The organism is Azohydromonas aeria, assembly GCF_009760915.1.
Classification (GTDB): Bacteria; Pseudomonadota; Gammaproteobacteria; order Burkholderiales; family Burkholderiaceae_C; genus Azohydromonas; species Azohydromonas aeria.
In genome coordinates this window covers 1-54,053 of sequence record NZ_VIDQ01000033.1, presented here as the reverse complement: position 1 = coordinate 54,053, position 54,053 = coordinate 1, and the positions used below count along the sequence as shown (strand labels likewise).

53 protein-coding genes and 3 tRNA genes (1 of these 56 running past the window's edge) are annotated in these 54,053 nt (G+C 72.0%); 27 read left to right on the top strand and 29 right to left on the bottom strand.

Features of this window, described 5'->3' with window-relative positions; all coding sequences use genetic code 11:
• The 3 genes in view from FJ694_RS19185 to FJ694_RS19175 are tightly spaced (at most 19 nt apart) and all read right to left on the bottom strand, a layout consistent with a single transcriptional unit that may run on beyond the window.
• On the bottom strand, positions 1-373 hold the 5' portion of the coding sequence (locus tag FJ694_RS19185) for an ABC transporter permease (RefSeq protein ID WP_157268927.1). Its footprint begins 548 nt before the window's first position; 373 of the gene's 921 nt are visible here — the first part of the coding sequence; the start codon lies at positions 371-373; the stop codon falls past the left edge of the window.
• Between the two features lies 1 nt (position 374).
• Positions 375-1,484 (bottom strand): ABC transporter permease, encoded by a 1,110-nt coding sequence (locus FJ694_RS19180; RefSeq protein ID WP_157268926.1) that lies wholly within the window; start codon positions 1,482-1,484, stop codon positions 375-377.
• A 19-nt stretch (positions 1,485-1,503) separates the two neighbouring features.
• Positions 1,504-3,042: an ABC transporter ATP-binding protein gene (locus tag FJ694_RS19175; RefSeq protein WP_157268925.1), complete on the bottom strand. Its 1,539-nt coding sequence runs from the start codon at positions 3,040-3,042 to the stop codon at positions 1,504-1,506.
• A 363-nt stretch (positions 3,043-3,405) separates the two neighbouring features.
• Here FJ694_RS19175 and FJ694_RS19170 point away from each other — a divergent pair, with 363 nt between their 5' ends.
• The 4 genes from FJ694_RS19170 to FJ694_RS19155 are packed head-to-tail and all read left to right on the top strand — an operon-like array spanning position 3,406 to position 9,223.
• Positions 3,406-6,276: a response regulator gene (locus FJ694_RS19170; RefSeq protein ID WP_157268924.1), complete on the top strand. Its 2,871-nt coding sequence runs from the start codon at positions 3,406-3,408 to the stop codon at positions 6,274-6,276.
• Entirely contained in the window at positions 6,273-7,406 is a 1,134-nt protein-coding gene (locus tag FJ694_RS19165; RefSeq protein WP_157268923.1) for an HD-GYP domain-containing protein, read from the top strand. The genes FJ694_RS19170 and FJ694_RS19165 overlap by 4 nt, the downstream gene beginning before the upstream one ends.
• Positions 7,407-7,419: 13 nt before the next feature.
• Entirely contained in the window at positions 7,420-8,787 is a 1,368-nt protein-coding gene (locus FJ694_RS19160; protein WP_157268922.1) for a hypothetical protein, read from the top strand.
• 7 nt (positions 8,788-8,794) lie between these two features.
• Entirely contained in the window at positions 8,795-9,223 is a 429-nt protein-coding gene (locus FJ694_RS19155) for a hypothetical protein (protein ID WP_232540119.1), read from the top strand.
• A gap of 22 nt (positions 9,224-9,245) precedes the next feature.
• Here the strand turns inward: FJ694_RS19155 and FJ694_RS19150 are convergent, their stop codons facing one another.
• The 3 genes from FJ694_RS19150 to FJ694_RS19140 form a co-directional block, all read right to left on the bottom strand.
• Positions 9,246-10,577 carry an NCS2 family permease gene (locus FJ694_RS19150; protein ID WP_232540120.1) on the bottom strand — a complete coding sequence of 444 codons (1,332 nt, stop codon included), beginning with the start codon at positions 10,575-10,577 and terminating at the stop codon, positions 9,246-9,248.
• Between the two features lie 440 nt (positions 10,578-11,017).
• Positions 11,018-12,313: a guanine deaminase gene (guaD, locus tag FJ694_RS19145; RefSeq protein ID WP_157268920.1), complete on the bottom strand. Its 1,296-nt coding sequence runs from the start codon at positions 12,311-12,313 to the stop codon at positions 11,018-11,020.
• Positions 12,310-13,323 (bottom strand): LysR family transcriptional regulator, encoded by a 1,014-nt coding sequence (locus tag FJ694_RS19140; RefSeq protein ID WP_157268919.1) that lies wholly within the window; start codon positions 13,321-13,323, stop codon positions 12,310-12,312. Before FJ694_RS19140 ends, guaD begins: the two co-directional genes overlap by 4 nt.
• 71 nt (positions 13,324-13,394) lie before the next feature.
• On the opposite strand from FJ694_RS19140, the gene xdhA reads away from it, so the two are divergent.
• From xdhA to FJ694_RS19115, 5 genes are all read left to right on the top strand, one after another.
• Positions 13,395-14,885: a xanthine dehydrogenase small subunit gene (gene xdhA / locus FJ694_RS19135; RefSeq protein ID WP_157268918.1), complete on the top strand. Its 1,491-nt coding sequence runs from the start codon at positions 13,395-13,397 to the stop codon at positions 14,883-14,885.
• Positions 14,886-14,990: 105 nt separating this feature from the next.
• Complete coding sequence (gene xdhB / locus FJ694_RS19130; protein WP_157268917.1) at positions 14,991-17,387, top strand: xanthine dehydrogenase molybdopterin binding subunit; 2,397 nt, start codon at positions 14,991-14,993, stop codon at positions 17,385-17,387.
• Positions 17,384-18,190, top strand: a complete 807-nt coding sequence (gene xdhC, locus FJ694_RS19125; RefSeq protein WP_157268916.1) for a xanthine dehydrogenase accessory protein XdhC — start codon at positions 17,384-17,386, stop codon at positions 18,188-18,190. Before xdhB ends, xdhC begins: the two co-directional genes overlap by 4 nt.
• 49 nt (positions 18,191-18,239) lie before the next feature.
• Complete coding sequence (locus FJ694_RS19120; RefSeq protein WP_157268915.1) at positions 18,240-18,611, top strand: type II toxin-antitoxin system RelE/ParE family toxin; 372 nt, start codon at positions 18,240-18,242, stop codon at positions 18,609-18,611.
• Positions 18,612-18,636: 25 nt separating this feature from the next.
• Positions 18,637-18,930 (top strand): XRE family transcriptional regulator, encoded by a 294-nt coding sequence (locus FJ694_RS19115; RefSeq protein ID WP_157268914.1) that lies wholly within the window; start codon positions 18,637-18,639, stop codon positions 18,928-18,930.
• 88 nt (positions 18,931-19,018) lie between these two features.
• On the opposite strand, the gene paeA is transcribed toward FJ694_RS19115, so the two are convergent.
• From paeA to mdlC, 5 genes are all read right to left on the bottom strand, one after another.
• Positions 19,019-20,359, bottom strand: a complete 1,341-nt coding sequence (gene paeA / locus FJ694_RS19110) for a polyamine export protein PaeA (RefSeq protein ID WP_157268913.1) — start codon at positions 20,357-20,359, stop codon at positions 19,019-19,021.
• A 92-nt stretch (positions 20,360-20,451) separates the two neighbouring features.
• On the bottom strand, positions 20,452-21,591 hold the full coding sequence (locus FJ694_RS19105; RefSeq protein ID WP_157268912.1) for a branched-chain amino acid ABC transporter substrate-binding protein: 1,140 nt from the start codon (positions 21,589-21,591) through the stop codon (positions 20,452-20,454).
• Between the two features lie 148 nt (positions 21,592-21,739).
• Positions 21,740-22,714: a Bug family tripartite tricarboxylate transporter substrate binding protein gene (locus tag FJ694_RS19100; protein ID WP_157268911.1), complete on the bottom strand. Its 975-nt coding sequence runs from the start codon at positions 22,712-22,714 to the stop codon at positions 21,740-21,742.
• A 10-nt stretch (positions 22,715-22,724) separates the two neighbouring features.
• Positions 22,725-24,176, bottom strand: coding sequence for an aldehyde dehydrogenase (locus tag FJ694_RS19095; RefSeq protein WP_157268910.1), 1,452 nt, complete (start codon positions 24,174-24,176; stop codon positions 22,725-22,727).
• A 125-nt stretch (positions 24,177-24,301) separates the two neighbouring features.
• Entirely contained in the window at positions 24,302-25,900 is a 1,599-nt protein-coding gene (gene mdlC / locus FJ694_RS19090) for a benzoylformate decarboxylase (protein WP_157268909.1), read from the bottom strand.
• Positions 25,901-26,055: 155 nt separating this feature from the next.
• Between mdlC and FJ694_RS19085 the strand changes: the two genes are divergently transcribed.
• Complete coding sequence (locus FJ694_RS19085; protein ID WP_157268908.1) at positions 26,056-26,958, top strand: LysR family transcriptional regulator; 903 nt, start codon at positions 26,056-26,058, stop codon at positions 26,956-26,958.
• Between the two features lie 70 nt (positions 26,959-27,028).
• On the opposite strand, the gene FJ694_RS19080 is transcribed toward FJ694_RS19085, so the two are convergent.
• Entirely contained in the window at positions 27,029-27,802 is a 774-nt protein-coding gene (locus tag FJ694_RS19080; protein ID WP_157268907.1) for a Crp/Fnr family transcriptional regulator, read from the bottom strand.
• Positions 27,803-27,918: 116 nt separating this feature from the next.
• Here FJ694_RS19080 and FJ694_RS19075 point away from each other — a divergent pair, with 116 nt between their 5' ends.
• On the top strand, positions 27,919-28,476 hold the full coding sequence (locus FJ694_RS19075; RefSeq protein WP_157268906.1) for a hemerythrin domain-containing protein: 558 nt from the start codon (positions 27,919-27,921) through the stop codon (positions 28,474-28,476).
• Positions 28,477-28,483: 7 nt separating this feature from the next.
• Here FJ694_RS19075 and FJ694_RS19070 read toward each other — a convergent pair whose 3' ends face one another.
• Both FJ694_RS19070 and FJ694_RS19065 read right to left on the bottom strand, forming a co-directional pair.
• Positions 28,484-30,106: an IclR family transcriptional regulator domain-containing protein gene (locus FJ694_RS19070; protein WP_157268905.1), complete on the bottom strand. Its 1,623-nt coding sequence runs from the start codon at positions 30,104-30,106 to the stop codon at positions 28,484-28,486.
• 147 nt (positions 30,107-30,253) lie between these two features.
• Positions 30,254-30,478 carry a hypothetical protein gene (locus FJ694_RS19065; RefSeq protein ID WP_157268904.1) on the bottom strand — a complete coding sequence of 75 codons (225 nt, stop codon included), beginning with the start codon at positions 30,476-30,478 and terminating at the stop codon, positions 30,254-30,256.
• Between the two features lie 201 nt (positions 30,479-30,679).
• On the opposite strand from FJ694_RS19065, the gene FJ694_RS19060 reads away from it, so the two are divergent.
• Positions 30,680-31,186, top strand: a complete 507-nt coding sequence (locus tag FJ694_RS19060) for an HU family DNA-binding protein (protein WP_375140234.1) — start codon at positions 30,680-30,682, stop codon at positions 31,184-31,186.
• An 87-nt stretch (positions 31,187-31,273) separates the two neighbouring features.
• Here the strand turns inward: FJ694_RS19060 and FJ694_RS19055 are convergent, their stop codons facing one another.
• The 4 genes from FJ694_RS19055 to FJ694_RS19040 form a co-directional block, all read right to left on the bottom strand.
• On the bottom strand, positions 31,274-32,437 hold the full coding sequence (locus FJ694_RS19055; RefSeq protein WP_232540118.1) for an alpha/beta hydrolase: 1,164 nt from the start codon (positions 32,435-32,437) through the stop codon (positions 31,274-31,276).
• Between the two features lie 131 nt (positions 32,438-32,568).
• A tRNA-Gly gene (locus tag FJ694_RS19050) sits at positions 32,569-32,644 on the bottom strand.
• Positions 32,645-32,708: 64 nt separating this feature from the next.
• A tRNA-Gly gene (locus tag FJ694_RS19045) sits at positions 32,709-32,784 on the bottom strand.
• 62 nt (positions 32,785-32,846) lie between these two features.
• A tRNA-Gly gene (locus FJ694_RS19040) sits at positions 32,847-32,922 on the bottom strand.
• A 300-nt stretch (positions 32,923-33,222) separates the two neighbouring features.
• Here FJ694_RS19040 and FJ694_RS19035 point away from each other — a divergent pair.
• The 6 genes from FJ694_RS19035 (at position 33,223) to FJ694_RS19010 (ending at position 38,194) form a co-directional block, all read left to right on the top strand.
• Entirely contained in the window at positions 33,223-33,612 is a 390-nt protein-coding gene (locus FJ694_RS19035; RefSeq protein ID WP_157268902.1) for a hypothetical protein, read from the top strand.
• Positions 33,613-33,709: 97 nt separating this feature from the next.
• Entirely contained in the window at positions 33,710-34,777 is a 1,068-nt protein-coding gene (locus FJ694_RS19030; RefSeq protein ID WP_157268901.1) for an asparaginase, read from the top strand.
• On the top strand, positions 34,774-35,574 hold the full coding sequence (gene hutG, locus FJ694_RS19025; protein ID WP_157268900.1) for an N-formylglutamate deformylase: 801 nt from the start codon (positions 34,774-34,776) through the stop codon (positions 35,572-35,574). The genes FJ694_RS19030 and hutG overlap by 4 nt, the downstream gene beginning before the upstream one ends.
• Positions 35,571-36,959 carry a formimidoylglutamate deiminase gene (gene hutF, locus FJ694_RS19020; protein ID WP_157268899.1) on the top strand — a complete coding sequence of 463 codons (1,389 nt, stop codon included), beginning with the start codon at positions 35,571-35,573 and terminating at the stop codon, positions 36,957-36,959. The genes hutG and hutF overlap by 4 nt, the downstream gene beginning before the upstream one ends.
• 76 nt (positions 36,960-37,035) lie before the next feature.
• Positions 37,036-37,479 carry a CBS domain-containing protein gene (locus FJ694_RS19015; RefSeq protein WP_157268898.1) on the top strand — a complete coding sequence of 148 codons (444 nt, stop codon included), beginning with the start codon at positions 37,036-37,038 and terminating at the stop codon, positions 37,477-37,479.
• Between the two features lie 130 nt (positions 37,480-37,609).
• Complete coding sequence (locus FJ694_RS19010; RefSeq protein WP_157268897.1) at positions 37,610-38,194, top strand: hypothetical protein; 585 nt, start codon at positions 37,610-37,612, stop codon at positions 38,192-38,194.
• Between the two features lie 198 nt (positions 38,195-38,392).
• On the opposite strand, the gene FJ694_RS19005 is transcribed toward FJ694_RS19010, so the two are convergent.
• From FJ694_RS19005 to FJ694_RS18995, 3 genes are read right to left on the bottom strand one after another with little or no spacing between them, the layout of a single operon-like run.
• Positions 38,393-38,728: a hypothetical protein gene (locus tag FJ694_RS19005; RefSeq protein WP_157268896.1), complete on the bottom strand. Its 336-nt coding sequence runs from the start codon at positions 38,726-38,728 to the stop codon at positions 38,393-38,395.
• Between the two features lie 53 nt (positions 38,729-38,781).
• The gene (locus FJ694_RS19000) at positions 38,782-39,825 is read right to left on the bottom strand and encodes a patatin-like phospholipase family protein (protein ID WP_157268895.1); all 1,044 of its coding nucleotides are present in this window, start codon (positions 39,823-39,825) and stop codon (positions 38,782-38,784) included.
• A 10-nt stretch (positions 39,826-39,835) separates the two neighbouring features.
• Positions 39,836-41,575, bottom strand: a complete 1,740-nt coding sequence (locus FJ694_RS18995; protein ID WP_157268894.1) for an ATP-dependent DNA ligase — start codon at positions 41,573-41,575, stop codon at positions 39,836-39,838.
• Positions 41,576-41,691: 116 nt separating this feature from the next.
• On the opposite strand from FJ694_RS18995, the gene FJ694_RS18990 reads away from it, so the two are divergent.
• Positions 41,692-42,054 (top strand): HPF/RaiA family ribosome-associated protein, encoded by a 363-nt coding sequence (locus tag FJ694_RS18990; protein ID WP_157268893.1) that lies wholly within the window; start codon positions 41,692-41,694, stop codon positions 42,052-42,054.
• 420 nt (positions 42,055-42,474) lie between these two features.
• On the opposite strand, the gene FJ694_RS18985 is transcribed toward FJ694_RS18990, so the two are convergent.
• Positions 42,475-43,353, bottom strand: coding sequence for a universal stress protein (locus tag FJ694_RS18985; RefSeq protein ID WP_157268892.1), 879 nt, complete (start codon positions 43,351-43,353; stop codon positions 42,475-42,477).
• A gap of 63 nt (positions 43,354-43,416) precedes the next feature.
• Positions 43,417-43,683 carry a hypothetical protein gene (locus tag FJ694_RS18980; protein WP_157268891.1) on the bottom strand — a complete coding sequence of 89 codons (267 nt, stop codon included), beginning with the start codon at positions 43,681-43,683 and terminating at the stop codon, positions 43,417-43,419.
• Between the two features lie 195 nt (positions 43,684-43,878).
• Between FJ694_RS18980 and FJ694_RS18975 the strand changes: the two genes are divergently transcribed.
• From FJ694_RS18975 to FJ694_RS18960, 4 genes are all read left to right on the top strand, one after another.
• Positions 43,879-44,634, top strand: a complete 756-nt coding sequence (locus tag FJ694_RS18975) for an OBAP family protein (protein WP_157268890.1) — start codon at positions 43,879-43,881, stop codon at positions 44,632-44,634.
• Positions 44,635-44,686: 52 nt separating this feature from the next.
• Positions 44,687-45,946 (top strand): DNA polymerase IV, encoded by a 1,260-nt coding sequence (dinB, locus tag FJ694_RS18970; RefSeq protein ID WP_157268889.1) that lies wholly within the window; start codon positions 44,687-44,689, stop codon positions 45,944-45,946.
• A 325-nt stretch (positions 45,947-46,271) separates the two neighbouring features.
• Positions 46,272-47,792, top strand: coding sequence for an aldehyde dehydrogenase (adh, locus tag FJ694_RS18965; RefSeq protein ID WP_157268888.1), 1,521 nt, complete (start codon positions 46,272-46,274; stop codon positions 47,790-47,792).
• Positions 47,793-47,918: 126 nt separating this feature from the next.
• Positions 47,919-48,311, top strand: a complete 393-nt coding sequence (locus FJ694_RS18960) for a DUF779 domain-containing protein (protein WP_198320904.1) — start codon at positions 47,919-47,921, stop codon at positions 48,309-48,311.
• 193 nt (positions 48,312-48,504) lie between these two features.
• Here FJ694_RS18960 and FJ694_RS18955 read toward each other — a convergent pair whose 3' ends face one another.
• Both FJ694_RS18955 and FJ694_RS18950 read right to left on the bottom strand, forming a co-directional pair.
• The gene (locus FJ694_RS18955) at positions 48,505-48,717 is read right to left on the bottom strand and encodes a toxin-antitoxin system HicB family antitoxin (protein WP_157268887.1); all 213 of its coding nucleotides are present in this window, start codon (positions 48,715-48,717) and stop codon (positions 48,505-48,507) included.
• Entirely contained in the window at positions 48,714-49,589 is an 876-nt protein-coding gene (locus tag FJ694_RS18950) for a substrate-binding domain-containing protein (RefSeq protein WP_157268886.1), read from the bottom strand. Before FJ694_RS18950 ends, FJ694_RS18955 begins: the two co-directional genes overlap by 4 nt.
• A 245-nt stretch (positions 49,590-49,834) precedes the next feature.
• On the opposite strand from FJ694_RS18950, the gene FJ694_RS18945 reads away from it, so the two are divergent.
• Genes FJ694_RS18945 through FJ694_RS18935 form a run of 3 tightly spaced genes read left to right on the top strand, consistent with a single transcriptional unit; the run spans position 49,835 to position 50,807 of the window.
• Positions 49,835-50,341, top strand: a complete 507-nt coding sequence (locus FJ694_RS18945; protein WP_157268885.1) for a CBS domain-containing protein — start codon at positions 49,835-49,837, stop codon at positions 50,339-50,341.
• Entirely contained in the window at positions 50,338-50,562 is a 225-nt protein-coding gene (locus FJ694_RS18940; protein ID WP_232540117.1) for a type II toxin-antitoxin system Phd/YefM family antitoxin, read from the top strand. The genes FJ694_RS18945 and FJ694_RS18940 overlap by 4 nt, the downstream gene beginning before the upstream one ends.
• Positions 50,559-50,807: a Txe/YoeB family addiction module toxin gene (locus tag FJ694_RS18935; protein ID WP_157268943.1), complete on the top strand. Its 249-nt coding sequence runs from the start codon at positions 50,559-50,561 to the stop codon at positions 50,805-50,807. Before FJ694_RS18940 ends, FJ694_RS18935 begins: the two co-directional genes overlap by 4 nt.
• Before the next feature lie 265 nt (positions 50,808-51,072).
• Here the strand turns inward: FJ694_RS18935 and FJ694_RS18930 are convergent, their stop codons facing one another.
• Together FJ694_RS18930 and FJ694_RS18925 are read right to left on the bottom strand one after the other, a co-directional pair.
• Entirely contained in the window at positions 51,073-51,540 is a 468-nt protein-coding gene (locus FJ694_RS18930) for a hypothetical protein (protein WP_157268884.1), read from the bottom strand.
• A 127-nt stretch (positions 51,541-51,667) separates the two neighbouring features.
• The gene (locus FJ694_RS18925) at positions 51,668-52,165 is read right to left on the bottom strand and encodes a DUF2846 domain-containing protein (RefSeq protein ID WP_232540115.1); all 498 of its coding nucleotides are present in this window, start codon (positions 52,163-52,165) and stop codon (positions 51,668-51,670) included.
• Here FJ694_RS18925 and FJ694_RS18920 point away from each other — a divergent pair.
• The gene (locus tag FJ694_RS18920; protein WP_157268883.1) at positions 52,164-52,613 is read left to right on the top strand and encodes a hypothetical protein; all 450 of its coding nucleotides are present in this window, start codon (positions 52,164-52,166) and stop codon (positions 52,611-52,613) included. The genes FJ694_RS18925 and FJ694_RS18920 overlap by 2 nt on opposite strands.
• A 77-nt stretch (positions 52,614-52,690) precedes the next feature.
• Here FJ694_RS18920 and FJ694_RS18915 read toward each other — a convergent pair whose 3' ends face one another.
• Positions 52,691-53,413, bottom strand: coding sequence for a general secretion pathway protein GspB (locus FJ694_RS18915; RefSeq protein ID WP_157268882.1), 723 nt, complete (start codon positions 53,411-53,413; stop codon positions 52,691-52,693).
• Positions 53,413-54,053, bottom strand: a 641-nt coding sequence (locus FJ694_RS18910; RefSeq protein ID WP_198320903.1) for a peptidoglycan-binding protein, incomplete at its 5' end; no start/stop codon positions are given. The genes FJ694_RS18910 and FJ694_RS18915, both read right to left, overlap by 1 nt.

Sequence of the window (54,053 nt, the reverse complement as noted above, 5' to 3'; positions counted from 1 at the left end):
CCGGGATCTCGAAGCGCATCCGCTCGGGCAGCTTCTCCTGGGTGTAGCGGATGCCCACGAAGGCCGAGAAGCCCGCGCCGAACAGGCTCAGCGCCAGGCCGGTGGCGTACTGGTTGGTGTTGAGCCAGATCACCAGCGCGCCGAAGGCCGCGGCCAGCAGCGCGCCCGCGGCGGCGCCGGCGGCGAAGGCCAGCGTGTCGGAGCCGGTGTGCACGGCGGTGGCGAAGCCGGCGATGGCGGCCACCAGCATCATCCCTTCGGCGCCGAGGTTGAGGATGCCGGCGCGCTCGTTGATCAGCAGGCCCAGGGCCGCGATCGCCAGCACGGTGCCGGCATTGAGCGTGGCGGCCAGCAGCAGGGCAAGCGCGTCCATCTCAGGCCTTCCTTTCCACGGGCTGGGCCGCGGTGGCCTGCGCGGCGGCGCGCGCACTGCGCTGCCAGCGCAGCCGGTAGTGGATGAGCGTGTCGCAGGCCAGCAGGCTGAACAGCAGCAGGCCCTGGAACACGCCGGTGATGGACTTGGGCAGGCCCAGGCGCGACTGCGCCAGTTCCCCGCCGATGAAGAACATGCTCATCAGGATGGCGGACAGCGTGATGCCGCCCGGGTGCAGCCGCCCGACGAAGGCGACGATGATCGCGGCGAAGCCATAGCCCGCGGGCACGTGCGGCGTGAGCTGGCCCAGCGGCCCCACCGCCTCCAGCGCGCCGGCCAGCCCGGCCGCGCCGCCGGAGATCAGCAGCGCCGTCCACAGCGCGCTGCGCGAGGAGAAGCCCGCGTAGCGCGCGGCCAGCGGCGCCAGGCCGCCGACCTGCAGCCGGTAGCCGGCGTAGGTGCGGAACATGAACAGCCACGCCAGCACCACCGCGGCAAGCGCGATGAGCACGCCGATGTTGGCGCGCAGCCCTTCCATGAGCCGCGGCAGCTTGGTTGCGGCCGCAAAGGTGACGGTCTGCGGGAAGTTGAAGCCCTGCGGGTCCTTCCAGGGGCCGTACACCAGGTAGCCCAGCAGCAGCTCGGCCACGTACACCAGCATCAGGCTGACCAGGATTTCATTCGCATTGAAGCGGTCGCGCAGCAGCGCCGTGATGCCGGCCCAGAACATGCCGCCGAGCACGCCGGCCAGCAGGATCGGCACGACGATCCAGCCGCTGCTGCCCGGCCCCGCCTGCATGGCAACCCAGCCCCCGCCCAGGGCGCCCAGGATGAACTGGCCTTCGGCGCCGATGTTCCAGACGTTGGATCTGAAACACACCGCCAGGCCCAGCGCGATGAGCACCAGCGGCACGGCCTTGATGCTGAGCTCGGCCCAGGCGCGCGCGTCCTTGACCGGCTCGACGAAGAAGACCTGCAGCCCGCGCACCGGGTCCTTGCCCAGCAGCATGAACAGGCCGATGCCCACGAGCACCGTGAGGGCCAGCGCCAGCAGCGGCGACAGCCAGGACATGAGGCCGGACGGCTGCGGCCGGGCTTCGAGTTTCAGCATGGGAATTTCTTGGAAAGGGTCACGGCGCCGCGGCGGCCGGCGTCGTGGACGGTGCGGCGGCGCCGTCCTGCGGCCACAGCCCGCTCATCCAGGCCCCGATCTGCTCGACCGTGGCCTGCGCGGTGGGGATGCTCGGGCTCAGCCGCCCCTGCGCGATCACGACCAGCCGGTCGCTGATCTCGAACAGCTCGTCGAGCTCCTCGCTGACCACCAGCAGCGCGCAGCCGGCATCGCGCAGCTTGAGCAGCTCGCCGCGGATCTGCGCCGCCGCGCCCACGTCCACGCCCCAGGTCGGCTGCGAGACGATCAGCACCTTGGGCGCCGCGTCGATCTCGCGCCCGACGATGAACTTCTGCAGGTTGCCGCCCGACAGGCTCTTGGCCGCCGAGTGCCAGCCGCCGGCCTTGACGTTGAAGCGCCCGATGAGCGAGTCGGCCAGCGCGCGCACCCGCGCGCGGCTGACCCAGCCCAGGCCGCTCACGGGCTCGGTGCGCGTGAGCAGCACGTTGTCCGCCAGGCTCAGCGTGGGCACCGCGCCGCGGCCCAGCCGCTCCTCGGGCACGAAGTGCAGCCCCATGCGCCGACGCCGACCCGGCGTGGCCTGCGCGATGTCCAGGCCGAACAGCGCGATGCTGCCGCGCGCGGCGCGCCGGTCCTCGCCGGAGAGCGCGGCCATGAGCTCCTGCTGGCCGTTGCCCGACACGCCGGCCACGCCGACGATCTCGCCGGCGCGCACCTGCAGCGCGACGTCGCGCAGCGTGGTGCCGAACACGTCCTGGCGCTCCAGCGTCAGGCGCTGCACCTCCAGCGCCACCGTGCCGGGCGTGCGCCGGGCATGGCGCAGCTGCGGCGGCTCGGCGCCGATCATCAGCCGCGACAGCGAGGCGTTGGTCTCGCGCGTGGGATCGACCTCGCCCGTGACCCGCCCGCCGCGCAGCACGGTGCAGTGGTGGCACAGGCTGCGGATCTCGTCGAGCTTGTGGCTGATGTAGAGGATCGAGCAGCCCTGGGCGGCGAGCTGGCGCAGCGTCACGAAGAGCTTCTCCACCGCCTGCGGCGTCAGCACCGAGGTCGGCTCGTCGAGGATCAGCAACTGCGGCCGGCCCATGAGGGCGCGCACGATCTCCACGCGCTGGCGCTCGCCCACGGAGAGGCTGTGCACGGGGCGCAGCGGGTCCACCTCCAGGCCGTATTCCTTCGACACCTCGCGCATGCGCGCCACCACCTCGGGCAGCGCCATGGACTTGTCCAGGCCCAGCCAGACGTTCTCCGCGGCGCTGAGCGTGTCGAACAGCGAGAAGTGCTGGAAAACCATGGAAATGCCCAGCGCCCTGGCCTCGTGCGGGTTGCGCACCTGCACGGGGCGGCCGTTCCAGCGGATCTCGCCCTCATCCGGGCGCACGGCGCCGTAGATGATCTTCATGAGCGTCGATTTGCCGGCGCCGTTCTCGCCGAGCACGGCGTGGATCTGGCCGGGCGCGACGCGAAGGCTGACGCCGTCATTGGCCTTCACGGCCGGGTACTGCTTGCTGATGCCCACCAGCTCCAGGCGCAACATGGACGCTGAACTCCCTCGGATGCCGGCTGGCGCGCCGGCAAAAGTCGTGATTGTGCTATGGCCCGCGGGCCTCGCCCGCACCGGCGCGGTGCGTGACACGGTGCGGACACACATCCGCCCCACCTCCGGGCTGTAATCAAGTGCAGCTTCCATGCCGGGCCGCCGCCGCGGCGGCGCAGCCCTGCGCGACGCCCGAAGCGCGCCTCGCGGGCGATGCCAGCCATCGGCGTCCTGCGTGCAATCCGACCGCTCGCGCCACTCCAGCAGCGGCGCGAAGAAGTCGATAGCCCGGTCTTGCCGTTCCCGGCTGCGCTGCCGCGTCCCTGGCCCACCTTGCCTTTCAGCCTCTTGAGCCGCCTGACCATGTCCCTGCCGAGCCTGTCGCCTGCCGCCCGCCCCGTGCGGCGGCTGCGCGACGTCTCGCGCGGCTTCTTCACGCTGGTGACGGTGGCGCTGGTGGCGAACCTGCTGTTCCTGTGGGCCATCGACGGTGCGTTCGACAGCGCGCGCGAAGCCGGCCGGCGCCGCGACCGCGCCATGGCGCTGGTGGACGAGCTGCGCCAGGAAACCCAGCGCCTGGCCGCCCTGGTGCGCGCCTACACCGCCACGGCCGATCCGCGCTACCTGATGCTCTTCTACGACATCCTGGCCATCCGCGAGGGCCGCAAGCCGGCGCCCGACGGCGGCGACGCGCAGTACTGGGAGCACGTCATGGCCGGGCTGCGCCGGCACGAGCTGCCGGCCGGGCGCCCCGGCGTGGCGCTGTCCGAGCGCATGCGGCAGCTGGACTTCGATGCCGGCGAGCAGCGCGCGCTGGGTGCCGTGCTGGAGGCCACCGCGGTGCTCGGCCGCACCGAGCAGGTCGCCTTCGCCGCGACCCAGGGCCTGTACGACGCGCGCCGCGGCATCTTCGTCTCCGACGGCACGCCGGACCTGCCCTTCGCGCGCAGCCTGGTCTGGAGCCCGGCCTACGCGGCGCAGACCGCCGCGCTGGCCGACAGCGTGCAGGCGCTGGCGCGGCTGGCCGACACGCGCACCGCCGCCGAGGAAGCCGCCGCCGGGGCGCGGCTGCGCGGCTTCGTCGCCGCGGCCGTCGCCGTGGATTTCCTGCTGGCGGTGGTGGCGGCGCTGGCCTGGCGCGGCGTGCGCCGCCGCGTGCTGCAGCCCATCGCGGCGCTGGCGGCCACGGCCGACCGCTACGCCGGCGGCGACTACGGCGCGCGCATCGGCCCGGCCCGGGGCCGCGTGGCCGAGCTCGACGGCCTGGCGCGCACGCTCGAAACCATGGCCGCGGCCATCGAGCACGACCTGCAGGCCCTGGCGCGCGGCCAGCGCGAGCTCGAAGCCGCGCGCACCCAGGCCGAGTCGGCCACGCAGGCCAAGAGCCTGTTCCTGGCCAACATGAGCCACGAGATCCGCACGCCGCTCAACGCCATCATCGGCATGACGCACCTGGCGCTGGGCACCGCGCTGGAGCCGCGCCAGCGCGACTACCTGGAAAAGGCCCAGGGCGCCTCCCGGCTGCTGCTGGGGCTGATCAACGACATCCTGGACTTCTCCAAGATCGAGGCCGGCAAGCTCGCGCTGGAGTCGGTGCCCTGCCGCATCGAGGACCTGGCCGGCGACGCGCTGCAGATGCTGCGCGAGCAGGCCCAGGCCAAGGACCTGGAGCTGGTGTGCGACTTCGACAGCCCGGCGCTGCTGGCCGAGGCCGGCACGCTCTGGGGCGACCCGCTGCGGCTGCGCCAGGTGCTGGTGAACCTGCTGTCCAACGCGGTCAAGTTCACCGAGCGTGGCCACGTGCAGCTGCGCGTGATCCTGGCCCGGCGCCGCGGCCTGCCGCCGCAGGCGCAGGCCACGCTGCGCCTGGAGGTGCGCGACACCGGCGTGGGCATGAGCGCCGACCAGCTCGGCCGGCTGTTCCAGGAGTTCACGCAGGCCGACAGCTCGACCACGCGCCGCTACGGCGGCACGGGTTTGGGGCTGTCGATCTCGCGCCGCCTGGTGGCGCTCATGGGCGGCACGCTCGAAGCGCGCAGCCGGCCCGGCCAGGGATCGGTCTTCACCGTCGAGCTGCCGGTGCAGCTGGCGCCGCAGACGGTGCCGGCGCTGCCGCCGGAAGCGGGCGCGCTGCGGGTGCTGGTGGTCAAGGCGCCGTGCGAGACGCGCCGCAGCCTGCTGGGCCAGCTGCGCGCCCTGGGCGTGGGCCAGGCCCGCGGCGGGCTGCTCGATGCCGAGGACCGCGGCGCCGACGCGCTGCGCCGCTGCGAGGCGGCCGCGGCCGCCGGCAAGCCCATCGGCCTGGTGCTGATGGCCTGGACGCTGCCCGACCTGCGCGGGGCCGAGCTGCTGCGGCGGCTGCGCCACGGCGCGGCCGGCGCGCCGCGCGTGGTGGTGATGCTGCCCGACGGCTGGGAGCAGCTGCGCAGCGAGGCCGAGGCCGCCGGCGCGGCCGAGTTCCTGGCCAAGCCCGTCCTGCCCGAGGCGCTGCGCCGCCTGGTGCGGCAGGCGGCGCCGTACGCGCCCGCCCTGGCCGGCCCCGTGCCTGCCGTTCCGGCCGGCGCGCTGGCCCTGCCGGGGCTGCGCGCGCTGCTGGTGGAGGACCACCCGGTGAACCGCGAGCTGGCCGTCGAGCTGCTGCGGCGCGCCGGCGCCAGCACCGAGCTGGCCACCAACGGGCGCGAGGCCATCGACGCCCTGGAGCGCCACGGCGCGCAGGCCTTCGACGTGGTGCTGATGGATCTGCAGATGCCCGTAATGGACGGCTACGCGGCCACGCGCGCCATCCGCGAACGCGCCGAGTGGCGCGAGCTGCCCATCGTGGCCATGACCGCGCACGCCCTGGTGGAGGAGCGCGAGCGCTGCCTGTCGCTGGGAATGCGCGGCCACATCACCAAGCCGCTGGACCCGCGCGCGCTGGCGCGCGAGCTGGCGGCCTACGTACCGGCGCCGCGGCCGGCCCGGCCCGCGGCCGGCACCACCGCGCCGCCGCCGGCGCCGGAGCCGGCGCACGAGCCCGAGCGCTGGACACGGCTGCGCGCGCTGCTGGCCGACGGCGACGCCGAGGCCCTGGGTTGCTGGCGCGCGCAGCGCGACGGGCTCATGGCCGCGCTGCCGGTGGCCCGCGCCCGCGCGCTCGACGAGGCGCTGCAGCGCTGCGACTTCGACGCGGCGCTGGCCCTCCTTCCTCCCGATGCCCGGCAGGCCGAGCCTGCCCTGGAGACCCTGACATGAACATGAACGAGCCCGCCGCGCTGTTCGCGCCACCCCCGCCGCCGGCGCGCGCCACCGTGCTGGTGGTGGACGACAACGCCGACAACCTCAGGCTGCTGGCCGGACTGCTCGAAGGCGAGCACCGCGTCAAGCTCGCCACCAGCGGCCCCCGGGCCCTGGCCCTGGCGCAGCGCGAGCCGCCGGACCTGGTGCTGCTGGACCTGATGATGCCGGGCATGGACGGCTTCGAGGTGTGCCGCCGGCTGCAGGCCGAGGCGGCCCTGCGCGACGTGCCGGTGATCTTCGTCTCCGCGATGAACCAGCCCGAGGCCGAGGCGCAGGGCTTCGAGGCCGGCGCGGCCGACTTCATCCACAAGCCGGTGAGCCCGCCGATCGTGCGCGCGCGGGTGCGCACGCACCTGCAGCTTAAGGCCTGGCGCGACTCGCTGCGCAGCCGCAACGCCGGGCTGCAGGCGCAGCTCGAAGAGCGGCTGAGCCAGGTGCAGCGGCTGCGCGACGCCACGCTGCACGTGATGGTGTCGATGGCCGAGTTCCGCGACGAGGACACCGGCAACCACATCAAGCGCACCCAGGAGTACGTGCGCGTGCTGGCCGAGTACCTGCGCGAGCACCCCGGCGACTGCCCCGCGGCGCACGCGCTCAATGACGCGGCCATCGAGCTCATGGTCAAGTCCGCGCCGCTGCACGACATCGGCAAGGTCGCCATTCCCGACCAGATCCTGCTCAAGCCCGGCAAGCTCGACGCCGAGGCCTTCGACGTGATGAAGACGCATGCCATGCACGGCTGGCGCATGCTCGAGCGCGCCGGGCAGCGCATGGGCGGCGGCGACTCCGAATTCCTGGGCTATGCCAAGCAGATCGCCCGCCACCACCACGAGCGCTGGGACGGCAGCGGCTACCCGGACCGCCTGGCCGGGCGAGACATCCCGTTTGCCGCGCGGCTCATGGCCGTGGCCGACGTCTACGACGCGCTGACCACGCGCCGCCCGTACAAGGAGCCGTTTCCGCACGAGAAGGCGATGGCCATCGTGCGCGAGGGCGCGGGCGGCCACTTCGACCCGCAGATGGTCGCGGCGCTGGAGGCCTGCGAGCAGCGCTTCATCGACATCGCCAGCACCTGGCGCGACTGAAGGATTCGACACTGTGAACCGATGGCACCGCCTCCCGGCGGCAAAGCGGCGCCTGCGCGGCGCGTCAGCCGCGCTGGCCCTGGCCCTGGCCGCGGCCGGTGGCTGCCTGGCGCAGGGCGTGCCCGCGGACGGCACCGACGCCACCGACGACGGCCCGGCGCTGTCGTGGTCGGCCTTCGGCACGGCGGGCTACGCCGTGTCGGACCGGCCCTGGCGCTACCAGCGCTACATCGACGATGGCGGCACCTTCCGGCGCGACTCGGTGCTGGGCGCGCAGCTCGACCTGCAGCTCACGCCGCAGTGGTCGGCGACGCTGCAGCCGCGGCTGGCCCCGGCCTCGCGCAGCGACAAGGAGTGGCACCTGACCGCGGCCTGGGCCTTCGCCGCCTGGCGGCCCGGCAACGACTGGCTGCTGCGCGCGGGCAAGCTGCGCGTGCCCTTCATGCTGCGCTCGGAGCAGCTCGACGTGGGCCAGACCTACGACGAGGCGCGCGTGCCGGCCGAGGTGTACCAGCTGCTGCCGGCCAATGACTTCACCGGCGCGCACGTGACGCGCAACTGGAGCCTGGACGCCGGCGAGCTGAGCCTGGACCTCTACCGCGGCAGCTCGCCGCTGCAGAACCGCAACCGCGTCTGGCTGCGCGAGGGCATCCCCGGCGCCCTGCCCGCGGGCGTGCGCTTCAACGACCTGGAAATCACGGTGCAGGGCGCGGTGCTGACCTGGCGCGGCGCCGACCTCACCGCGCGCGCCGGCGTGCACCACACCCGCGTGCGCAGCACCGAGGGCAGCGCCCTGATGGTGCGGCCGAGCTGGGCCGAGCTGGCGCCGGGGGTGGGCTACTGGCAGACCAGCAACGGCCTGCCCGGGCCGGGCGTGACGGAGGTGGGCGCCAGCAACAACCTGGCCCTGACCGTGGGCGGCGAGGCCCGGCTCGGTGGGAACTGGCGCATGGCGGCGGAGCTGCTGCACGTGGTGCCGCGCGAGCTGAAAGCCGGGTTGGCCTTCACCTCGGGCTACGTCACGGCCTACCGCAGCTGGTCGGCGCTCACCGCCTACGCCAGCGTCGCGGCCATCCGCGCGGCCCATGGCCCGCGCGACTGGGTGCGGCGGCTGGAGAGCACCACCGTGCCGGCCACGGTGCCGGGCGCGGCGCTGCTCAATGCCTCGATGCGCGCCCGGGCGGACACGATCCCGCTGATCGACCAGCGCTCGCTGGCGCTGGGCGCGTCGTATGCGCTCACGCCTCACAGCAGGCTCAAGGCCGAGTGGCTGCACGTGCGCGCGCACGGCTCGCAGTTCATCGACACGCCCGCGGGCGAGCCGCTGCTGCGGCCGCGCGGCGTGAACGTGCTGTCGATGAGCTACAGCTTTGCCTTCTGAGCCGGCCATGAAGCGCAGGACCTTCATCGCCTGGATGCTGGCGCCGCTGCTGGGCGCGGCCGGCGCGCCCACGGGGGCTGCCGACGAGGGCGTGGCCGTCATCGGCCACGTCGCGGCGCGCAGCCTGGATGCCGAGACGCTCAAGCGCATCTACACCGGGCGCACCATCGAGCTCGACGGCCAGGCGCTGCGCCCGGTGAACCTGGAGGCCGGACACCCGCTGCGCCGGCGCTTCCTGGCCGCGGTGCTGCAGCAGTCCGAGGACGAGTACGAGGCGTACTGGACGGTGCGCCGCTACATCGGCAAGGGGGCGCCGCCGCGCGAGCTCGCCGGCAGCGCGGCGGTGGTGGACTACGTGCGGCGCACCCCCGGCGCCATCGGCTACATCGATGCCGGCGAGGTGCCGGCGGGGGTGAGCGTGCTGTTGAGGCGGTAGGCAGACGCGGTCCTTCCCCCTCTCAATGCCCCCCCACCCACACGAACTTGAACAGGAACACCGCCGCGATCAGCCAGCTCATGAAGTGCACCTGCTTCGCCTGCCCCGTGAGCAGCTTGAGCAGCGCGTAGGTGATGAAGCCGAAGGCCAGGCCGTTGGCGATGGAGTAGGTGAAGGGCATGGCCAGCGCCGTCACCGCGGCCGGGATGACCTCGGTGCTGTCGTCCCAGTTCAGCTCGGTGAGCTCGCGCAGCATCAGGCAGGCCACGAAGAACAGCGCCGGCGCAGTGGCGTAGGCCGGCACCGCGCCGGCCAACGGCGCGATGAACAGGCAGGCCAGGAACAGCACCGCCACCGTCACCGCCGTGAGGCCCGTGCGCCCGCCGGCCTGCACGCCCGTGGCGCTCTCGATGTAGGCCGTGGTGCTGGAGGTGCCCAGCATCGAGCCGGCGAAGATCGCGCCGCTGTCGGCCAGCAGCGCCTTGTTCATGCGGTCCATCTTCCCTTCCTTGAGCAGCCCGGCGCGCTTGGCCACGCCCATGAGCGTGCCGGTGGCGTCGAAGAGCTCGACCAGGAAGAACACCAGCACCACGTTGAGCACGCCCGCGGCCAGCGCGCCGGAGATGTCGAGCTGCAGGAAGGTCGGCTCGATCGAGGGCGGCGCCGAGAACACGCCCTGAAAGCGGTTGCCGGCGAAGAAGAAGCTCAGCAGCGTCACCGCCACGATGCCCCACAGGATCGCGCCGCGGATGCGGAACTGGTCCAGCACCACGATCAGCACGAAGCCGATCACGGCCAGCACCACCGGCGCCTGGTGCACGTCGCCCAGCGTCACGAAGGTGGCCTTGCTCGGCGCGACGATGCCCGCGCTCTTGAGCGCGATCAGCGCCAGGAACATGCCGATGCCCACCGTGATCGCCACGCGCAGCGAGTGCGGTATGCCGCGAATGATGTACTCGCGCAGCCGCAGCACCGTCACCGCCAGGAACAGGCAGCCGGAGATGAAGACCGCGCCCAGCGCCACCTGCCACGGGTAGCCCATGCCCTGCACCACCACGTAGGCGAAGTAGGCGTTGAGGCCCATGCCGGGCGCCAGGGCGATCGGGTAGTTGGCCAGCAGCCCCATGACCAGCGTGCCCAGCGCGGCAATCAGGCAGGTGGCAACGAACACCGCCTCGCGCGGCATGCCGGCGTCGGCCAGGATGGTCGGGTTGACGAAGACGATGTAGGCCATCGTCAGGAAGGTGGTCAGCCCGGCCACGATCTCGGTGCGCACGGTCGTGCCGTGCTCGCGCAGCTTGAACAGCCGCTCCACCAGCGAGCGGTTGGAGCCCACGGCGGCAGGGTCGGGCATGGCGGTCTCCGGGTTGGGTGCGATGGGCGCGACGATGCGCCCACCGGGCAAGGTGGATTCGGGCAGGGCCATGGGCTTGTCTCCTTGGTGGATGGAAAGGGGCGCTCTGCGGCGCTTGATGACGGAAGGAACACGACAAAAAAACAAACGCTGTCGGCAGCCCGGAAGCCAGGGCGCCGCGCTCTTTACTTCGTCATTCCCGCGAAGGCGGGAATCCAGGCGGCCCCCAAGCAGCCGATAGCTGGTCAGTCGGCTGACCCAGGCTCAGGACACGGCGGGCGCTGCGCCTCAGCCAGCGGCTGACCTGGGGACCGCCTGGATCCCCGCCTGCGCGGGGATGACGAAGTAGTTGGCGGGACGGACCAGCTCACGGCCAACAACAACCAGCAACTTTTCCTGCGTTCGTGGCTGACACAACTGCAGCGCCGGGCCAGACCGGCTCACCCCCGCCTCCACCGCTCCGTGCCCGCCACCCACGCCGACACCAGGTTGCGCTCGTCGCCCAGCGTCATCCAGGCGAACACGCGCTCGTGCAGCTCGCGCGCGAGGCGGTCGCGGTGCTGCGCCAGCGGCCCGTGCGCCCAGTCCCACAGCGCCAGGTCGGCCGTCGCGCCCACGTCCAGCGTGCCGATCTCGTGCTCCAGCCGCAGCGCGCGCGCCGCGCCGCGCGTGGCGGCATAAAGGGCCTTCCAGGCCGAGAGCTTCACGCCCTGCAGCGCCTGCACCTTGTAGGCCTCGGCCAGCGTGCGCGTCATCGACAGCGTCGTGCCCGCGCCCACGTCGGTGGCCAGCGACACGGCCACGCCGGCGTCCTGCAGCTTGACCCAGTCCAGCAGCCCGCTGCCCAGGAACAGGTTCGAGGTCGGGCAGTGCGCGACGTGCGCGCCGCTGTCGGCCAGCAGCGCGCGGTCGCCGTCGTCAAGCCAGATACCGTGCGCCAGCACCGAGCGCTCGTTCAGGAGCCCATGCGCGGCGTACACGTCCAGGTAGCTGCGCGCCTGCGGGAACAGCTCCGCCACCCAGCGCACCTCGTCGCGGTTCTCGGCCACGTGGGTGTGCATGTAGGTGCCTTCGTAACGGCTCAGCAGCCGCCCGGCCATGTCCAGCTGCGCCGGGGTGCTGGTGGGCGCGAAGCGCGGCGTGAGCGCGTAGGCCGCGCGGCCCTTGCCGTGCCAGCGCTCGATCAGCTCGGTGCAGTCGCGCTCGGCACCCGCCACGTCGTCGCTCAGGTAGTCGGGCACGTGCCGGTCCATCAGCACCTTGCCGGTGACCAGGCGCATGCCGTGGCCCGCGGCAGCCTCGAACAGGGCTTCCACCGACACCTTGTGCACGGTCGGGAACACCACCGCCGAGGTGGTGCCGTGCGCCAGCAGCAGGTCCAGGAAGCGGTCGGCGCCCTCGCGCGCGGCCTGGGCCTCGGCGAAGCGGCGCTCGGCCGGGAACACGTAGCGCTCCAGCCAGGGCAGCAGCGCCTCGCCGTGGCTGGCGATCACGTCGAGCTGCGGGCAGTGCACGTGCGTGTCGATGAAGCCCGGCAGCAGCAGCCGGCCCGTGAAATCGCGCTTGTCCCAGTCCTCGCCCGGCGTCTCGCGGGTGCGCCCCGCGATGCGGCCGTCCTCGACCAGCAGCCAGGTGTCGGCGTCGAAGCGCAGGGCCGGCGTGTCCACGGCGGACAGGCCCGGGTCGGCCGTGATGTCGAGCAGGTCGGCGCGCAGGGCGAGGCGGCGGGTGGTCATGCGGTTTCCTCCCGGGAGTCCGGAATGTCGGGTGAATCTGGTGTGTTGCGCTTGCGCGGGGCCTGGGCCTGCGCGACCAGCTCGCGCACCACGTCCCTCACCAACTCGCGCAGCCAGCGCGCCGCGGGCGAGGCATGGGTGCGGTCGTGCCAGAGCTGGTAGTAGCTCAGCGGCGGGAAATTCACAGGGCACTTCACCACCTGCACCGGCAGCCGCTCGGCGTAGCGGCTGCAGAACAGCCGCCCGGTGGTCAGCACCAGCAGCGAGCGCGCCACCATCAGCGGCGCCAGCCCGAAGTACGGGCTGCGCACCGCGACGCGGCGCGTCAGGCCCTGCGCATCGAGGAACTCGTCGATCACGCCGCGCGCGCCCGGGTGCAGCGGCGTGGGCGCGACGTGCTCGGCGGCCAGGTAGCGCTCGGCCGTCCAGCCGCGCGGGTTGCGCGCTGCGGGATGGTCGCGTGCCACCAGGCACACGACTTCGTCGCTGAACAACCGCGCCAGATGCAGCTCGCCCGGCGGCTGCAGCCAGTTGCCGATGACCAATTCGACCTCGCCGCGCGCCAGCGCCCGGCGGTAGTCGTAGGCGCCGGACAGCGCGTGGATCTCCAGCTCGATGCCCGGCGCCTCGGTCTTGAGCCGCTGCACCAGCGCGGGCAGGAACAGCGGGTCGAGGTAGTCGCTGGCGGCGATGCGGAAGGACTGCCGCGCCGTGGCCGGCTCGAAGGCGCGCGCCCCCGCGCCGCCGAACAGCGTGGCGGCGTGGCGCAGCAGCTCGCCGGCGGGCTCCAGCAGCTCCTGCGCCAGGGGCGTGGGCACCATGCCCTGCCCCGCGCGCACCAGCAGCGGATCACCCACCAGATGGCGCAGCCGCCGCAGCTGCGCGCTGACGGCGGGTTGCGTGCTGCCCAGCTTCAGGGCGGCGCGCGAGACGCTGCGTTCGGTGATCACGGTGTGCAGGACCTTGACGAGTTGGAGCTCGATCTTGTCCAAAGCAGGAGCGTTCGCCATACGTCCGAATCCATACACGGGATGCGTTTCATCGTATAGCCCGAGGCGCCGCAGCGTGTACCTTTACAGCCATGAACACCCCGCCGCGCCCCATCCGCTTTTTCCACCAAGGCCGCATCGTCTCGGTGCAGGCCAGCCCCACCCGCAGCGTGCTGCAGTGGCTGCGCGAGGACGCGGCCTGCACCGGCACCAAGGAAGGCTGCAACGAGGGCGACTGCGGCGCCTGCACCGTGGTCGTGGCCGAGCTGGCCGACGCGCCCGGGCCGGACGTGGTCCAGGGCCTGCGCCTGCGCAGCGTCAACGCCTGCATCCGCTTCCTGCCCACGCTCGACGGCAAGGCGCTGCTGACGGTGGAAGACCTCAAGGCCATCGCGGGCGGCAGCCTCCACCCGGTGCAGCAGGCGCTGGTGGACTGCCACGGCTCGCAATGCGGCTTCTGCACCCCCGGCTTCGCCATGTCGCTCACCGCCTGCTACGAGCGCCATTGCGAGGCCGGCACGCGGCCCACGCGCCAGGATTTGGCCGACGAGCTCGCCGGCAACCTGTGCCGCTGCACCGGCTACCGGCCGATCCTGGACGCGGGGCAGAAGATGTTCGAGATCGCCCCCGCGCGCCTGGACACCGCCCCGATCGTGCGGGCCTTGAAAGAGCTGCAGGCCGACGCGCCGCTGTCCTTGCCCGGCTTCGAGGCGCCGCGCACGCTCGACGACCTGGCCGCGCTGCGCGAGGCGCATCCGCAGGCGACGCTGCTGGCCGGCGCCACCGACATCGGCCTGTGGCACAACAAGCAATTCCGCCCGCTGGCCGAGCTGCTGTATGTCGGCGAGGTGAAGGAGCTGCAGCGCATCGAGGCGCTGGAGGACGGCACGTTGAGCATCGGCGCCGCCGCCTCGCTGGAGGACGCCTGGGGCGCGCTGAGCCGCCTCGTGCCGGAGTTGCGCGAGGTGTTCCTGCGCTTTGCCTCGCCGCCGGTGCGCCATGCCGGCACGCTGGGCGGCAACGTCGCCAACGGCTCGCCCATCGGCGACGGCGCCCCGGTGCTGATGGCGCTGGACGCCACGCTGGTGCTGCGCAAGGGCGCCGTGGAGCGCCGGCTGCCCATCGGCGAGTTCTACGTGGACTACATGAAGAACCGGCTGGAGCCGGGCGAGCTGCTGCAGGCCATCGAGGTGCCGCGCCCGGCGCCGCAGGCCGTCGTGCGCGTCTGGAAAATCTCCAAGCGCTACGACAGTGACATCTCCGCCGTGTGCGCCGCGCTGCGGCTGGAGCTTGACGGCGATCGCGTCAAGGACGCGCGCTTCGTCTTCGGCGGCATGGCGGCCATCGTGAAGCGCGCGGCGCAGGCCGAGGCCGCCGTCATCGGCCAGGCCTGGACGGAGGCCACCGCGCAGGCGGCGATGGCGGCGCTGGCGCGCGACTTCACCCCGCTGACCGACCAGCGCGCCAGCGCCAGCTACCGGCTGCGCGTGGCGCAGAACCTGCTGCTCAAGCTCTGGCTGCAGACGCGCACCGACGCGGTGCCGCTGCCGGTGGAGGCGGGCAGCGTGTGGGCGGCAGCCTGACCCCATTTCTCCGTTCGCCCTGAGCTTGTCGAAGGGCCTGCAGCCCGGCCCGGCAACAGGGCTTCGACAGGCTCAGCCCGAACGGAAAACTTGTTGAGGATCACCATGAACCGAGCCGTCGAAAGCTTTCTGACCACCAGCCCGAACACCGCCGCCGCCCCGGCCGCCCGCGTCGGCGTGCCGCGCCCGCACGAGTCCGCGCACCTGCACGTGGCCGGCGCCGCGCCTTACGTGGACGACATCCCCGAGGTCGCCGGCACGCTGCACGCGGCGCTGGGCCTGTCGCCGGTGGCGCATGGGCGCATCCGCTCGATCGACCTCGACAGGCTGCGCGCGCAGCCGGGCGTGGTGGCGGTGCTGACCGCCGCGGACATTCCCGGCGCCAACGACTGCGGCGCGATCGTCCACGACGAGCCGATCCTGGCCGCCGGCGAGGTGCACTACCTGGGCCAGGTGGTGTTCGCCGTGATCGCCACCGAGCGCGAGCTGGCGCGCCGCGCCGCGGCGCTGGCGAAGCAGGTGCTCGACATCGAGCCGCTGGAGCCGATCCTCACCGCGCGCGAGGCGCATGCGCGCGGCCAGTACGTGGTGCCGCCGATGCACCTGGTGCGCGGCGACGCCCGCGCCGCCATCGACGCCGCGCCCCACAAGCTGCGCGACAGCTTCACCCTCGGCGGCCAGGAGCAGTTCTACCTGGAGGGCCAGATCAGCTATGCCGTGCCGCAGGAGGACGGCGGCTTCAAGGTGCACTGCTCCACGCAGCACCCGAGCGAAATGCAGCACGTGGTGGCGCACATGCTGGGCAAGCACAAGCACCACGTGCAGGTCGAGTGCCGGCGCATGGGCGGCGGCTTCGGCGGCAAGGAGTCCCAATCGGCCGTCTTCGCCAGCATCGCGGCGCTGGGCGCGTTCAAGCTGGGCCGGCCGGTGAAGCTGCGGCCGGACCGCGACGACGACTTCATGATCACCGGCCGGCGCCACGGCTTCGAGTTCTCGCTGGAAGCGGGTTTCGACGCCGAGGGCCGCGTGCTGGGCGTCGAGGTCGAGATGCTGACCAACGCCGGCTGGAGCGCGGACCTGTCGTCGGCCGTGATGGGCCGGGCCCTGTGCCACTTCGACAACGCCTACTGGCTGCCGCACGTGGCCATGCACGGGTATTGCGCGCGCACCAACACGCAGAGCAACACCGCGTTTCGCGGCTTCGGCGGCCCGCAGGGCGCCTACGCCGTCGAGCACCTGATGGACACCATCGCGCGCCGCCTGGGCCGCGACCCGCTGGAGGTGCGCCGCGCCAACTTCTACGGCGTGGGCGAGCGCGACGTGACGCCCTACGAGCAGCGGGTCGAAGGCAACGTGATCGCGCCGCTGGTGGCGGAGCTGGAAGCGACGTCGAACTACCAGGCGCGGCGCGCCGAGATCGCGGCCTGGAACGCGCAGAGCCCGGTGCTCAAGCGCGGCCTCGCGCTGACGCCCGTGAAATTCGGCATCAGCTTCAACGTGCAGCACCTGAACCAGGCCGGCGCGCTGGTGCACCTCTACAGCGACGGTTCCTGCCTGGTGAACCATGGCGGCACGGAGATGGGCCAGGGCCTCAACACCAAGGTGGCGCAGGTGGTGGCGCACGAGCTGGGCCTGAGCTTCAGCCGCATCCGCGTCACGGCGACCGACACCTTCAAGGTGGTGAACACCTCCGCGACGGCGGCGTCCACCGGGAGCGACCTCAACGGCAAGGCCGCACAGGACGCGGCGCGGCAGATCCGCGAGCGGCTGGCGGCCTTCGTCGCCGGCAAGCACGGCGGCGCGGCGCAGGACGTGCGCTTCATCGACGACCACGTCGAGGTGAACGGCCAGCGCCTGCCGATCGAGGACGTGCTGATCGCCGCCTACCTGGCGCGCGTGCAGCTGTGGAGCGACGGCTTCTACGCCACCCCGGGCCTGCACTGGGACCCGAAGGCGATGAAGGGCCGGCCCTTCTACTATTTCGCCTTCGGCGCCGCGGTGTCGGAGGTGGTGGTGGACACGCTCACCGGCGAGTCGAAGCTCTTGCGCGCCGACCTGCTGCACGACGTGGGCCAGTCGCTGAACCCGGCCCTGGACGTGGGGCAGGTCGAAGGCGCCTTCACGCAGGGCATGGGCTGGCTGACCATGGAGGAGTTGATCTGGCACCCCAAGACCGGCGCCCTGCTCACCCACGCGCCCAGCACCTACAAGATCCCCACCGCCAACGACCTGCCGGCCGTGTTCAACACGCGGCTGTTCGAGAACACGAACGTGGCCGACAGCATCCACCGCAGCAAGGCCGTGGGCGAGCCGCCGCTGCTGCTGGGCTTCAGCGTGTGGCACGCCATCCGCGACGCCGTCTCCGCGGTGGGCGCGCACCGCATCGACCCGCCGCTGCGCGCCCCGGCCACGGCCGAGGCCGTGCTGGATGCGGTGGACGCCGTGCACGCGGCGCGGGCGCAGGCGGCTCAGCCGGCGCCTGAAACGGAGGCGGTGTCGTGAGCACCGCCGCGCTGCAGGCGACGGCGCGCGAGTGGCTCGCGCGCGGTGAGCCGGCCATCGAGGTGCGCGTGGCGCAGGCGCGCGGCTCCGCGCCGCGCGAGGCCGGCGCGCGCATGCTGGTCAGCGCCCGGCACTGCGCCGGCACGGTGGGCGGCGGGCACCTGGAGCTGCAGGCGATCCAGCTGGCGCGCTCAATGCTCGCAGCCGGCGAGACGCTGCCGCGAGAAAAACACTACCCGCTGGGCCCGGCGCTGGGCCAGTGCTGCGGCGGCGCGGTGACGCTGGCCTTCGAGCCGCTGACGGCCGCCGTGCTGGCGCACTGGCCGGCGCCGCAGCCGCGCTTTACCTTGCAGCTCTACGGCGCCGGCCACGTGGGCCGTGCCATCGTGAAGCTGCTGTCCGGCATCGACTGCCGGGTGCAGTGGATCGACGAGCGCGAGGAGGAGTTTCCGGACGGGCCGCTGCCGCCGCACATCGAGAAGGTGTGCGTGGACGCGGTGGAAGGTGAAGTCGATACCGCCGCGCCCGGCGCCTTCTATCTCGTGCTCACGCACAACCACGACCTGGACTTGCGCATCACCGAGGCGGTGCTGCGGCGTGGGGATTTCGGCTTCCTGGGGCTGATCGGGTCGCAGACCAAGAAGGCGCGGTTCCTGCACCGGTTCGAGGCGCGCGGGATTCCGGCCGAAACCCTTTCACGGATGACTTGCCCGATCGGGATTGCGGGCATTGAAGGCAAGGAGCCGGAGGTGATTGCGGTGTCTGTCGTGGCACAGCTGCTGCACGCGGCATCACTCTGTTGATTTCTCGCACCCTTGGCACCATGTATTCCTTCGAAGCTATATTCCAGGCATGACATGGGAGGTTGAGTTCACGGACGAGTTCGGCTTGTGGTGGCACTCCTTGTCCGAATCGGAACAGGAGGCGCTGGACGCCTCGGTCCGCCTGCTTGAAGCGCGAGGGCCGGCGCTCGGCTTTCCTCACAGCAGCGGCATCAACGGTTCCAGGCACCGCCACATGAGAGAGCTGCGCACCCAGCATGCCGGCCGGCCGTTGCGCACCCTCTATGCCTTCGACCCGCGCCGAGCCGCGATCCCGCTCATCGGTGGCGACAAGACCGGCGACAACCGCTGGTACGAAACCCATGTTCCGCTGGCGGACCAGCTCTATGACGAGCACCTGGAACAACTGCGAAAGGAAGGGTTGATCGATGGCAACGACTAGAAAATTCACGGAGTTGCGCGCCCGTATGTCGCCTGAATCCCAGGCGCGTGCCGAGGCCCAGGCGCAGGCGATGCTGGCCGAGATGCCGCTCAACGAATTGCGACAGGCCCGTGGGCTGTCGCAGAAGATGCTGGCCGAGGTGCTGCAGGTGCAGCAGCCGAGCATCGCCAAGTTGGAACGCCGCACCGACATGTACCTGTCCACGCTCCGCAGCCACATCGAGGCCATGGGCGGCGAACTGGAGGTGATCGCGCGCTTTCCCGACGGGGCCGTGAGGATCAGCAATTTCTCCAGCCTGGACCGCGAGCAGGCGTCCTGAAGGGCACAGCCAACCCGAATTGCGCCACGACCGTGGCGCACTTGTGGCGCATTTCTGGCGCGATTCCCTGAAATCGCGCCACCCCGCCTCAAACCCGCACCGCCACCTCCACCGCCGCCGCGGGCTGCCCCGCCACCCCCGTCACCAGCACCTGGTCAATCCGCGTGTGGTCCACGTCGATGACCTCGAAGCGCCAGCCGTTCCAGGTGGTGTGATCCGTGCGGCGCGGGATGCGGCGCAGCATCACCATCAGGAAGCCCGCCAGCGTGTCGTACTGGCCGCGCTGCGGCAGGTCGGCCGGGTCCAGGTGCAGCGCGCGCAGCACGTCGCCGATGGGCGTGAGGCCGTCCATCAGCCACGAGCCGTCGTCGCGGCGCACGATCTGCTCCTCGTCGCCGCCGCCCACCAGGCTGCCCATGACGGTGCTCATCACGTCGTTGAGCGTGATCACGCCCACCACCAGCCCGTACTCGTTGACGATCACCGCGAAGTCCTCGTGCGCCTCGCGAAAGCGCGCCAGCACTTCCGACAGCGTCAGCCGGTCCGGCACCATCAGCACCTTCTGCAGCAGCCCCTTGGCCGCCTCGCCCTGCAGCACGATCGGCTCCTGGCGCAGCACGCGCGCGAACAGGTCCGCCGCATCGACGTAGCCCACGACCTGGTCGATGTGCTCGTCGCACACCAGGTACGTGGAATGCGGCTCGGCCGCGATGCGGGCGCGGATCAGCTCCTCCGGGTCGTCCTGCAGCAGGAAGACGATGCGGTCGCGCGTGGTCATCGCGCTCTCCACCGTGCGGGTTTCCAGCTCCAGCAGGTTCTCGATCACCTCCTGCTCGCCCACGTGCAGCACGCCGGCCTCGGTGCCGGCCTCGGTCAGCGCCAGGATGTCGGCGGAGGTGATGCGGTCGTCGCGCTCCTTGGGCAGCCCGAGCAGCCGCACCAGGCCGTTGGCCAGGCCGTTGAAGACCCACACCACCGGGCGCAGCAGCAGCATGGCCACGCGCATCGGCGCCAGCAGCTTCATCGCCAGCCCTTCGGGCTCGACCAGCGCCAGCCGCTTGGGCAGCAGGTCGGCCAGCAGGATGAAGAGCGAGGTCACCACCCCGAAGGAAAGCGCGAAGCTGGTCACGTCGGCCGCGCGCGGCGGCATGAGGCCGTCAAGCAGCGCGCGCAGTCCCGGGCCCAGCGCGTCGTCGCCCACCACGCCGGCCAGGATCGCGACGATGTTCTGCCCGATCTGCACCACCGTGAAGTAGCTGCCCGGTTGCGCCTGCACCTTGAGCACCGCCGCCGCGCGCGCGTCGCCGTCGTCGGCCAGCTGGCGCAGCCGCAGGCGCCGCGCCGAGGCCATGGAGAGCTCGGCCACCGAGAAGAACGCGCTGAGCGCGATGAGCAAGACGATGAGGATCAGGCTGCCCGCGGAGTGCATGCGAGGCAGTGTAGGCCGCCATTGCGGCGGCCCGTTGACGGCGGGCAGGCCGGCTGTGGGCCCGCCCGCGTCAAGGCCGTGTCAACGGCCGGTCAGCGCACCACCGCCAGCTCCGCCATCGCGCCGCCGCGGAAGGTGTAGAGCGTGAGCGCGCCGTTCTTGATGTCGCCCTTGGCGTCGAAGGCGATCGGGCCGGTGACGCCCTTGGTGCTGATGGCGGCCAGTACCGGCAGGTACTTGGCCGGCTCCGCCGAGCCGGCCTTGGCCATGGCCTCGGCCATCACCATCGTGGCGTCGTAGGTGTAGGGCGAGTAGATCTGCACGTCCTGGCCGAAGCGCTTCCTGTAGTCGGCCTTGAACTTGTCCAGCGCGCCGCGCTGCCCGGCCTCCACGCCGCCGGCCACCGCGCAGGTGACCATGTCGTCGGCCAGCGCGCCCGTGGCCAGCTTGGGCAGCTCGGCGGTGCAGATGCCGTCGCCGCCCATGAACCTGGCGTTGATGCCCAGCTGCTTCATCTGGCGCAGCATCGGGCCGCCCACGGCATCCATGCCGCCGAAGAACACCACGTCGGGCTTGGCCGCCTTCACGGAGGTCAGGATGGCGGTGAAGTCGGTGGCCTTGTCGTTGGTGAACTCGCGCTTGGCGATGTTCGCGCCCGCGGCCTTGGCGGCCTTCTCGAACTCGTTGGCCACGCCCTGGCCGTAGGCGGTGCGGTCGTCGATCACGACGATGGTCCTGGCCTTGAGCTTCTCCACCGCGTAGCGGCCCAGCGTGCCGCCGAGCTGCGCGTCGTTGGCCACCATGCGGAAGGTGGTCTTGTAGCCCTGGGCGGTGTACTTGGGGTTGGTCACCGAGGGCGCGATCTGCGGGATGCCGGCGTCGCTGTAGATGCGCGACGCGGGAATGGCGGTGCCGGAGTTGAGGTGGCCGACGACGCCGTTGACCTTGGCGTCCACCAGCTTCTGCGCGGCAGCGGTGCCCTGCTTCGGGTCGGCGGCGTCGTCCTCGGCCAGCAGCTCGAATTTCGCCTTCCTGCCGCCGATGGTCAGGCCCTTGGCATTGAGCTCGTCCAGGGCCATGCGCACGCCGTTCTCGTTGTCCTTGCCGAGGTGGGCGGCGCCGCCGCTGGTGGCGGCCACGTGGCCGATCCTGACGACCAGCTCCTGCGCCGAGGCGGCCTGCGCGGCAACGGCCAGCGCGGCCAGGGCGGTGATTCGAAGTGCGTGTTTCATGGGGATGTCCGGTTGCGGTGGGAGCGGGGCCAGGGTCCGCCTTGAGGCGGTCTTATTGGTGGGAACCCTGAGGGCCGAAAGTGTACGGGCCGGCGCAAGGGCGCCGCCCGCGCGGGGCCGATGCCCCCCGCCGCAATGGCATCCGGCGTCAATCCCCCACGATGTGCCGCTCCCGGATGATCGCCCCGAAGCGCTTCGAGTCCTGCGCCGCCGTGGCGCCGAACTGCGCCGGCGTCATGGGCGCGGGCACGCCGCCGAGCTGCGCCACGCGCTCGCGGAAGGCCGGCGTGGCGATGATCCTGTTCACCTCGGCGTTGAGCCGGTTCACCACCTCGGCCGGCGTGCCCGCCGGGGCGTAGACGCCGAAATAGCTGTCGGCGTCGAAGCCCTTGAGGCCGGACTCGTCCAGCGTGGGCACGTCGGGGAACAGCGGCGAGCGCTTCGGGCTGCCCACGGCCAGCACGCGCAGCTTGCCGGCCTTGATGTGCGGCACGGCCACGCCGGGGTCGAACAGGAAGTCCACCTGGCCGCCGAGCAGGTCCGTCAGCGCCGGCGCCGCGCCGCGGTAGGGCACGTGCGTGGCGTCCACGCCGGCCTGGCTCTTCATCATCTCGGTGGCGAGGTGCGGCGAGCTGCCGTTGCCCGGCGTGCCGAAGGCGCGCTGGCCCGGGTGCGCCTTGAGGTCGGCAATGAGCCCCTTGAAGTCCCGGATCGGGCTGTCGGCGCGCACCACCAGGAACACCAGCACCCGCGCCGCGGCGGCCACCGGCGTGAGGTCCTTGACCGGGTCGAAGCTCATCTTGGGATAGATGTGCGGGTTCACCGCCACCATGCCGCCGGAGCTCATCAGCAGCGTGTAGCCGTCGGGCGGCGCCTTGGCCACCGCCTCGCCGCCCAGGTTGCCGCCGGAGCCGCCGCGGTTCTCGACGACCACCGGCTGGCCCAGCGCCTCCTGCAGCGGCTGCGCGATGGCGCGCCCGATCTGGTCGGCCGCGCCGCCGGGCGGGAAGTTCACGATCATCTTCACCGGCTTGGCCGGCCACTGCGGGCCTTGCGCCCAGGCGGTTGCGCCGGCCAGGGCACAAGCTGCGGCCAGCGCCAGGGCGCGTATCTGCTTGCTCATGGAGCCTTCCTCAGAACGGGTAGTGGCGTTGGCCGGTCTGCACCGTGATCCAGCGCAGCTCGGTGAACTCGTCGATGCCGGCCTTGCCGCCGAAGCGGCCCCAGCCGCTGCCCTTGACGCCGCCAAAGGGCATCTGCGCCTCGTCGTGCACGGTCGGGCCGTTGACGTGGCAGATGCCGCTCTCGATGCGCTGCGCCACCTGCAGCGCGCGCGCCACGTCGCGCCCGAACACCGCGGCCGAGAGGCCGTAGTCGTTGTCGTTGGCGCAGGCCACCGCCGCCTCGACGCCCTGCACGCGCACGATCGCCTTCACCGGTGCGAAGCTTTCCTCGTGATAGATGCGCATCTCGCGCGTCACGCCGTCCAGCAGCGTCGCGGGCATGAGCGTGCTGTCGGCCTTGCCGCCGCACGCCAGCCGCGCGCCCTTGGCGAGCGCGTCGTCGATCAGCTCGTTGCAGCGGTGCACGGTGGCCATGTCCACCACCGACCCGAGCACCACCGGCCCTTTGCGCGGGTCGCCCAGCGGCAGCGACTTCGCCCGCTCCGCGAGCTTGGCCACGAACGCGTCGGCCACCGCCTCGTCCACGATCAGCCGCTCGGTGGACATGCAGATCTGCCCCGAGTTGGCGAAGGCGCCGAAGGTGGCCGCCGCCACGGCCGCGTCCACGTCGGCGTCGTCCAGTACCACCAGCGGCGCCTTGCCGCCGAGTTCCAGCACGCTGCGCTTGAGGTACTTCGCGCAGGTCGCGGCGATGAGCTTTCCCACGCGCGTCGAGCCGGTGAAGTTGACGCGCCGCACCGCCGGGTGCGCCACCATGGCCTCGACGATCTCGCCCGCGTCCGCCGGCGCGTTGGTGACGAAGTTCACCACCCCGCGCGGGAAGCCCGCGGCCTGGCAGGCCTGCACGATGAGGCCGTGCGTCGCGGGGCAGATCTCGCTGCCCTTGAGCACCACCGTGTTGCCGCAGGCCAGCGCCACGGCGATGGCGCGCACCGACAGGATCACCGGCGCGTTCCACGGCGCGATGGCCAGCACCACGCCCGCGGGCTGGCGCACGGCCATGGCCACGCTGCCGGGGACGTTCGACGGGATCACCTCGCCCGAGATCTGCGTGGTGATGGCCGCGGCCTCGCGCAGCATGTCGGCCGCCAGGTGCACGTTGAAGCCGGCCCAGATCGCCGAGCTGCCCGTCTCCGCCGCCATCGCCTGCGCGAAGGCGTCGCCCTGGCCTTCCAGCGCGTCGGCCGCCTTGTTGAGCAGCGCGCGGCGCTCGCCCGGGCCCGTGAGCGACCAGCTCTTGAAGGCCTCGGCCGCGGCGGCCACCGCGGCCAGCGCGTCGGCCTTCGTCGCAGCCGGCGCCTCGGTGGCGACCGCCCCGTCGAGCGGGTTGCGGCGCTCGAACGTGGCGCCGTTGCCGGCGCGGCAGGCCTCGCCGTTGATGAGCATGTCGATGCGGTTCATGGCTTGTCTCCTCTTGCTCGTGTCATGTCATGTCAAGCCGTGGGTAGGAGGCCCGCATGCGGGCCGAACCCTGCCCCGGCCGCGGTCCCCTTCGATACCTCAGGGCGAACGGGAAACCCGCTCCCTCAAGCAACTTCGACTTCCATCAGCACCGGCCCCGCGGAGCAAAGCGCGGACGCGAGCGCGTCGCGCAGCTGCGCCGCCGTCTCCACGCGCACGCCCTGCACGCCCTGCGCGCGGGCCAGGCCGGCGAAGTCCAGGTCCGGCAGATCCGTGCCTTCGAGCCGTTCGCCCGGCTTGAAACCGAACACGCCGGCAAATTCCTGCAGCGCGGCATAGCGGCGGTTCTTCAGGATCACGAAGGCGATGGGCAGCTTCATCTGCGCCGCGCTCCACAGCGCCTGGATCGAGTACATCGCCGAGCCGTCGCCGATGAGCCCGATCACGCGCCGGCCCGGCTTGGCCATCGCCACGCCCACGGCGGCCGGCATCGAGTGTCCCAGGCCGCCGCTGCACATCGTGTAGAAGGTTTCGGATTCGTAGATCGGCAGGTGCTCGTGCATGACGGGCCGGGCGCTGGGCGCCTCCTCCACCACGATCGAGTCGCGCGGGCGCAGTTCGTCCAGCGTCTGCAGCACGTAAGCCACCGGTAGCCGCTGCCCCGGCGCGGGCGCCTCGGCGCGCGGCCGCGCCGGGCGCGGCGCCGGCAGCGGCCGGGCCTTGGGCGCCGGGCGGGCCAACAAGTCCTGCAATCCCAGGCGGATGCTGCCCACGGCCGAGGTGCCCAGCGGCGTCCAGCTCGCCGTGGCCGGGTCGTCGATCAGCTGCGCCAGCGCCGCGCCGTCGGGCACGTGCGGCCCCTGCCCTTCGACGTGGTACGTGAACGCCGGCGCGCCGATGGCGAAGACGAAATCGTGCCCGGCGAGCTTGGCGACGATGCGCTCGCGCATGGCCGGCAGGAAGCCGGCGAAGAGCGGGTGGTCCTCCGGGAAGCCGCAGCGCCCGGACATGGGCGCCACGAACACGCGCGCGTTGTGCGCCTCGGCCAATCGGACCGTCTCGTTCCATGCCTCGTCGCGATCCACCGCCGCGCCGATGACGAAGGCCGGGCGCTCGCAGGCGTCGAGTTGCGCGCCGATGACCTCCAGCAGTGCCGGCTCCGGCCGCAGCTGGGTGCTGACGCGGCGCGGCGCGACGGGTTCGCAAGGCTGGTTCCAGTCGTCCGACGGGATGGACACCAGCACCGGCCCGCGCGGCGGCAGCATCGCCAGGTAGTAGGCGCGCGCAATGGCGTGCGGCACGTCCTCGGCGCGCGCCGGCTCGATGCTCCACTTCACGTAGGGCTTCGCCAGCTCGGTCGCCTGCCCCGAGTACAGGAAGGGCTCGTACGGCAGGATCGAGCGCGCCTGCTGCCCGGCCGTGATGACCAGCGGCGTGCGGTTCTTGAAGGCCGTGAAGATGTTGCCCATGGCGTGGCCCACGCCGGCGGCCGAGTGCAGGTTCACGAAGGCGGCGTTGCGCGTGGCCTGGGCGTGGCCGTCGGCCATGCCCACCACCACCGACTCCTGCAGCCCCAGCACGTAGGAGAAGTCTTCCGGGAAGTCCAGGAACAGCGGCAGCTCGGTGGAGCCGGGGTTGCCGAAGATCTTGGTCATGCCGAAGTCGCGCAGCAGCGCGATCACGGCTTCGCGCACGGTCGGGCGCGGCGCGGCGGGGGTGCTCATGGGCAGGCTTTCAACGGCAGGCATGGGAAGGCCAGTGTGCGCAGCCGCCGCTCATGCTTCAATAAGATGATCCTTCTAAGTCTCATTCACACCATGCATGATGCAGGCCCGTGGCGCTGCCATCGCCGCCGCCGTCATGCCGGGCTTGCACCGCCATGCACCTGGAACACCTGGACCTGAACCTGCTGCGCCTCTTCGACGCGGTGTACCGGCTGCGCAACGTCAGCCGCGCCGCCGAGGCGCTGAACCTGTCGCAGCCGGCGGCCAGCCAGGGGCTGACGCGGCTGCGGCTGCAGTTGAAAGACCCGCTCTTCATGCGCGCCGCCGGCGGCGTGCGGCCCACGCCGCGGGCGCAGCGGCTGGCGGCGGCGGTGCAGTCGGCGCTGGGCGCGCTGGAGCAGGCGCTGGGCGAGTTCGAGCGCTTCGACCCGGCGGCCTCGCGCATGGCGCTGCGGCTGCACCTGAGCGACATCGGCGAGGCGCGCTTCCTGCCGGCGCTGATGGCCGCGCTTGGGCGCGAGGCGCCGGGCATCGAGGTGAAGAGCGTGTGGCGGCCGCACGGCGAGATCGCCGCGGCGCTGGACGGCGGACAGCTGGACTTCGCCATCGGCTTCCTGCCCACGGTGCTGGAGACGCGCCAGCAGCCGCTGCTGCGCGACCGCTACGTGCTGCTGGTCAGCGCCGCGCACCCGCTGGCCGCCCGGGCCGGCGCGGTGGACGCCGCGGCGCTGCAGGCGCTGGAGTTCGTGGCCGTGCGCTCGCACGGCGAGACGCTGCGCATCCTGCAGCAGCTGGGCCTGCAGGAGCGGGTGCGGCTGGCCTGCGGCAACTTCCTGGCGCTGCCGGCCATCGTGCGCAGCACGGCGCTGGCGGCGGTGCTGCCGCGCGACGTGGCGCTGGACTTCGCCGCGCACGGCGGCTGCGCGGTGCTGGAGGCGGCGCTGCCCAGCCCCGAGTTCACCGTGTCGCTGCACTGGAGCCGGCGCTTCGAGGCCGACGCGGCGCAGCGCTGGGTGCGCGAGCTGCTGCTGCGGCTGTTCGGTCAGGCCGCGGCCTGATGCAAAAAGGCCCCTCCCCCGCGTGACGGGAGAGGGACCGGCAAGGAGACGGTGCTGCCGTGCCGGCCCGTCAGGCCGCGACCGGCTCGTCCTGCGCCAGCTTGCGCAGCGCCGGCAGGTCCAGCACGCGCACGTTGTAGCCGGACACGTCGATGACGCCCTGCGTCATGAAACTGCGCATCAGCCGCGACAGCGTCTCGGGCGTGATCGCCAGCTGCGAGGCGATGTCGCGCTTGCGCTCGCGCAGGTGCACCTGCGCCTGGTGCGGCACTTCGGGCACGGGCGCGCAGCGCTGGTGCAGCCAGGCCGCCAGCCGCGCCGGCGCGTCCTTGTGCATCAGCTCGTGGGTGTTGAGCGTGAGGGTGCGCACCTCGCGCGCCAGCGCCTGGATCAGCAGCCCGCCCAGGTGCGCGTCGTCGTCGAGCAGCGCGCTCAGCGCGGTGCGCGGCAGCTCCAGCACCGTGACGTCGGAGACGGCCAGCGCGTCCAGGGCGTGGGTGCCCGACAGCCAGGCCGAGGCCAGGTCCAGCCAGCCCGGCGCGTGCAGCATGCGTTCGATGCGGAACTGGCCATCGGCCACCTGGCGCAGGCCCAGCGCCGCGTCACCCTCGACCAGCGCCACCAGCGCCTGGGCCGGGTCGCGGCGGGTGTAGATGAGCGAGCCCGCGGCCACGCTGCGCTGCTGGGCGATGGCGTCCAGCGCCTGGGCCTCCACCGTGCCCAGCCCGGGGGCGTCCAGCAACGCGGCCCAACTGCGGCGCGAAACCGTGCTGCGCGTGGCCGCGCGCGCGGCGTTCCGGGCCAGGCCCGGGGTGACCAGCGGAGAAGCGGTAAGGGATGACATGGCCGAAAGGTGCGGTGCGGTCCGAGGATGTGGCCTGCATGGTCTCCCAGCCCCCGCGCCACGGGCTTGCGGCAGATCAACCGTCGCCTGTGCGGGTGCAGCATGACAATTCCGGCATGCGCAATACATCTTCTTTTCCCGGACTGCACAGCCCGGCCGCCGGCTTCGACGCGCCCTTCGAGGTGCTCGCCGCCTGCCATGACCGGGTGCGCCGCAGCCTGGACCTGCTGCAGCGCCTGGCCGCGCACGTGGCTGCGCACGGCACCGACGCGCAGGCCCGCGACGCCGCGCGCGACGTGGCGCGCTATTTCAACGTGGCCGCCCCGGCGCACCACGAGGACGAGGAGCGCCACGTCGTGCCGGTACTGAGCGCCAGCGGCGATGCGCGGCTGCGCGAGGCCGCGCAACGCATGCTGGCCGACCACGGGCGCATCCGCGCCACCTGGGCGGCGCTGGAGCCGCTGCTGCAGGCGCTGCAGCGCGGCGAGGTGCCGCCGGGGCTCGACGCGGCGGCCGACGCCTTCGTGCGGGCGCACGACGGGCACCTGGAACTGGAGGACGGGCTGGCGTTTCCCGGGGCGCAGGCGCTGCAGGACGCGGCCCAGGACGGCGCCGCGCGGCGCGACGCGATGGGCCGCGACATGGCGGCGCGGCGCGGGGTGAAGCTGGGCTGACCCCTGATCAGTCCACCGGCCAGTCCAGCTCGCCCAGCGCCAGCCCCGCCACGCCCGGCTGCAGCCGGAACAGCCGCCCCGACAGCGGCGCGTTGGCCAGCGCCTCCAGCGGCACGCCGTCGCGCGCGCTGGTGACGTAGAGCTGGTCCAGGCCCGGACCGCCGAAGGCCAGGTCCGTCGGGCTGGGCACGGGCAGACCCAGCACCCGGTCCACGCTGCCGTCCGCGGCAAAGCGCATCACGTTCCAGCCCTCGCGCAGCGCGGTCCAGATGCCGCCTTCCGCATCCAGCGCCAGCCCGGACAGCCGCCCCGACGCCCGCGGCACGGTGGCCAGGCGGCGCACGCCGCCTCCCGCGCCGCCCTCCTCCAGCCGGTACAGCGTGCCCGATTCCGGCGCCGCGGCCACCAGCGCGCCCTGCGCGTCCCAGGCCAGCGCGCACACCGGCTCGCCCAGCAGCCAGCCGCCGCCGAGCTCGCCCGACGGGTGCAGCAGCGCCACGCGCCAGCGCTCGCCCTCGGCGGCGCAGGCCCACAGGCTGCCGTCGTCGCGCACGCACGCGGCCAGCAGCCGCCGCCGCGGCAGCCCGGTCAGCGGCCGCGCCGCGCCGTCACCGTCGAGCAGCAGCCACCCTTCCGCCAGCGCCAGCAGCGCGCCGCGCCGGTGCGGCAGCAGCGCCTCGATGGGCGCGTCGGCGTCGCCCAGCACCCGGTCGGCGCCGTCCGCCCCCAGCGCGTGCACGGCCGGCGCCAGCGTGTCGGCCCACAGCAGCCGCTGCCCGCGCGCGGACCAGCGCGGAAAGCGCCCGCAAAAGGCACGCTCGCCCGCCACGGCCTCGGCCTCGCCCGGCGCGGGCACGGCGCGCACGGCCTGCAGTTGCGCGCCCACGCGGCGCGCGGCCTGCACCAGCTCCGGGCCCAGCAGCTCCAGCCGCTCGCGCGTAAGCCGGAAGGCCGGCCCGGCCACGCTGATGGCACCGCGCAGCCGCCCCTCGTCGTCCAGGATCGGCGCGCCCACGCAGCGCACGCCCGGCACGATCTCCTCGTCGTCCAGCGCCCAGCCGCGCGCGGCCGTGAGCTTGAGCTCGGCCTGCAGCCGGCGCCGGTCGGTGATGGTGTTGGGTGTCGCCGCCGTCAGCGGCAGCTCGCGCACCAGCGCGTCGCGCTGCGCCGGCGGCATCGCCGCCAGCATCGCCTTGCCCTGGCTGGTGCAGTGCAGCGGCTTGCGCTGGCCCAGCGCCGAGGCCGAGCGCTGGCCGTGCGCGCCGTCGCAGCGCTCCAGCAGCAGCGTCTCCATGCCGTCGAGCGCGCACAGGTAGGAGGTCTCGCCGGTGAGGTCGCGCAGCGCGCGCAACTCCAGCCCGGCCGCGGCCACCAGGTCCGGCATGGCGTAGGCCGCGCGCGCGTACTCGAAGCAGCGCAGCCCCAGCGCATAGACGCGGCGCAGCGGGTCGCGCCGCACCAGGTCGCGCGCCACCAGCGCGGCCAGCAGCCGGTACAGCGTGGTGCGCGGCAGCTGCAGCCGCGCCGACAGCTCGGCCTGGCTCAGGCCTTGCGGCGCGTGGCCGATGGCGTCGAGCACATCCAGCGCCTTGTCCAGGGCCGCAGTGCCCTCGTGGCTGGGCGAACCCATTCAAGACTCCCGTGGCATGACATCGAAGGGCCCGCATCCTACGGGCCCGCGCAATGGCTTCCTTCGACCACGCCGGTAAGCAGATGTCAGTGCCACGCAACAGGCGTGCCGGCCATGCCTCGCAGCGGCCATGGCGGGCACGCCGGCTCAGCGGGCCGGGGCCGCCGGCGGCAGCGAGTCCGGGGGCGGCTGCTGCGGCGGCGGATCGAGCGCGAGGTCGAGGCTGGCGCCCGGGTCCTCCTCGCCCGCGGTGGACTCCTCGGACCAGTCCACCGGCGCGGGCGTGGCGGTGGCGTCGGGCGCGGCGTCGGGCTTGATGCCTTCGGGGATCGGGGCGGACGAGGAGTCGGCAGGGGGATCGGCGGGGCTCATGGCGCCTCCTTCAGTCAGGAAGGCACAGGCCGCTGCAAGCGGCGCGCCTGCCCGCTGGCCACGGGCGTTTTCGGCGCGCGCCCGGCAAAAGCGCGCGCCGGCAGGGGCCGCTTGCGGCCGCGCCGGCGCGCAGGCGCCTGGGCACCGTGCTTGCGCGGCACCTGATTGCACGCGCAACCAGCTTCGGGACACGGCGGGCCGATGCGCGCGCAATGTCACAATCGGGCCTTTCCAACCCGCATCCGACGCATGAACCGCAACGATCTCGCCGCCCTGGTGGCTGAAAAGCACGAACTTTCCAAGGCTGCCGCCACGCGCATGCTCGACACCGTGATCGATGCGCTGTGCACCGAGCTCAAGAAGGGCAAGCCCGTGGCGATCTCGGGCTTCGGCAGCTTCAAGCTGGGCCAGCGCGCCGCGCGCGTGGGCCGCAACCCCAGCACCGGCGACAAGATCAAGATCGCCGCGCGCAAGCTGGTGAAGTTCACGCCCTCGACCGCGCTGGCCGGCCTGGTCGATCCGAAGTTCGCCAAGGCCCGCGCCGACAAGGCTGCCGCCAAGCAGGCCGCCAAGGCCCCGGCGAAGAAGGCCGCCGCCAAGAAGGCTGCCGCCGCTCCCGCCAAGAAGGCCGCCGCCGTGAAGACCGCCGCCGCCAAGGCGCCGGCGAAGAAGGCCCCGGCCAAGAAGGCCGCCGCCAAGAAGGCCTGACTGCAAGCCGGCCCTGCCCCTCGCGGCGCAGGGCACTCATGAGAAAGCCCCGCCATGCGGGGCTTTTTCGTTTACCGGATCAGGCGCTCATTCCTTGAGCTTGGCCTCGGTGGGCTTGGAGTCGGAGGTGCGCAGCGAGCGCTCGAAAGCGTGGCGCAGCTCCTTGGCCGCGAAGCCCTGCGCCGACTTGGCGTTGCCCACCACCGGCGTCATGCCGTAGAACTCGTGCGTCACGCCCTTGAAGACCTGCTGCTTGTGCGAGACGTTGGCCTTCTTCAGCGCCTCCACCAGCAGGTCGCCGTCGCTGCGCAGCGGGTCGATCTGCGCGTTGATCAGCGCCACCGGCGGCAGCCCGCTCAGGTCGGCGCGCAGCAGGTCCACGCGCGGGTCCTGCATCTGCTCCTTCGAGGCGAACACGTGCTGGCCGAACCAGCCCATCATGGCCTTGTTCAGCGGCTTGGCGTTGGCGCTGTCGCGGTACGAGGGCGTGTTGGTGTCGGTGAGCTGCACCACGGGATAGACGGCGACGATGGCCTGCGGCGGCGTCAGCCCGGCCGTGCGCGCCGCCACGGCGGTGGACAGCGCCAGGTTGCCGCCGGCGCTCTCGCCGGCCAGCGCCAGGCGCTTGGGGTCGCCATTGAGTTCGGCCGCATGCTCCGACACCCAGCGGTACGCGGCCAGCGCGTCGTCGTGCTGGGCCGGGAACTTGTGCTCGGGCGCGAGGCGGTAGTCCACCGAGACCACGATGGCCTTGGCCTGGCCCGCCATGGCGCGCGCGCCGCCGTCGTAGGCCTCCTTGCTGCCGATGACCCAGCCGCCGCCGTGGAAGTACACGATCACCGGGAACGGGCCGGCGCCCTTGGGCGTGTAGACGCGCGCGGGCAGCGGCCCGGCCGCGCCGGCCACGGTGCGGTCCGCGGCCGTGACGTCGGGCACGAGCCGGGCCGGGTCGGTTTCCTGGCCCTTCATCCTGAGCACCGCCTTGACCGCGTCGGCCGGCGTGGGCTGGCGCCGCGCCTCCTCGGGCGTGAGCGTCTCGATGGGCTTCGGGTTCAGGCCCGCGAGCGCGTCGAGCACCGAGGCCATGTCCTTGTCGGCCTTGAAGGTCGTACCGGTCTTGGGGTCGGCCTTGTCGGCCGCGCCAGCGGGCGCGCCCAGCAGCGCCGCGCCCAGGCCCAGGCCCAGGGCGGCCAGCAGCCAGGGCCGGCCGGACATGGGCCGCGAGGAGGGTCGGGGATGCGGGCGCAACATGGCGGCTCCAGAAAGGGAAGTGACGGTGCGCCCCGACACGGCAAGCACCGTTCCCAGGCGAGGCGCCGGGGCATCGCGAAGGCCCAACGCAAAAGGCCGGCTTCCTCACGGAGAGCCGGCCTTCGGGCAACTGGAGCGGGAAACGAGACTCGAACTCGCGACCTCAACCTTGGCAAGGTTGCGCTCTACCAACTGAGCTATTCCCGCGAAAGGGTTCGCCGCATCGCTGCGGACGAAGGGGCCTTCGGCCAAGGCACGGCGCGGACCACGATGGAGCGGGAAACGAGACTCGAACTCGCGACCTCAACCTTGGCAAGGTTGCGCTCTACCAACTGAGCTATTCCCGCAAAGGATCCGGCGCATCGCTGCAACCGAAGTGGCCATCGGGCGGACAACTGCACGGACACGATGGAGCGGGAAACGAGACTCGAACTCGCGACCTCAACCTTGGCAAGGTTGCGCTCTACCAACTGAGCTATTCCCGCAGGGGATTCGGCGCATCACTGCAACCGGAGTGTCCATCAGCAGCCGCTGACGGCCGACGCGGCGATGGGCGCATTCGCTGGCTCATTGACTGAGCCTTTGAAGCATCGCTGCGTCGTTGGCGTGGGGCGCATTGTATGACAGTTTTTCGGCCCTCTCGCCCAGGCCGCCAAAAAAGCGCATGCTCCACGCCGCGCGGCGCGCCGCTATCCGGTTGCCCGGGCAACCAAGCGGCCGGATCGCCCCGGCCCTGGCTGGGCACGGCGCTTGCCGCCTCCTGCGACTTGCCTCATCGGGACGCCATGGACGCTCACACCGAGATCTACCGCCGCCTCTCCAAGATCGAGAACGAGCTGACCCAGGCCGCGCAGGCCAGCACCGTGGTGCGCGGCGTGGCCGGCGAGCTGCGCGAATGCCTGCAGCGGCTGGGCGAGCAGTCGCGCCAGGCGCGCGTGGCGCACCTGTGCAACCGTGACGACGGCGTGGCCACGGCGCTACGCGAGCTCGAAGCGCTGACCGAGCAGGCGCTGCAGCTGGCCGACTGCCGCGACGGCGACGCGCGCCGCGTGCTGCGCCCGGGACTGGAGGAGGCGCACCAGGACATCCGCGACCTGTGCCACCAGCTGCGCCTGTACCGGCTGCCCTCGCCCCCGGGCGCGGGCGCCGGCGCGGACGGGCAGGCCGCGCTGTAATCGGCTGCGTCCCGGCGCCATGCCGGCCCGGCCCGCGATGCCGGGCTGCGGCATCCTTGCGCACGGGCCGCGCGCGGCCTTTGGGGAGGCGTGAACGATGACTTCGAACCCGGTCCTGGTTGAAACCTGGCGCGGCGGCGTGGCCGAGTCGCGCCACCGCGGCGCCTGCGCTGTGCTCGATGCCGACGGCGCCGTGCGCTGGAGCGTGGGCGACATCGACACGCCCGTGTTTCCGCGCTCGGCCGTGAAGCTGCTGCAGGCGCTGCCGCTGGTGGCCAGCGGCGCGGCCGATGCCTTCCACCTCGACGACGCGGCGCTGGCACTGGCCTGCGCCTCGCACGGCGGCGAGGAGGCCCACGTGCGCACCGCGCAGGCCATGCTCGCGCGCGCCGGGCTCGACGCGTCGGCGCTGGAGTGCGGCGCGCACTGGCCCTACTTCGAGCCCGCGGCGCGCGCCCTGGCCGCCGCCGGCCACGAGCCCTGCGCGCTGCACAACAACTGCTCGGGCAAGCACAGCGGCTTCCTGTGCCTGGGCGCGCACCTGGCCGGCGGGCGCGACGCGCGCGGCTTCGTCGCCGGCTACGTGCGGCGCGGGCACCCGCTCATGCGCGAGATCGAGCACGCGCTGCAGACGGCCACCGGCTTCGACCTGGCGCGCGCGCCTTGCGGCATCGACGGCTGCTCGATCCCGGCCCACGCCGTCCCGCTGCGGCACCTGGCGCTGGCCTTCGCCCGTGCCGGCACCGGCGTGGGCCTGCCGGGCGACCTCGCTGCCGCGGCGCGGCGGCTGCGCGCGGCCATCGCGGCGCAGCCCTTCCTGGTTGCGGGCAGCGAGCGCACCGACACGCTGCTGATGCAGGCGCTGGGCGCGCGGCTGTGCTGCAAGGTCGGGGCGGAGGGCATGTACTGCGCGGCGCTGCCGGAACTCGGCCTGGGCCTGGCGCTCAAGATCGACGACGGCGCCGCCCGCGCCGCCGAGGTGGCACTGGCCGCGCTGGCGCAGGCGCTGCTGCGCCTGGACCAGGCCGAGGCCGCGGCGCTGGAGGCCTGGAATCCGCGCCGCATCGCCAACTGGCGCGGCCTGGAAGTGGGCGCGCTGCGTGCTACCGACACCTTGCGGCCCGCGGGCGCGGCCGCGCCTGTGCAGGGGAGTTTCCCGGGATGAACGAGCCCGTCTACACGCTGCAGCGCGGCGCCACGCCGCTGCTGCTGAGCCTGCCCCACGTGGGCACCGAGATCCCGGCCGACCAGCAGCCGCGCTACGTGCCGCGTGCGCTGGAGGTCGAGGACACCGACTGGCACCTGGAGCCGCTCTACGCCTTCGCGCGCGAGCTCGGCGCCACGGTGCTGGTGCCGCGCTTCAACCGCTACCTCATCGACCTGAACCGCCCGCGCGAGGACACGCCGATGTATGCCGGCGTCAACACCACCGGGCTGTGCCCGGTGCGCTTCTTCACCGGCGAGCCGCTGTACCGCCCCGGCCGGGAGCCCGACGCCGCCGAGGTGCAGCGCCGCATCGAGCGCTACTGGCAGCCCTACCACGACGCGCTGCGCGCGGAGCTGCAGCGGCTGCGTGGGCTGCACGGCCACGCGGTGCTCTTCGACGGGCACAGCATCAAGTCCGAGCTGCCCTGGCTGTTCGAGGGCGAGCTGCCCGCGCTCAACCTGGGCACGGCCGACGGCGGCAGCTGCGCGGCGTCGCTGCGCGAGGCGATGGCCGCGCTGCTGGAGAGCCAGGACGCGTACAGCCATGTCATCGACGGCCGCTTCAAGGGCGGCTACATCACGCGCCACTACGGCCGCCCCGCCGAGAACGTTCACGCGGTGCAGCTGGAGATGTGCTGGCGCTGCTACATGGCCGAGGACGCGCCCTACCGGCTCGATGCCGCGCGCGTCGCCGGCATCGAGCCTTTGCTGCGGCGGCTGCTGCAGCTGCTCATCGACTGGAGACCGAGGGAATGAACGCTGTCGAGCCGCTCAACCTGTGGGCGCCGCGCGCCTGGCTGCCCGGCGGCTGGGCCGAGCAGGTGCTGTTGCGCAGTGACGAGAACGGGCGCTGGGTCGAGGTGCGCGCCCAGGTCGGCCTGCCGCCGCCGGGCGCGCTGGCGCTGGCCGGTGCCGTGCTGCCGGGCCTCGTGGACGGGCACAGCCACGCCTTCCACCGCGCCTTTGCCGGTCTGGCCGAGCGCTTCGACGCGCCCGGCGCCGGGCTGCACAGCTGGCGCGCGCTGCGCGACCACGTCGCCGCGCGGCTCACGCCGGAGCTGCTGCAGGCGGTGGCCGCGCACCTGTACGTGGAGCTGCTGCGCGGCGGCTACACGCACGTGGTCGAGTTCCACGACCTGCACCAGCAGCCCGACGGCAGCCCCTACCCCGACCCGCAGCGCATGGCCTGGGCGCTGGCCGACGCGGCGCAGGAGGCGGGCATCGGCCTGACGCTGCTGCCGGTGCTGCGCGAGCACGCCGGCTACTCGCGCCAGCCGCTGGCCGAGACGCAGCGCCGCTTCGGCCGCGACCTGGAGCGCACCCTGGCCGAGGCGCAGGCGCTGGCCGGCAGCGGCCGGCCGCTGCTGCATGCCGGGCTGGGCGTGCACGCGCTCTCGGCCGTGACGCCGCAGGCGCTGGCGCAGCTCGCACGCGCGGCCGGATCGGGGCAGCGCGTGCACATCCAGATCGCCGAGCACGCCAAGTACGTGCAGGCCTGCCAGGAGGCGCTGGGCACCACCCCCGTGCAATGGCTGGCGCAGCAGGACCTGCTGGGCCGGCACTGGACGCTGGTGCATGCCACGCACGTCGGCGACGACGAGGTGCAGGCGATCGGGCGCAGCGGCGCCAGCCTGGTGCTGTGCCCGAGCAGCGAGGCCAACCTGGGCGACGGCCTGGCCGACCTGGCGCGCTGGATCGAGGCCGGCGTGCCCGTGGCGCTGGGCTCGGACAGCCAGGTCACGCGCAGCTGGAGCGAGGAGCTGCGCTGGCTCGACTACGGCCAGCGCCTGCTGCGCCAGCAGCGCCAGGGCACGGTGAAGCCCAACACGCCCAGCACCTCCGGCGCCGGGCGGCTGTGGACCATGGCGCAGCAGGGCGGCGCGGCCGCCGCCGGCTTCGAGCGCTGGGGGCTGGTCGAAGGCGCGCGCGCGGACCTGCTGGTCATCGACACCGCCGACTCCAGCCTGCTGGGCGTGCCCGCGCCGCAGCTGCTCGACGCGCTGGTGTTCTCCAGCCCGGGGCGCTACTGGCGCGACACGGTGGTGGGCGGGCGCTTCGTGGTGCGCAACCAGCTGCACCCGCACAGCGCCGCGATTGCCGGGCGTTTCGAAAGGGCCATGCGCAGCGTCTGGAGCGTGTGAAAACCGGCTACAAATGGAACGCGCGCTGCCGCGCCGTGTCCCACAAATCCGATTTCACCTGTGAAGGAGTGAGCCGATGACCACTGCCCTCGACATCCTCAAGTCCAAGCCGTCCCAGGAAGTGATCTCCGTCAAGCCGCATTCGACGGTCTACGAGGCCATCCAGCTGATGTGCGAGAAGAACATCGGCGCCGTGCTGGTGATGGAGGGCAGCGCGGTGGTGGGCATCTTTTCCGAGCGCGACTACGCCCGCAAGATCGTGCTGCAGGAGCGCGAGTCCAGGAGCACGCCGGTGAACGCGGTGATGTCGCCCAACGTCATGTTCGTCGGCCCGCGCCAGCCCGCCGAGGAGCTCATGGCGGTGATGACGCAAAACCGGCTGCGCCACCTGCCGGTGATGGAGGACGGCAAGCTGCTGGGCATGCTCTCCATCGGCGACCTGGTCAAGCACATCATCTCCGACCAGCAGTTCCTCATCGAGCAGATGGAGCACTACATCACCGGGCAGCACGCCGCCTGAGAGGGCCTTCGTACACGCCGGGGCGGCCGGCGCCGTCCTACAGCCAGATCGGGCGGCGGACTATGGGCTGAACCCCGGCGCGGCGCTGCAATCGAAGCCCTCACGAGCAACGACTGCGAGAGCCGCCGCCATGACCTCCCCGATCCCCGCCTCCCGCCCCACCGCCTCCGCCGACACCGACAAGTCGCGCGCCGAGGAACTCAATCCCAAGGACCCGATGGACTCCGTCGCCGCGCAGGCCGCGGCCAACCCGCTGGGCGCGGGCCTGGGCGCGGCGGGCGGCGCGGCCGCCGGCGCCGCGGCGGGCATTGCCGCGGGACCGGTGGGCAGCCTGGCCGGCGCGGTGCTGGGCACCATCGCCGGCGCGCTGGCCGGCGGCACCGCGCAGGGCTCCTGGCACGACAACGCCGCCGGTGCCGAGCACTGGCGCCGCCTCTACGGCAGCCGCTCCTACGTCGGCGAGGGCGCGCGCTACGAGGACTGGGGCCCGGCCTACGCCTACGGCGAGGCCATGTACGAGCGCCAGCGCGGCCCGCGCGCCTGGGACGACAGCGTCGAGTCCGAACTGGGCCACGGCTGGGAGGCCGAACGCGCCACCACCGGCTCCGCCCTGCCCTGGGACAGCGCCCGCCACGCCGCGCGCGACGCCTGGGAGCGGCTGCACGGCGCCGCCGACAACGACCCGACGCGGCCGGGGCGGGACATCGCGGGCTGAGTTCAACCCATCAAGGCCGGTCAGCTTTTCCGTTCGCCCTGAGGTATCGAAGGGCGAACGGGTCATGTCATGAGCCCGTCGAAGTTGGAATGAGTCCTCGAGTCCTGTGCGGTCAGGAAAAAGGCCGCTCGCGCGGCCTCTTCAAGAACACCTTCCGCCCGGCTACAGGCGCCGGGTGCACCGCTTCAGCGGCTCAGTTCAATGGTGCGCCTTGCTGCGCGGCGCCTTGTCGGCAAGTCCCGGCACGTGCACGGCCAGCAGCACGGGCGATTCCTCGGCGCCCGTCTCGAACAGCGTCTGGCGCACCGCCAGCGCCACGGTCGCCGGGTTGACGCGCTCGCCCGGGTGCGTGGCGGCTTCGACCACGCTGCGGTACAGCGGCGCCGGCAGCAGCATCGCCAGCTCCAGCGACAGCTCGTTGGCCCGCTCGTAGTCCTCCAGCGGCGAGCTCTTGTCCAGCGCGCCTGCCAGCACCAGGTACTGGGCCACCTTCTCGACGATGTCGATCTTCTCGCGCGCGGGCAGATCCTTCATTTCTTTCGACTCCAATTTTCGACAGGGGCGGCAGCGTAGCAAAAGCGCGCGCGCTACCGCTTCGCCAGGAATGTGCCCTCGATGTCGAGCGTGGCTCGCACGCCCACGTCGGCACGGTGCTCGGCCAGCCAGCGCTGCGCCGCCGCGCGGCCGAGCCGGAACAGCGACTCCAGGAACGCCCGGCTGGTGTCGAGCTTGGTGGCCGCCTCCAGGTGCGCAAGCTCGCCCTCGTCGGCCACCATGTGCATGCGCAGCTCCTTGTAGCGCCCGCGCTCGATGCGCTCCTCGGCCAGCAGCCGCTGCACGAAGGCAATGGCGCGCATCTCGCCCACCAGCGCCGAGTTGAAGCCGATCTCGCTGACCCGGTCGGCAATCGCCAGCGCCGTGCGCGGCAGCGCCGGGCGCTTCAACGGGTTGATCTTCACCAGCAGCAAATCGGCTTCAGGGGTTTCATAAATGAGCGGCCACAGCGCCGGGTTGCCGGCGTAGCCGCCGTCCCAGTAGGCCTCGCCGCCGATCTCCACCGCCTGGAACAGGTGCGGCAGGCAGGTCGAGGCCATCAGCGCGTCCAGCGTCAGCGACGCGCCCGTGAAGACGTGCGGCTGCCCCGTGCTCACCGCGGTGGCGATGACGAAGAGCGTCGGCCCCGGCGGCTCGCAGCGCAGCGCCGCCAGGTCCACGTGCCGCGCCACCAGGTCGCGCAGCGGGTTCAGCCCGAAGGGGTTGAACTGGTAGGGGCTGAAGCTGCGCGCCCAGGTCGCGATCCAGTCCGACGGCGTCCAGCCCCACAGCGGGCCGGCGGCGGGCGCGGTCCAGCCGGGAAGCGCGGGCGGCTTGAGCGTGCCGAAGCAGCGCCCGGAACGCGACACGTCCTCCCAGAACGCGCGCAGCGCAGCGCGCGCCCCGTCGTTGCCGCCGCGCAGCAGCCCGGTGGCCAGCACCGCGGCATTGAGCGCGCCGGCGCTGGTGCCGGAGATGCCGGAAAAGCCCAGCGTGCCGTCCTCCAGCAGCGCGTCGAGCACGCCCCAGGTGAAGGCGCCGTGCGAGCCGCCGCCCTGCAGCGCCAGGTCGATGGCCAGTGGTTTCTCCGCCCCCATGCTTCCCCCTTCAAACCTCGCCGTTCGTGTCGGCCTCTTCCAGCACCGCGCCGGCGCTGCCATGCGCATCCAGCAGCGCCTGCAGCGTGGCCAGCGTGTCGGCCTCGTGCAGCGGCTTGTCCGGGCGCAGCCGCAGCATGCGCGGGAAGCGCAGCGCGATGCCGCTCTTGTGGCGCGGGCTGCGCGCGATGCCCTCGAAGCCCAGCTCGAACACCAGCGTCGGCCGCACGCTGCGCACCGGGCCGAATTTCTCAATCGTGTGGGCGCGGATGACGCGGTCCACCTCGGTGAACTCGGCGTCGGTCAGCCCGGAATAGGCCTTGGTGAAGGGCACCAGCTGCAGCGCGCCCGGCTCGGCCGGCGCGCGCCGCGCGATCGCCTCCACGACGGCCTGCGCCTCGGCCGCGTCCGCCGGCGGCCGGCTCCAGACCGCGAAGGTGTAGTCGGTGTAGACGCTCGCGCGGCGTCCATGGCCGCGCTGGGCATAGACCAGCACGCCGTCCACGGTCATGGGCTCGATCTTCCACTTCCACCACAAGCCTTCGGACTTGGTGCGGCCGGCGCCGTAGGGCGCGCTGCGCTGCTTGAGCATCAGCCCCTCGACGCCGCGCTCGCGGCTGGCGGCGCGCTGCGCGGCGAGCCGCGCCCAGTCGTCGGCCTCCAGCAGCGGCGAGATCGGCAGCCCGGTGGCGGCGCACAGCGCCTCCAGCCGCTCGCGCCGGCGCAGCAGCGGCTCGCCGCGCAGGTCGCGCCCGCCCTCTTCGAGCAGGTCGTAGGCGAGCAGCGTCACCGGCGCCTCCTGCAGCAGCTTGCGCGGCAGCGTCTTGCGGTTCAGGCGCTGCTGCAGCTTCGCGAAGGGCGCCGGGCGGCCGTCGGCCCAGGCCAGGATCTCGCCGTCCACCACCGTGCCGTCGGGCAGCGCCCGCGCCAGCTCGACCACCTCCGGGAAGCGCTCGGTGACGAGCTCCTCGCCGCGCGACCAGATCCAGCACTGCCCGGCGCGGCGCACCACCTGGGCGCGGATGCCGTCGTACTTCCACTCCACGATCCAGTCCGAGGGCGGGCCCAGCGCCGCTTCGGGCGCGGCATCGAAGGCGTGCGCGAGGAAGAACGGGTACGGCTGGCCGCTGTCAAGCGGGCCGGCCAGGTCCTCGGCCGGCGCCAGCAGCGCCAGGAAGCGCGGCGCGCTCGGAGGCTGCCGGGCATCCGTGAAGCCCATCATGCGCTGCGCCATGAGCTTGGGGTCGAGCCCGGCGTGCTCGGCCAGCGCGCGCTGCACCAGCAGCTTGCTCACGCCGACGCGAAACGACCCGCTGATGAGCTTGCACAGCAGGAAACGCGCGGGCGTGTCCAGGGTGCCCCACCACTGCGCCAGGGCCTGGGCCTGCACGTCGGGCGGCTGGCCGCGCAGCGGCAGCAGCCGGGTCTCGATCCACTCGGCCAGGCCCACGTCCTCGCCCTCGCGGCTGGCCGGCGGCGGCAGCACCAGGGCGATGGTCTCGCCCAGGTCGCCCACGGCCTGGTAGCTCTCCTCGAACAGCCAGTCCGAGATGCCCGCCAGCGTGCAGGCCGTGGCGCGCATGAGCGCGCCGGGCACGCTCTGGCGCGGCTTGCCGCCGGCCAGGAAGTACAGCGCCCAGGCCGCGTCGGCCGGTGGCGCGGCGGCCAGGTAGCGGCGCAGGGCCGCGACCTTTTCCAGCGTGGCGGTACGGGCGTCGAGCTCGGCGTAGAGCTGGGCGAACAGGCGCATGCGCCGATCATGCCGCGCCGCGCGTTCCCGCACCGGCGCACGCCGCTTGCCAGGGGCTGGGACGAGCGGCCCGCCCGGGCCGCGCCACCGCAACCGCGAAAGCCAAGGAAAACACCATGCAAGTCCAAGTCAACACCGACGACCACGTGACCGGCCGCGAGGACATGGAGCGCGAGATCGCGCAGATGCTCGAAGCCGAGCTCGACCGTTATGCCGAGCACATCACGCGCGTGGAGGTGCACCTGAGCGACAGCAATGCCGGCAAGCTGGGCGACGACGACAAGCGCTGCCTGCTCGAAGCGCGCGTGGCCGGCCGCAGCCCGCTCGCCGCCAGCCACCAGGCCGGCGAGATGCGCGCCGCCATCGACGGCGCCATCGAGAAGCTGCTGCGCGTGCTCGACACCCAACTGGGCAAGGCCCTGGACAAGACCAAGAACGAGCGCGAGACGATCCGGCGCGAAGGCGTGAACGGGCTTTGAGGCGCGGTGGGGCCGGTGCCTTGCGGTGCACGGGCCGCCGGCCGATGAAGGGGTCATGCCGGCGCATGCACGCTGCTGACCAGGGAAGGCAGGCGACTACCGGTGGCCCGTAGGCGCGGGCGCTTCGCACCCCGCGTCGTCATTCCCGCGAAGGCGGGAATCCAGGCGGCCCCCAGGCCGGCCACAAGCTGACGCGCGGCGCCTGCCGTGCCTTGGGCCTTGATGGGCCGACCGACCAGCTACCGGCGGCTTGGGGGCCGCCTGGATCCCCGCCTGCGCGGGGATGACGAAGTAGCAAGCGTGGCGTGTCAGCTTCCGGCCGACGCCTTTTCAACTGCCCTTCGACGGCAGTGCGGCTTCATGGAATGACGAGTCAGGGTGCGAGTTCGACCAGCTCGCGGCCGCGTGCCGTTACCTGCCTCAATGCGACATCAGCACCGGTACCGTCATCGACTGCAGCAGCGTGCGCGTGACGCCGCCCAGCGCCAGCTCCCAGGCGCGGGTGTGGCCGTAGCCGCCGGTGACGATGAGGTCGGCGTCCACGTCGGCCGCGCGTGACAGCAGTGCCTCGGCCACCGGGGCGTCGGGCGTCCACGGCGACAGCAGCCGCTCGCCCACCGAGGGCTCGCGGCTGCGCTGCAGGCTGCACGTGGCCTGCACGCCGTGCGCGGCCAGGTACTGCGCCAGCGGCTCCAGGGAAGGCACGGGGTCGTCGCCGCGCACGTAGCGCACCAGTTCCACGTGCCGCGCGCGCTGGAGCAGCGGCAGCGCGTCGCGCAACGCGCGGGCGCTCTCGCGCGTGTCGCTCCAGGCCACCAGCACGTTGCGCACGGCGCGCGGCCGCGCGCCGCCATGGCCGTCGGTGTGGGGCACGATCAGCAGCGGGCAGCCCGCGCCCATGAGCACCCGGCCGGCCAGCCCGGCGCCGGTGCCGTCGGGTGTCTCCGGGTCGTGCTGGCCCAGCACCAGCAGGTCGGCGCCGCGCGCGTGGCGCAGCAGCGTGGGCAGTGGATCGCCCAGCACGCTCTCGAAGGGCAGCGGCCGGGCGCGGTACTGGCCCAGCTCGTCGACCAGCACGCGCGCCTGCTCGATGCGGCCGCGGTCGCTGTCGATGCCCAGTTGCGTGGCGATCGTGGTGGCCTCGGGCGTGAGGTAGGCCGCCGTGGGCGTGGCCTCCACGGCATGCACGGCGCTGAGCTCGGCGCCGTGCTCGTCGGCCAGCGACGACGCCCACAGCGCCACCTCGCGCGCGCGCGGACTGTCGCTGACGTGCACCACGATCCTGCGCAGGTCGCTCATGGCAATGGCTCCTTGGGAAGTGAAGGGATTCGATCGGCTCGCGGCAAGCACAAGGCCACGGCCCTACGGCAGCGTCTCGTACAACCCGTCGATGACGGCCTCGCCGCCCAGGTGCCGCACTTCGAGCCGGTAGGCCAGGAAGTCCATGGAGCGGCCGGGCTCGACGGTGCCGGTGAGCGGTGCGCCGACGGCCGGGTTGTTGCTGTAGGACACGCCCAGGGGCAGCTGGCTGCGGTTGAAGACGCGGTACCAGCGCGCGGCGGTGCCGTCGGTGCTGAAGATCAGCTGGCGCTGGCCGGGGGCCAGGCGGATCAGGCCGGGAGTGGGCATGCTTGAGGAGTCCTTCTCGGCGGAACGGGGTTCGCTGGAACGGGCGAGCAGGCGGTCGGCAGACCCGCGGCCCGCCAGTCCTGGAGGATGGTAGCCCGTCGCCCGCGCCGGCCCGGCCCGCCGAGGCCATCCGGGCACTCCGGTTGCTGCGGCGCAGCACCCGCCGGTGTCACGGCCGGTGCTGGAGACCCGCCGATGAGCTCGCCCCGCGTCTTTTTCCTGGTGGTGGCCGTGGCCGTGGCCGCGGCCATCGCCCAGCCCGAAGCGACCGTGCCCGGCGCGCCCAAGACCGCCTCCACGCGGCTGCTGGAAGCCGGCGCCAAGGTGCTGCAGCACAACTCGCCGCTGGCGCCCATGGACATCCACCTCGTGGGCTTCCACCCGCTCAAGGACGACCCGCACCACCAGATGGAAGCGCACCACTTCTGCCGCCAGGTCAACGAGGACTTCGCGCAGTGCGTGCTCTTCGACGGCCACGGCCGCGAGGCGCGGCTCAACGGCATCGAATACATCATCTCGGAGCAGCTCTTCAACGGGCTGCCGGCCGAGGAGAGGCGCTTCTGGCACCCGCACAACGCCGAGATCCTTAGCGGCCAGCTGGTCGGCCCCGGCCTGCCCGACGTGGCCGAGAAAGCGCTGATGCGCAAGAAGATGAACAGCTACGGCAAGACCTGGCACGTCTGGATGGAGCCCGACCAGTTGCCGCTGGGCCCGGCGCAGCTGGCCTGGAGCTTCAACCGCGACGGCGAGCTCAAGCCCGAGCTGCTGGCGCGGCGCGACCGCGCCCTGGACATCGACACCGTGAAGAAGCGCGCCGAGCGCGCCGACCTCGCGCTGCTGGCCCGCCCGCAATCGGGCGTGGACGCGCTGGCGGGGGCGTTCCCGGGGGCCAGGCCGATTCCCGGCGTGGTGGACGCGGCGAGCACGGCGGCGAGCGCGCCGGGGCGCTGAACCCAGCCACCCGCCGCCGGTCGCCCCCTCACCCGGCGGCTATGCTGTACGCATGCACAGCCCGGGTCCGGCGCGCTGGATCGCGCATCTCGACATGGACGCCTTCTACGCGTCCGTGGAGCTGCTGCGCTATCCGGAGCTGCGCGGGCTGCCGGTGGTGATCGGCGGCGGGCGCAACAGCCAGCCCGAAGTGCTCCCCGACGGCACCCGGCGCTGGGCGCGGCTGCGCGGCTACGCCGGGCGCGGCGTCGTCACCACCGCCACCTACCCGGCCCGCGCCTATGGCGTGCACTCGGGCATGGGCCTCATGAAGGCCGCGCAGCTCGCCCCCGACGCCATCCTGCTGCCCACCGACTTCGACGCCTACCGCCGCATGTCGCGCCGCTTCAAGGCGGCGGTGGCCGAGATCGCGCCGGTGATCGAGGACCGCGGCATCGACGAGATCTACATTGACCTCAGCGACCTGCCCGGCGTGCGCGACCCCGTCGGCCACGACCCGCTGGGCGGCGTGCGCGCGCTGGCGCAGGAGATCCGCAACAACGTGCGCGCCGCCACCAGGCTCACCTGTTCCATCGGCGTCACGCCCAACAAGCTGCTGTCCAAGATCGCCTCCGACCTCGACAAGCCCGACGGCCTGACGCTGCTGACGCTGGACGACCTGCCCACGCGCATCTGGCCGCTGCCGGTGCGGCGCATCAACGGCATCGGGCCGAAGGCCGGCGCCAAGCTGGAGGCCCTGGGCATCCGCACCATCGGCGAGCTGGCGCAGCGCGAGGCGCCCTGGCTGGTCGAGCGCTTCGGGCGCAGCTACGGCCAGTGGCTGCACGACGCCTCGCACGGCATCGACGACCGCCCGGTGGTCACGCACAGCGAGCCGGTGTCGCTCAGCCGCGAGACCACCTTCGAGCGCGACCTGCATGCCGTGCGCGACCGTGCGCAGCTCTCGGCCATCTTCACGCGGCTGGCGCAGCAGGTGGCCGACGACCTGGCGCGCAAGGGCTACCGCAGCCGCACCATCGGCATCAAGCTGCGCTTCGAGGATTTCCAGACCGTCACGCGCGACCTGACGCTGCCCTCGCCCACGCAGGACGCCGCCGCCATCCGCCGCGCCGCGGGGCTGTGCCTCAAGCGGGTCGATCTCGCCAGGCGGCTGCGGCTGCTGGGCATCCGCGCCGGCTCGCTCAGCCGCGCCGACGCGCCCGCGCCGAGCGCGCGGCCGGCGCGGGCCAAGGCCGGCAACAGCGCCGCCGCGGCGCCGGCGATCGAATCGCCTTCGCAGCCCGAGTTGCCGCTGTTCGACGCGCCGGCCTGAACCCGCGCCCGCGCCCCGCTGCCACGAAGCGCGGTTGTTGCATGGGCAAAGCCGTGCAAATCCCTGCTGACGTCAGGCCTTGTGACAGGCCGGAGCGCTGCGCGGCGCTGGAGCAAAGGTGGCGTCACGGCGGCGCCCGGGAATGCGGGGCCGGCATCGGGGTTGACCCTTGGTTTGTGTCACCCGGGCGCCCGCAAGGCCCCGTGACACGGCACCTGGCACGGTCCTGGCAATAGGGATCGCGTCGCCTCGCTCCACGGCTCTTCGTTGCGGGCGCATCCCAGTTCCGACTTCCATCCAGAACCGTTTTTTCAGGAGACACGCCATGGACATGCTCGAACCCGGCAAATTTGGTTTCCCGGTCAACTTCAAGAAGCGCTACGGCAACTTCATCGGCGGCCGGTGGGTCGAGCCCACCAAGGGCCAGTACTTCGAGAACATCACCCCGATCACCGGCAAGGTGATCTGCGAGGTGCCCCGCTCCACGGAAGAGGACATCGAGCGTGCCCTGGACGCCGCGCACGCCGCCAAGGCCGCCTGGGGCCGCACCTCGCCGGCCGAGCGCGCGTCCATCCTGCTCAAGATGGCCGACCGCATGGAAGCCAACCTGGAGCTGCTGGCCACGGCCGAAACCTGGGACAACGGCAAGCCCATCCGCGAGACCATGGCCGCCGACCTGCCCCTGGCCATCGACCACTTCCGCTACTTCGCCGGCTGCGTGCGCTCGCAGGAAGGCACGATCTCCGAGATCGACCACACCACCTACGCCTACCACTTCCACGAGCCGCTGGGCGTCGTCGGCCAGATCATCCCGTGGAACTTCCCGCTGCTGATGGCGGTGTGGAAGCTGGCGCCCGCGCTGGCGGCCGGCAACTGCATCGTCTTGAAACCCGCCGAGCAGACGCCGGTGTCGGTGCTGGTGCTGATGGAGGTCATCGGCGACCTGCTGCCCCCGGGCGTGATCAACGTCGTCAACGGCTTCGGCGTGGAGGCCGGCAAGCCGCTGGCCTCCAGCAAGCGCATCTCCAAGATCGCCTTCACGGGCGAGACGGGCACCGGCCGGCTGATCATGCAGTACGCCAGCCAGAACCTGATCCCGGTGACGCTGGAGCTCGGCGGCAAGTCGCCCAACATCTTCTTCGCCGACGTGATGGCCAGGGACGACGCCTTCTTCGACAAGGCGCTCGAAGGCTTCGCCATGTTCGCGCTCAACCAGGGCGAGGTCTGCACCTGCCCGTCGCGCGCGCTGGTGCACGAGTCGATCTATGACGCCTTCATCGAGCGCGCCATCAAGCGCGTGGCCGCCATCAAGGCCGGCAACCCGCTCGACAAGGGCACGATGATCGGCGCGCAGGCCTCGGAGGAGCAGCTCAAGAAGATCCTGTCCTACATGGACATCGGCCGCGGCGAGGGTGCGCAGTGCCTGGTCGGTGGCGAGCGCAACCAGCTGGGCGGCGACCTCGAAGGCGGCTTCTACGTCAAGCCGACCGTCTTCAAGGGCCACAACGGCATGCGCATCTTCCAGGAGGAGATCTTCGGCCCGGTGCTGTCGGTGACGACCTTCAGGGACGAGGAGGAGGCGCTGGCCATTGCCAACGACACCAACTTCGGCCTGGGCGCGGGCGTGTGGAGCCGCGACATGAACACCGCCTTCCGCATGGGCCGCGGCATCCAGGCCGGCCGCGTGTGGACCAACTGCTACCACGCCTACCCGGCGCACGCGGCCTTCGGCGGCTACAAGCAGTCGGGCATCGGCCGCGAGACCCACAAGATGATGCTCGACCACTACCAGCAGACCAAGAACCTGCTGGTCAGCTACAGCGACAACGCGCTGGGCTTCTTCTGATCCTGGCGCGGGGGCCGCAAAGTTCCTTCAAGCGCCCCATCCAGCCCCAGGCAAGGCGGCGGCTCCCGGGCAGCCGCCTTTTTCGTTCCCGGAATTGAAGGCTCGACGCAGGAAGGGCAGCCATCGATGGCCGCATCGCAGGAAATGCAGGACGTGCCGCAGGTCGTGGCCACGCCGGACGCGCTGGCGCTGATCGAACAATTGCGCCAGCGCCACGGGCCGCTGATGTTCTACCAGTCCGGGGGCTGCTGCGACGGCAGCGCGCCGATGTGCCACGCCCGCGGCGAGATGCTCACGGGCGACGGCGACAAGCTCCTCGGCGAGGTCGGCGGCGAGCCGTTCTGGATCAGCCGCGAGCTCTACCCCTACTGGCTGCACACGCAGCTGGTGCTGGACGCCGAAGCCGGCCGCGCCGGCGGCTTCTCGCTCGAAGGCGGCACGGGGCTGCACTTCGTGTCACGCGCGCGCTTCTACGAGGAGGCGGAGTGGGCGTGGCTGGAGGCGAATGGGAGGGTGTGAGGCAGCTCTTGCGCAGAGCTGTGAACAGATGTTCGTCATCCCCGCGCAGGCGGGGATCCAGGCGGTCCTCAAGCAGCCGGTAGCCGGTCGGTCGGCTCACCAAGGCCCATGACACGGCCGGCGCAGCGCCTCAGCTTGCGGCTGGCATCGGGGCCGCCTGGATTCCCGCCTTTGCGGGAATGACGAAACTTGTTCACCCCTGCCCCGCCCCCGGCTCCTCCAGCCGCCGCATGAGCTCGTACTCCAGCAGCGCCAGCGACGCGGCCTCGTCGAGCAGGCCGTTGACGCGCAGACCCCGCTGGCGCGCCACCTCGCGCAGCCTTTGAACCGTGTCGGCGGGCAGCCGCAGCGTCAGCCGCACCGGCTCGGCCGCGCCGCTGCCGTGGCGTCGGGAGCGGCACTTCATGGCGCGCGGAAGCCGTGGCCGCGCAGCACCGCCTGCCCCTCGGGCCCGCGCAGGAAGGCGGCGAAGCGTTCCGCCGCCGGCGTGGTGGGCTGCAGCAGCACCAGGCCGTACACCGCCGACACCTCCAGCCGCTGCGGCAGCGGGTAGGTCTGCAGCGCCGGGTTCTCGCGCACGGCCAGCGTGGCGTTGGAGCAGTAGGTGATGAACACGTCGGCGCGCCCCTCGGCCAGCAGCATCGCGTACGGGCTGCGCCCGGGCGGGGCCTCGGGCGAGTCCGGCCCGCCGGCGAGCTGCAGCGCGCGCGCCTTGAGTTGCGCCGCCGAGCCCGGGCCGGCCGCGCCGCTGGACTCGATGCGGTCGAAGAACCGCACCGCGTAGTCGCCGGCCGGGTCCGCCCCCGGCGTGGGCACGCCGATGCGCAGCGCCGGATCGAGCAGCCGCTGCGCCACGTCCTGCCCCTGCAGCGCGAACCCCGGGCCGCCGAGCAGGCACAGGGCGTTGCGTGCGAAGGCGGCGACCGATCCGGCCTTGCCCGCGGCCACCAGCGCCTGCGGATGCTCCAGGTTGGCCGAGGCGAACACGTCGGCATGCTCGCCGGCGACGAGGCGGTCCTTGAGCAGCCCGGAAGCGCCGAAGGTCAGCGCCACCTTCGTGCCGGACTGGCGTTCGAAGGCCTGCGCCGCATCGGTCAGCGCCGCGCGCAGGCTGCCGGCGGCATGGACGCTCAGCGCGGCCGGTGCCGCACCGGCCGCCGGCGCGGACGCCTGGGCCCAGGCACCGGCGGCCGCCGCGCCGAAAGCGGCGCACAGCAGCCTGGAACAGATGAACGGCAGGCAGGCGTGCCGGGATGGAGCAGGGGCTGGAGTCGGCATGAACAGGCCTGGAGCAACTTTGACGCCATCGTTCTAATGCTCCGCCGTCGCGCGACATGTGCCCGCGAGCATGGGAGCGCGGCCTGCGCCCTACCCCAAGCCAGCGGTGGATGCGCTTTCAACGGCTCGCGTGCCGCAGGCACCCGGCGGGCCGGCATGCCGGATGCCGCATTCCCGGCATCGCGGCGCGCCGTCCATGGGGGCGGCACCGCCGGGCAGTCAACCAGCAAGAACAGGAACCCACCATGACCCAGGTAGCCCAAGTCATGACGCGCGGCGTGCGCGCCATGGCCCCGAACGACAGCGTGCAGCTGGCCGCGCGCGCGATGGACGAACTCAACGTCGGCGTCATCCCCGTGTGCGACGACGGCCACGTGGTGGGCATGCTCACCGACCGCGACATCGTGCTGCGCGCCGTGGCGCTGGACATGCCGGCCAGCGCCACGCCGCTGTCGGAAGTGATGACCGGCCTGGTGCAGTTCTGCTATGAGGACCAGCCGCTGGAGGAAGTGGTGGAGCGCATGGAGCACGCCCAGATCCGCCGCCTGCCGGTGCTCGACCACCAGGAGCGGCTGGTGGGCATGCTCTCCCTGGGCGACGCCGCCACGCGCGGCGACGCGGCTGCGGCCGAGCGGGCGCTCAGCGGCATCTCGACGCCCTCGGAGCCGGACCGCTCACATGCGCTGGACGCGGGGCGGATTCCGGGCGACGAGAAGAACTCGCCGGGGACGGTGAGTGCGATGCCGGAGTGAACAAGTACATGCCGGCCCACCTTGCACAATTTCATGTACGAGCAAGGAGCCTGGCATGGATGCAATTTCCTACTGTGATGCTGTCGCTGGAGGATTTCAGGGCGCTGGAAGAAACCGCCTACCTGCTGCGCAGCCCGGCCAACGCCCGGCGCCTGATGAAATCCATCGGTCAATTGAATGAAGGACAAGGCCAGGAACGGAAACTGGCCGAACGAAGCTGATATTTTCGGAAGCAGCCTGGGACGATCATCTGTACTGGCAGCAGCAGGACCGGCGCATGCTGGAGCGCATCGACAGGCTGATCAAGGAAGTGCAGCGCGACCCTTATTCAGGCATCGGCAAGCCCGAGGCGCTCAGGCATGCCTTGGCTGGATACTGGTCACGGCGCATCACCGATGAGCACCGCTTCGTTTACAAGGTGGAAGCGGATGCATTGCTGAACGCGCAACTGCGGTATTACTACTGATTCCGCTCACACCGCCGGCCCGGCCTCATCGCTGTCCATGGCTTTGCGAGGACACTGCACGGCTTTGAAACCAATCAGGGCCGCACAAATTCCGCGGGGTCAGATTCTGCTTTTTCCCTTTTGCAAACAAATGGGAATTTCGGAGTCAGGCTTTGCCTTTTGCTCCCTGGCAAACGAACACGACCAGAGCTTTCGATTCAGGAGGCAAAAGGCGAGAGCTGACCTTTACCACCCTGAATGAACCGGAATTTGATGCGGCCTCGGCTCAATCGCGGCTGAACCTTTTGCAAGCCCAGGCCGTGGCCGCCATTTGGAGCACGGTGGCCGGTACCCAGAAGCTCCAGACCCAGGGCCAGACACTGATGGTCGCACCCCCGCCAGCATCCTTCGGCACATGGCCCAGGGTCAGGACGGAAGTCACCGTCCAGACCAGGCCCAGCACGGCGTTGTCGAGCAGGTGCCGGCAGTCCCTGCAATTCACTGCGCCGGCCAGGAACGAGCCCAGGAGAAACGAGGTGATGAAGACAATCACCGCGACCTGGATGGAAAACAGGAGAAGGCCGAGGAGGTCGGCGCGGGTCAGGCGGGGCATGAAGAATCGAGACATGGCAGCGATTGCCGGGATTTTATTGAGATAATGCGGCAAGTCATGAAATGTGGCGAGCCAGGTCTTGCCTTTGGCTCCCTTGAAACCGAAGCCGGCCGCCCCACCGATCCATGAGGCAAAAGGCAAGACCTCGCCCCGTGCGGTGATCCCGTGAAAAAGCCGGGGCCTTGTCGCTCCCCGGCTGTCTGCATTCTGAAAACCTCAGCCGGTTTTGAGGGGAAATTTTCGCTGCGCTGCCTGAAACCAGCGTGGCTTACTTACTGCAGGTTCCCTTCTTCGCCATCTTCAGCTTGGACACGGCTTTCTTGCCCTCTTCCTCGGGAATTGCTTCAAGGCCGGCACCGCCGACGATCACGCCAAGTTTGATGTACTGCCTGATGAAGTAATTCTTGCCGCCATCAGTCTTGAGCACCAGGTCATTGGGCGAGAATTCCGATTCCGTCGAGATCTTGTGCTCCTGGTTGCCCTTCACCGTATGGTAGAAAAACACGTTGGGCGCCGTCTCGCCGATGCACTCGCCATCGACCCAGACATCTTTTTTCAGGGCCGCGCCCAGGATGGAATCACGATAGATGTACAACCCTGCGTCGCCTTGAGCCGGCGCTTCGAAAGCCATGGCTTTCGACACCGCGGCTTCCGGCTCCATCGGCACCGAAGCACAACCCGCCACCAAAGCCGTCACCGCGGCAACAACGATCAGTTTTCCTAGCATTGTTTTCTCCCTGTTTTGCTGACAAACGTCAAACACCATGAAAGATATCAACTCGTGCAGTCGATGGAATGCACGGGTGCTTGACGCCTCCATCATCACTGCAAATGCTGACAGCAGCCTTGACGGGATTATTTCCCTTGCGCCAGGTCATGCAGGTCTTGTCAGAAAAATTGGCCCCGCGGGAACCGCCCGGATTCCCGCCTTCGCGCATTGCTGTCCGGGGAAATTGAAAAGCGAACGGCATCCCGTCAGCACGGGCATTTCGCCTGCTGCGTCGTCATTCCGGCAAAAGCCGCAATCCATGAATGCCGGGGTGCATCGCTGGCTGGCGCCAGCACTTGCCGACGTCATCCGTTCCACCGCTACGGCGCGCGTGGATTCCGGCTTCCGCCGGAATGACGGACCGGGGTGCGAGGCGTGGTGGCTGACGGGATGCCGATTGAAATTTCCCCGAACAGCAGTGCGCCGTCGCGGGGACGAAGCATGAAGCGCCGCTGGTCGACTTTCGGCGACGCCGTTTGACCTTGAATGAGGAGCTGATCGAATCAGCTCCTCACCTCCCCCTCAATACCCCACCTCAAACCGCGTCCCCCGAAACCGGAACACCGCGCTTTTCAACCCGATCGATTCCAGCACCAATTCCGGCCCGAGTTGTGCCTTCTCGCGCAGCACCTGTCCGTTGACGATCAGCATGCGGTTGGCCGGCTCGTGGGAATGGACGCCGCCGGTGACGTTGAGGATCGGCATGGCCTGGCGGATTGACGGCGGCAGTTCCTGCAGCGTGGGCAGGCGCTCGGCGCCGGGAGCCGGCTGGGGCTGCGGTTGCGGCTGGGTTTGGGGAACCGCGGGTGCGGGCGTCGCTGGCTGTGCCTGCGCCACGGCGGCGGGCGCCGATGCGGCACGGCGCGGCGCCGCCGGCTCGGGCTTCGCAGCCGGCTCCGGCGGCGCGGCCACGATCGGCGTCTCGGGCAGCGCCTGGGCCGGTGCCCTGTCCGGCACGGCCGCTGGGGCGGGTGCCGGTGCCGGCGCCACCACCGGGGGCTGCGCCGCTGGCGCCTGCGCCACCGGCACGGGCGCCAGTGCTGGCGCCGCCGCCGGCCACAGCCACCACGCCACCACCGCCCCGCCGAGCGCCGCGGCCGCGCCCGCCGCGATCCACGGCGCCCAGCGCCGCGACGCCGGCACCTCGCCCACGCCGGTCGGCAGCACCGGCGTGTCCAGCCCCGGCGTGGTGCCGCGCTTGCGTTCGGCTTCGGCGCGCTGCAGCGCCTGCAGGATGTACGACATCAGGGAGCCTTGAGCAGCCGGGGCTCGTCCAGGCCCCCGGCGCGGTTGAGCAGCATGAAGGTGCCCGGACCGGCCACGCCGTCGGGCTTGAGGCCGGCGGACAGCTGGAAGGCGCGCAGCTGCGCCAGCAGCGCGCCGTCCAGGCGCTTCGGCGGGCTCGCGGGCTCGGGACGGCCCTGCGCCCTGGCCAGCAGCGCCGCCAGCGCCGGCACGGCCGGCGAGGCGTCGCCCTCGGTCAGCGGCCGCGCGTAGCCCGCGGGCGCCTGCCAGAAGCTGGCCCAGTCGCCCCGCCACAGCGGCGCCAGCGCGGCCAGCGGCAGCCGCATCTCGCGCCCATGCGCGCGCAGCGTGGCGTGTCGCTCGTCCAGCGCCACCAGCAGCGCCCAGGTGGGTCGGCCCCGGCCGTCGCGCAGCGCCAGCAGCCCCGGCCGGTCGAACTGGCGCAGCTGCGTCAGCCCCAGCCCGCTGCCGCGGAAGCACCCGCGCGGGCTGCCGGCGCTGGCGGCGCAGGCGTCGGCCTGCTCCACCGGCAGCGCCCACACCGCCGCCAGCTCGCGCCACGCGGCGTTCTCGCTGGGCAGGCCGGCCAGCGGCAGCGGCGCGTCCGCGTCGGTGGCGACGGCGGACGCTTCCGACGCCG

What these genes read in the sequence shown, in the direction of transcription:
- FJ694_RS19170 (WP_157268924.1), top strand. Translation starts at nt 3,406, where the DNA reads ATGTCCCTGCCGAGCCTGTCGCCTGCCGCCCGCCCCGTGCGGCGGCTG.
- adh (WP_157268888.1), top strand. Translation starts at nt 46,272, where the DNA reads ATGGACATGCTCGAACCCGGCAAATTTGGTTTCCCGGTCAACTTCAAG.
- mdlC (WP_157268909.1), bottom strand. Translation starts at nt 25,900, where the DNA reads ATGAGCACCCCCGCCGCGCCGCGCCCGACCGTGCGCGAAGCCGTGATC.
- FJ694_RS19030 (WP_157268901.1), top strand. Translation starts at nt 33,710, where the DNA reads ATGACTTCGAACCCGGTCCTGGTTGAAACCTGGCGCGGCGGCGTGGCC.
- FJ694_RS18980 (WP_157268891.1), bottom strand. Translation starts at nt 43,683, where the DNA reads ATGCCCACTCCCGGCCTGATCCGCCTGGCCCCCGGCCAGCGCCAGCTG.
- FJ694_RS19015 (WP_157268898.1), top strand. Translation starts at nt 37,036, where the DNA reads ATGACCACTGCCCTCGACATCCTCAAGTCCAAGCCGTCCCAGGAAGTG.
- FJ694_RS19140 (WP_157268919.1), bottom strand. Translation starts at nt 13,323, where the DNA reads ATGGCGAACGCTCCTGCTTTGGACAAGATCGAGCTCCAACTCGTCAAG.
- FJ694_RS18955 (WP_157268887.1), bottom strand. Translation starts at nt 48,717, where the DNA reads ATGAAGTGCCGCTCCCGACGCCACGGCAGCGGCGCGGCCGAGCCGGTG.
- FJ694_RS19165 (WP_157268923.1), top strand. Translation starts at nt 6,273, where the DNA reads ATGAACATGAACGAGCCCGCCGCGCTGTTCGCGCCACCCCCGCCGCCG.
- FJ694_RS19080 (WP_157268907.1), bottom strand. Translation starts at nt 27,802, where the DNA reads ATGTCATCCCTTACCGCTTCTCCGCTGGTCACCCCGGGCCTGGCCCGG.
- FJ694_RS18985 (WP_157268892.1), bottom strand. Translation starts at nt 43,353, where the DNA reads ATGAGCGACCTGCGCAGGATCGTGGTGCACGTCAGCGACAGTCCGCGC.
- hutF (WP_157268899.1), top strand. Translation starts at nt 35,571, where the DNA reads ATGAACGCTGTCGAGCCGCTCAACCTGTGGGCGCCGCGCGCCTGGCTG.
- xdhB (WP_157268917.1), top strand. Translation starts at nt 14,991, where the DNA reads ATGAACCGAGCCGTCGAAAGCTTTCTGACCACCAGCCCGAACACCGCC.
- FJ694_RS18960 (WP_198320904.1), top strand. Translation starts at nt 47,919, where the DNA reads ATGGCCGCATCGCAGGAAATGCAGGACGTGCCGCAGGTCGTGGCCACG.
- FJ694_RS19060 (WP_375140234.1), top strand. Translation starts at nt 30,680, where the DNA reads ATGCGCGCGCAATGTCACAATCGGGCCTTTCCAACCCGCATCCGACGC.
- FJ694_RS18975 (WP_157268890.1), top strand. Translation starts at nt 43,879, where the DNA reads ATGAGCTCGCCCCGCGTCTTTTTCCTGGTGGTGGCCGTGGCCGTGGCC.
- dinB (WP_157268889.1), top strand. Translation starts at nt 44,687, where the DNA reads ATGCACAGCCCGGGTCCGGCGCGCTGGATCGCGCATCTCGACATGGAC.
- FJ694_RS18995 (WP_157268894.1), bottom strand. Translation starts at nt 41,575, where the DNA reads ATGCGCCTGTTCGCCCAGCTCTACGCCGAGCTCGACGCCCGTACCGCC.
- FJ694_RS19120 (WP_157268915.1), top strand. Translation starts at nt 18,240, where the DNA reads ATGACATGGGAGGTTGAGTTCACGGACGAGTTCGGCTTGTGGTGGCAC.
- FJ694_RS19100 (WP_157268911.1), bottom strand. Translation starts at nt 22,714, where the DNA reads ATGAGCAAGCAGATACGCGCCCTGGCGCTGGCCGCAGCTTGTGCCCTG.
- FJ694_RS19000 (WP_157268895.1), bottom strand. Translation starts at nt 39,825, where the DNA reads ATGGGGGCGGAGAAACCACTGGCCATCGACCTGGCGCTGCAGGGCGGC.
- FJ694_RS19105 (WP_157268912.1), bottom strand. Translation starts at nt 21,591, where the DNA reads ATGAAACACGCACTTCGAATCACCGCCCTGGCCGCGCTGGCCGTTGCC.
- guaD (WP_157268920.1), bottom strand. Translation starts at nt 12,313, where the DNA reads ATGACCACCCGCCGCCTCGCCCTGCGCGCCGACCTGCTCGACATCACG.
- FJ694_RS19115 (WP_157268914.1), top strand. Translation starts at nt 18,637, where the DNA reads ATGTCGCCTGAATCCCAGGCGCGTGCCGAGGCCCAGGCGCAGGCGATG.
- xdhA (WP_157268918.1), top strand. Translation starts at nt 13,395, where the DNA reads ATGAACACCCCGCCGCGCCCCATCCGCTTTTTCCACCAAGGCCGCATC.
- FJ694_RS19065 (WP_157268904.1), bottom strand. Translation starts at nt 30,478, where the DNA reads ATGAGCCCCGCCGATCCCCCTGCCGACTCCTCGTCCGCCCCGATCCCC.
- FJ694_RS18915 (WP_157268882.1), bottom strand. Translation starts at nt 53,413, where the DNA reads ATGTCGTACATCCTGCAGGCGCTGCAGCGCGCCGAAGCCGAACGCAAG.
- FJ694_RS19085 (WP_157268908.1), top strand. Translation starts at nt 26,056, where the DNA reads ATGCACCTGGAACACCTGGACCTGAACCTGCTGCGCCTCTTCGACGCG.
- FJ694_RS19175 (WP_157268925.1), bottom strand. Translation starts at nt 3,042, where the DNA reads ATGTTGCGCCTGGAGCTGGTGGGCATCAGCAAGCAGTACCCGGCCGTG.
- FJ694_RS18945 (WP_157268885.1), top strand. Translation starts at nt 49,835, where the DNA reads ATGACCCAGGTAGCCCAAGTCATGACGCGCGGCGTGCGCGCCATGGCC.
- FJ694_RS19055 (WP_232540118.1), bottom strand. Translation starts at nt 32,437, where the DNA reads ATGTTGCGCCCGCATCCCCGACCCTCCTCGCGGCCCATGTCCGGCCGG.
- FJ694_RS18920 (WP_157268883.1), top strand. Translation starts at nt 52,164, where the DNA reads ATGAAAGATATCAACTCGTGCAGTCGATGGAATGCACGGGTGCTTGAC.
- paeA (WP_157268913.1), bottom strand. Translation starts at nt 20,359, where the DNA reads ATGCACTCCGCGGGCAGCCTGATCCTCATCGTCTTGCTCATCGCGCTC.
- FJ694_RS19095 (WP_157268910.1), bottom strand. Translation starts at nt 24,176, where the DNA reads ATGAACCGCATCGACATGCTCATCAACGGCGAGGCCTGCCGCGCCGGC.
- FJ694_RS18950 (WP_157268886.1), bottom strand. Translation starts at nt 49,589, where the DNA reads ATGCCGACTCCAGCCCCTGCTCCATCCCGGCACGCCTGCCTGCCGTTC.
- FJ694_RS18990 (WP_157268893.1), top strand. Translation starts at nt 41,692, where the DNA reads ATGCAAGTCCAAGTCAACACCGACGACCACGTGACCGGCCGCGAGGAC.
- FJ694_RS19150 (WP_232540120.1), bottom strand. Translation starts at nt 10,577, where the DNA reads ATGCCCGACCCTGCCGCCGTGGGCTCCAACCGCTCGCTGGTGGAGCGG.
- FJ694_RS19070 (WP_157268905.1), bottom strand. Translation starts at nt 30,106, where the DNA reads ATGGGTTCGCCCAGCCACGAGGGCACTGCGGCCCTGGACAAGGCGCTG.
- FJ694_RS19075 (WP_157268906.1), top strand. Translation starts at nt 27,919, where the DNA reads ATGCGCAATACATCTTCTTTTCCCGGACTGCACAGCCCGGCCGCCGGC.
- FJ694_RS19180 (WP_157268926.1), bottom strand. Translation starts at nt 1,484, where the DNA reads ATGCTGAAACTCGAAGCCCGGCCGCAGCCGTCCGGCCTCATGTCCTGG.
- FJ694_RS19035 (WP_157268902.1), top strand. Translation starts at nt 33,223, where the DNA reads ATGGACGCTCACACCGAGATCTACCGCCGCCTCTCCAAGATCGAGAAC.
- FJ694_RS19010 (WP_157268897.1), top strand. Translation starts at nt 37,610, where the DNA reads ATGACCTCCCCGATCCCCGCCTCCCGCCCCACCGCCTCCGCCGACACC.
- FJ694_RS19005 (WP_157268896.1), bottom strand. Translation starts at nt 38,728, where the DNA reads ATGAAGGATCTGCCCGCGCGCGAGAAGATCGACATCGTCGAGAAGGTG.
- hutG (WP_157268900.1), top strand. Translation starts at nt 34,774, where the DNA reads ATGAACGAGCCCGTCTACACGCTGCAGCGCGGCGCCACGCCGCTGCTG.
- FJ694_RS19155 (WP_232540119.1), top strand. Translation starts at nt 8,795, where the DNA reads ATGAAGCGCAGGACCTTCATCGCCTGGATGCTGGCGCCGCTGCTGGGC.
- FJ694_RS18925 (WP_232540115.1), bottom strand. Translation starts at nt 52,165, where the DNA reads ATGGTGTTTGACGTTTGTCAGCAAAACAGGGAGAAAACAATGCTAGGA.